We start from the raw sequence: 55,345 nt of genomic DNA, 5'->3' as shown, positions 1-55,345 counted from the left end.
CCAGCGCCACGAGCAGCTGGATGCCCGGGATCAGCGGGAAGCCCTTGCCTTTGCAGCAGTTGAGAATCCCGAAAACCTTGGACGAGCAGGTCTCGCGGGTACCCTTGAACAGGGTGAGGGTAGCGGGATCGAACTCGCGGCGGGCCTGGTCCATCGCATTGAGTGCAACGACCGCATCCTTGAACTCATCGTTGGGTTGACGGTCGATCGTCTCGCAGCTGCCGTCGATGCAGTAGACATCGCCGTCGCAAATGAACTGGTTCTTGTCCTGAGGCTGGTCGGGAACCGGACAATCATAGACCCGCTCGAAGGTCCGGCAGGGGGTCTCGCCGGTGATGCAGTATTCTTGTTGCAGAGTGCAGCCGGGCGTGGAGGCGAGTGTATCGCAGTCCTGCGCCGGGCTGTAGCGGTTGCACTGGTAGTCGCGGCGCCAGGCCCAGCAGGGCTGGGTCACCGCCACACCGTCGATAATCCGCGTTGTGGGATCGCTGTCGGAGCAGGTCTCTTGCGTGTTGGTGCAGTTGGTATCAGCCGCAAGACCGGCGCACTGGCTTTCGTCTTTGCTGGTGTTCACCACCTGGTGCGCGGTTACGCTGATCGGATTCGAGCCGCTCACCGGTGCCGAACAGGTATATTCGTCGACCGGGTCGCCGGGCTCGAAGCACTTGAAACCGCCAGGGGTGTCAACGCCCTGAAGGCACTTTCCCGGATGACTCCCGGTCCACCTGCACGTCGGAAGCTGAAATGCCGTGCAATCGGGATCGAGCCTGGAGCAGTAGTAGAGATAGTCGGTGACCGTCGTGACGTTCGCCTGGAGCGTCACCGAGCAGCTCTGGGTGCTGCTGTCGACTGTATAACCGGTGTTGCAGGTCGCCTTGTAGCGCGCGGCGGCGCCGCTGGCCGGCGGAAGCGGCACACAGCGGCCCTGCGCACCGCTGACGCCCATTCCGCTGGTGTAGGATAGCGGATCTTCGCTGATCGTCTTCGAGCGCGCGATTGTCGCGTCTAGATCGACCTTGTTGAATGTCGCCCGGCGATCCATCGAATTGCGCATGGTCTGATAGCCGGTGCTCGAACTTGCCTGGCTGGCGGCTGCACGCTCCATCGCCTTCGGATCGTCGAAGTAGCCCGACTGGCTCGGCGTGCCATTGAAGCCCGGGACCCGGTCGGCATTGGGCTGGGTGGTCGCGGCGGTCTGCGCGGCGGCGCCCAGATCCTTGCCGAAGGCCTTGCCGTCGGCTTTGGCGGCGTCGGTGGTGGTCTGCGCCATGGCGGCGCCTGGAAATGCAGGCGTCAGCATCAGGCCAAGGACAATCGCTGGGATGAGGGCTCTCATGGGTCTTGCCTTTCGAGGCGGGCGAGGTGTTGCCGGGCGATCCGCGCGCCGGGGCCGCCGCCCTCGCTGAAGGTTTCGAGCGCAAAACGGGCAGTGACATTGCCGGTCATCCGGTCGAACGGCGGCACCTCGGAGGTGCAATCGAACCCCGAGCAGAGGTCGAAGTCACTCGCGGCGACGACGTAAGCCGGGACCTCGCTCACCCCGAAGGCGCGGAACAGGCGTGGGTCGATCCCGACCCCGTCCATCCGCTCGCCGGGTTTGAGCACTTTGCCGAGCGCATCGGTCATGACTTTGGCCGAGCCCTGGGTGAGCCCGCGGAACACCACCACGCCGCCAGCGCGGGTGACATCGTCCATCATCTGACGCAGCGAATCCGCCGGCATCGACAGCGAAGCGAAGGCGATGAACCGGGGAGCCTCGCCCATGCCCTGCATCGCCATGTCGCCGGCATCGGCGACCATCTTGTCGAAGTCGAAATTGGTGTCGTCAGTGCCGGAACGGGGTGCCGCCCCGGCGTAGCGGCGACCATTGGCCTTGGCGCCTTCCGCATTCTGGGCGGCTTCGGCGGTAACCGCCTTGGCCCGCTCGCGCGCGCTGGCAGCGAGCGCATCGGCTTCGCCCGTATTGCTGGCCGCACGGGCGCGGATCGCCTCGATGTCGATGTCGGGCGCGGCAGTCTGGGCAAGCGCGCCGCCCAAGGCCGCCATGCTGGCGAGGGCGGCGAGGCCGCAATGGATCAGGTTCGGTTTCATAGCGCGCAACAGTTCCGCTTGCGCCAGACCAGGTAGCCCATGTCCTCGCCGATGGCGGGGTAGACCTGGCCGGCCGACATGAAGGTGGTGGAAGCGCCGATCGGCGCGCAGGCATAGCGCCCCTTGGTCTGCGGGTTGGGGTTGGTGGCCTGGAAGCGGTATTGCTGCTTGCGCATCACCGGCATCAGGTATTTGCCGCAAAGCCCCTTGCCGCCCATCGTGCCCCAGGCGACCAGTTCCCTGTGGAGCTTGTAGGCGAACCGCGACAGCGCGAGGCGCGAGGCTTGGACGTGACCGATCGTCGCCGAGACATTACCGTTGAGCGGATACATCGAGCCCTGGCAGCCAGCGCACCAGAACAGGCTGTCCGAAGGCAGTTTGGTGGTGGCAAGCACGCAGTCGGCGGCGCAGGCCGCAAGCGCGAGCGGATTGGCGAACAGCACCGCCTCGGGGTTGATAATCGCGGTGAGTTCGCTGTCCTGCCACAGCGGATCGATCTCGGTGATGTAAAGAATGTCGACCGAGCCTGTTTCAAGGCAAAGGAAGTCGGCGACCAACTCCATCCAGTAGATCAGCGGATAGGCGTACCAGTGGATGTTCCACTGCGAATTGTACTGGGTCGCGCCGCCGACCGCTGAAGGCCCGGCCATGGTCTTGAACCCGATGTCGAAGCCTGGGTCGAGCTTGAGCCCGCCCAGGTTGACGAAGCACCAGGGCTTCATCGAGACATCGGCAAGCCGGACTGGCTCCCAGAAGCCCATGGCGATTCCGGGACGCAATCCGCACAGGCACACCGGCAGCGCCGGGTTGTCGGGATCGGGCCGGTTGGAAGGCCAGATCTTGAGCCCACCGATCGAGATCGGGAACAGGCACGACCAGCAGATGTCGGTGATCGGGTTGACGAAATGCCCGGTGCACTTGCCGGGCGTGCCGGCCTGGGCAGGCGCAGTCGTTCCGAGCGCCATCAGGCCCGATGCCAAAAGCGCGAGGCAACGCCTTGCAAAGCTAGTTTTCTTGCGCGTCATGACGACCTCGCTGGGATGATTTTGGGGGGCTGCTCGGTCACCAGCAGCTGGCGGCCCTGTTGCTCGACCACGGCTGGGACCGCGTGGATCGCGAAATGCTCGCTGAGCTTGCCGCCCTGGTCGAAGTAGAACCGGCGCTGCTTCGCCTTCATCAGCTCGAGCGGCGCGCCGTCGACCAGGATGAATTTGGCTGCCGAGCGGCCATACCGGGCAAGCGCCCAATCTATCTGCGCCTTGTCGTCGCCATCGAGGAAGACCAGAGGTGCGCGCAGTGGCACGGTATCGAGCGGATTGACCCGGGTGCCGCGCGTGATGATCGTGCGGCCCTTGTCGTCCTTGATGTCGGCATCGACCGTGATCGTCGGATCGAACGACCAGCGGCGCACCATGCTGGCGAGCGCGATCCCCGCAACCGGGGTGGGGCGGTTAACCCTGGCAATCGTGCGGCGCTTCAGCTCCTCGTTGAGCTTGGCCGTCTCGCCAGTCTTTTCGAGATGAAGCAGTCTGGCCTGGATCTGCGCGAGCAAGTCGGGCTCGATCACTGGCCAAACCGTGCCGTGCTGGCCGTAGTCGCGCGCCTGCGCCTGGCCTGCGACGACCAAGGCAAGGGCAGTAGCGCAAAGCGGGAAGGCGAGGCTCTTCATAGCACTGCCCTCCCGACCCCAAGCACGCGGGGGCGGCAAATCCACCCGATCGCGGCGTAGCGGCTGTCGAACCCGTCCTTGTGCTCCGTGCCGACGAAGTAGCAGTCCTTGGGGATCGTACCGGTCGGCCCCAAGGCCAGCGGCTCGCCGAGACGGCTGGTGACTTTCGCAAGCGCCACCGGCTTGCCGTTGACGAAGAACTCGCGGTCCTTCTCGGTGACCCGATCGCCCGCCACGCCGAGCACGCGCTTGCCGAAGGGCTGAGGCCTGGTGCCAAAATGCCGGGTGACGAGGTCCGATTTGGGCGGCGCGAACACGATCAGATCACCGCGCATGGGCGTGCCCGAGCGGTCGAGCCAGATCGCCCAATAGGGGAGCGAGGGGCTGGCGTTGATCATCAGCGCGTGATTCTCGGCAAACCGGCTTGTCGCTCCGAGCGCGAGCGCACCGGCGCCGAGCATGGCCCAGAGCGACAGCCTTGGCGCACTGGCCAGCAGGATGACGATGCCCCTGTTGGCGCGCGGGGGGGATGTATCAGCGGACGCCATGGCTCGATACTCCTGGGGCTCCGAGGCGGCGCGCGACGTCGGCGCGGACCTGTTCGGTGAGATCGGGGACTCCGCCCGCGACCACGGCCTCGGCGACGAGCACGGTGCGCCCGTCCTTGCCCAGCGCTGAGACCGAGGCCTCGACGGCCTTCAGGTAGGCGGCGACCCGCGCCTGGGTTTCTTCGGCCGGGCGGCCCGAACGGGCCTCGGCCTCGACGAAGTCGCCCATGATGCGCGAGAGCTGGACCGTGACGACCTCGCGGCGCTGAAGCGTCACGATCTCGTGCGTAGCCCACGCACCCCACAGCGTTGAGGCGAGCATCGAACCCGCGAGCACGAGCGCGGTTGGAGAAAGCCCTGCGAAGCGGCGCGATGCGCCAGATGTTGCCAGAATGTTCCTCACGACTCTTTCCTCCAGGTCTTGAGACCGTCGCTGACCTCGCCCAGGAAGCGCGGCAGCCGCCAGGCGGCAACTGCGGTGGCGAGCGCGATGAGAAGCCAGGTCGCCTGGCTCGCGAACGCATACTGGCGGTCGGGAGTGGCATCGACGAAGGCGCCGAACAGCGAACCCATGAAGGCGAAGGTCATGTCCATCTGCCCGCCGGTGAGCAGCAGCAGGAACATCAGCGGCAGGCCCATCGCCATGACCCAGCAGGCCATCAGGTAGGCGCCCGACTTGATCACGATGTAGCAGCAGTCGGAGCCAAGCCCCCACCAATGGCGGTGCGGGCGTTTTGCGGCACGGCTCGGGAGCCGAGGGAGATCCTCTCCCCGCTCGATCGCAGCAATTGTCGGGCCGTGGGGTAGCCAATCCGGCTCCGGTTTCGCATCGACCTCGCGGTCGAACGGGGTTTGCAGGCAGTGCGGCATGGGATCTGTGTCCTCCTGGTTACTGGGGTTCATGAATTGTCGGGGAACGCGATGCGTTCGATCGCATCGGCGAGCTGGTGGCCGCGCGCGATCTCGGCATCGATTGCCGCGAAGGTCGCCGGCGAGCTCGAGAACAGCGTCGCGGAATAGTCGTCGAGTACGAGCCGACCGATCGCCTCGGTCTCCGGGCCCTTGATGAAGACCTCGGAATAGGCCGACCCTGAGCGCTTCAAGCTGCGGATCAGCGTCTCGGTGCGCTCGTCCATGTCGAGGCGTTTGCTCGCCTTGAAGTCGGCGATGGTCTCGGGCTTCTGCTGGAGGATCAGCATCCAGTCGCTGTTCTCAAGCGCGGCGGTGGCCCCGTCGGACTTGTAGTAGTCGTTGAGGCTTTGGGTCGCGGTCGCCAGCGCGCCGCCGTATTTGCGGCAGGTGCGGGCATAGGTCTCGACGAACTCGCCCATCGAGCCGCCCTTGAGCATCGACCATGCCTCGTCGATCAGCAGCAGCTTGCGGACCGAGCGCGGGCTGCGGGTCATCGCCTGGCTGGTCATGAACATGATCGCCGAGAGCACCACCGAGCGCAGTTCCTCGCGGGTGGCGAGGTCGGACATCTCGAACACGGTGAAATCGGCTTCGAGGTCGAGGCTCGCCTGGCCCTCGAAGAAGGCGGCATAGGTCCCGCCGGCGGTGAACGGCCCGAGCGAGGTCGCAAGATCCGCAGCGGTCTCGTTCTCCATTGCGGCGAGGCAGAGGCCGATCCGGGTGACGCTGGCTTCGCGACCATGTTCCGACCAGACCTGGTTGACCGCACGGTCGATCAGGCCGCGCTCGGTATCGCTGAGCTTGGCGGAATGCCGCGCCATCTGCCCGACGATGGCCTTAACCATCGCGAAACAGTCGAGGCGGTAGTCTTCGTCGTCCTCGGCGCGCGATGCATCGATCATCGAGAACGGATTGAGGCAGAAGCCGGACGCCAGCGTGAACTCGATGAACCGCCCGCCCTGGAGCTTCACCGAATGCTCGAAGCTGCGCCCGTCGTCGATCACGACGACCTTGGCGCCGGCGCCGCGCAAGGCCGCGCACATCTCCTGAAGCAGCACCGATTTACCCGAGCCTGACTTGCCGCAGATCGCGACGTTGTGGTTGCCAGCTTCGTTCTCGAAGGGCGACCAGTAGAAGGGCTGACCGCGCCGCCCGACGAACAGCAGGTGCGGCACCGGGCCGCCAAGGTACTCGCCCTGCAGCGGCGCGATGTTCGCTGCGGTCGTGGAAAGCAGTGTCTTGAAGCGCTTCAGCCGTTCCATGTCGGCGCCGAGCCCGTCGGCAAGGGTGAGCGGCATGGCGGCGAGCAGCCCCTGGATCTGGAGGTAGCGTTCGTCGGAAAGGTCCCAGCCCGCAGCCTTGTAGATCGACTTGATCGCGCGTTCGTGGCGGTCGCCCTGACCGAGCGGCGACCAGGTGGTGATCCCGTAAAACACCCGGACCAGGCGGCGGCCTTCTTGAAGCTCGGCCTGGACGTGCTGCCATTCGGCCGACTGTTCGGCGATCCGCGGCAGAAACCGGGCGCTGCGGGTCTGGGACAGGCTGGTCGTGCGCATGAACTTGAACCCGGCGCGCGCGGCGGCGGCTTCCTGGTCGGGGTAGACAAGGCACAGCATCGTCGCGGCAGGGCAGGGGAACCGGAGCTTGTCGGTGAAGAGATCGCCGATCAGCCGCGCGCATTCCCACGGCGCCCATCGCTGCGGCATGTTGCGAACCGCAAAATGCCGCACGTCGAAGCGGTCGGGATAAACCGCTCCGATTTCCGGTACGCCGTTGTTGTGGACGCCCGTGGCACGAAAGCGCTCGGTTCCAAGTTCGATCCGGTCTTCGTGGACAATGAGTTCAATATCGCGCCGGATTGCCTGGCTCGCGATCGGGTCGTTCGGATTGTAGGGGACTGCATCGTCCTGCGGCGCGGTGGTCGGCGAGGTCAGATCGTCGATGAGTGCGATGAGATCGTGCGGTTCGTACTCGATGACGCCGAGGTTCAGGCTCTTGAGCATCGCGATCAGCCCTTCGCGGGCGTGGATCAACTCCTCGTTCGTGATGGATTTGCTTGCCGGAACCCCGAGCGAAATCACGACCTGGTGCGCGCGGGCGTGGAACGGGGCATCGCTGGCGCCCGATTTCCAGACCATCGAGTAGAGCTTCTTTGCCCGGTGCCGAGCAATCGCTTCATAAACTCCGCCCTGTTCATAGCGCGGGGCAAACCACGGCGCGACAATCCGGCTGATCCGGGGTGAGGCGAGGTGGAGGATCTGTAGGCAGGCGCCTGCCGGCAGGCCTTCGGAAAAGAACGCGCCGAGAATCTCGCCAGTACGCTCGTCAGCGCCGATCAGCGGTGTGACACCGAGCACGAAACCCTTCGAGCGCGCGTTGACGTAGAGGCGACCCTGCGGATCGTAGACCCGGTAGGGAAGCCAGTCCGAGAGCATGTCGAGCATGAGCATGGGGCGGCCTGCCTCGGCCTGCTCGGCATCGCCGAGCAGGCCCGCCAGCAGCCGGTCGCGCAAGTCACCAAACGAGAGCGCCATCACTTGGGCTCCTTGTTCGGGGCTGCGGGCGCTTTGGCCTTGGCCGCTTCGATCGCTGCGGCACTCGGCCAGACGCGCTGTTCCTCCAAAGGCCGGGGAGCCCGAACATGCGGGGTGGGGGACACGTCGGACCCCCCGGCAGCCGACCCAACCGCACTGGAAGCAGTCGCGTCGGCCTGGACCTCGCCGCCCGGGGAGGGGAGGACAAGCGGCGAGGTAGGGATGAAGGGATTGGCGGCAGTCGGAGCGCTGTCTTCGGGAGGCAGGGGCCGGAGGTTCACGTCGATGTCGGTCTTCTGCGATACGTCGACGGTGCGGCGGGCCCGATCCTTGAGCGCCTGGCGCAGCGCGCGCATCGTCCCTTTGGATTCAGTGATATTGCTGCCCCGAAGCTCGCCCGCCCAGCGCGCGGCCTCGACCACGGTCCATGCCACGGCTTCCTCGTGGAGCGTCCCCGAGCCATCGACATGCGCGGGGAACACCACCTTCAGGGTGCGTTCGCCGGTCCGCGCGGTATCGGTCGCAGCCACACTGACTCGCTGGCGGACCTCCGCGAGGCCAGTTCCCTCGGTCTTGACCAGTTCGCGGATCGCCTTGGCGTCGACTTCGCTGAGGGGCTGACAGCCAGCCTTGGGCGCGCGGCATGAGAAGTCACCGGCGATGTTGGTGCCGAGATGGGTGCAGCCGGCGAGGGTCAGAGCAAGCGCGGTGAGGGGGATTGAGTGGTGCATGAGCGTTATCCTTGGGGAGGAGTGGGAGCGAGGAAGGCGCGCAGCGCCGCGGCATCGCGGTAGCCCTCGATCACCGCGCCATCCGACGGACGGACGATCACCGGTGTGCCATTGAACCCGTGCGCCTTCGCAAAAGCCTCGTTGGCATCGAGCCCGCGGGTGTCGCAGGGTTTGGGATTGGCGAGCGCGAGCCCCGAATAGGCGGCGTGAAGCGAGACTTCGGGCTTCTGCGAACACAGCACCCGTTCGGCGTCCTTCCGCGCCTCGGGCCCGAAGATCGAGATCGGCCGCTCCTCGACCCGCGCGCCGATCGTCTTGAGTTCGCCCGAGAGCCGCTTGCAGAAGCTGCAATGGAAATCGGAGAAGACCACGACCTTGGGACCATTCGCCGGTCCCCAGGTGATCGCGCCATTGGCGGGTAGCCCGGCCAACGAGACCTTTTGCGGCGCAGCCTTTTGCTGGGGCGGGGCGTCCTGATCCGATCCAGCGCGCCTGGCAGCGCCTGCGGCGAGCAGATCGGGATTGAGCGCGAGCAGTCGCGCTGCGGTCAGGTCCTGACGCGCCTCCATGTCGTAGATCCGGCCGATCACCAGATACTTGGCGCGCGCATCGACGTAGAACAGCGTGGTCTTCGAGGCGACTTCGCAGAGGCCGCCAAGCCCATTGCAGTCGATCGCGTCGATCGGCGTCTTGGGGAGCCGTAGCTTCAGCGCCGCGCGGACCTTGGCGACATCGGGCGAGCCTGCGTTTTGGGCGGCGAGGTGCGCAGCGCCCCAGCCTGTAGCGGCCGAGAGGGTTGCGAGCGCGACCACGCCGAGCGCGAGTTTGGGCCAGCGGCGGTTCTGCCGCGCATTCAGTCCTTCGGTCATTTGGAATTCCTCACGTAGACGCCGTCGAGAAACACGACCTCGACCTCGATGCCGGTCGGCATCTCGACGACAGGCTGGTACTGTTCGGCCCGCTCGATGAGGTACTTGCTCACCGTGTCGGCCGCATCGGCGGCGCCCTGGCCGAGCCCGCCGCCAAGAATGTCCCCGGGCGAGAGCTTGGCCTTGCTTCCGTCGGCATTGGTCCGGCTCGACGAGAACACCGAGTTTGCGTTGGCCGAGAAGCCGCGTCCGAACCCGCCGACGATCCCGGCGAGCAGGGCTTGGGTCACGAGATTGCCCTCGCGGCTGACCACGCGTCCGCGCACCCCGGACTTGCCGGCAAAGCTGATGAAGCCCTTGACCTCGCTGACCGCGACGCGGCCTCCGGGCTGATCGCAGGTCATCCGGGCGAGTTTGACGTAGACTTTCTCGCTTGAGAGATCGCCGCGCGCCGCGCCATTGATGACGCAGCCCTGAAGCCGCGTGGTCAGCACCCGGCCGTTCTGCAGCACCGAGCGCGCCGGGCCAGTGATCCGCAGCACCACGGGGAGCGGATCGGTCTGGCTTGCGACCCCGGCCGAGGCATCGACCCCGACGATGACGCGCGCCGTCGCGTAAGAGTTGGGCGGCAGGTAATCGGGCGAATCCTCGACCACCAGCGGCGGGGTTTCGGCGCGCGCGACCTTGACGCCCGCGCTGCCGCCCTTGTCAGAGATGAAGCTCATCAGCTTGGCTTCGGCGGGCGGCGGTGTCCCTTCCGGACCCGCGCCACTCGGCGCCAGCGTGCCGACGGGCGGCACTCCGGCATTTCCGCGCGCATCGTAGCCGCCCGCGCGCGGGCCATAGGCTGGCATTGCCGCCGCGTTCGGCGCAGGCGCGGCGGCCTGGGCCTGGATCTGGCTCTTCAGCTGCGCGTTCTCCGCCGAGATCGCGTCGATCGCCGACTGGCCATCGGTGCGCATGGCCTGGTTCTCGGCCTTCAAGGCAGCGAGCTGCGCCTCCAACTCGGGGCGGGCAACCGCACTCTCCTTGAGCGCTTTCTGATCGCGGGTCACGGCATCGAGCCGATTGCCGTAGACCGAGACGAATTCGCGCTGCGAGAGGTCACGGTTGACGAGGCCCGCCGTCTCGATCGTCTCGGCTTCGCCCTCCTTGTGGACTTTCTTGGTATCGCCGCCGCCAAAGATCGCCCAGCTGGCTCCGGCGAGAAGCACGGTGGCAATCCCGCCAAGCAGCATCCGCTGGCGCTTGGCAGTGCGCAGGTTGAGCTGGGCGACGCCGCTGGGTTCGTGAACCTCGCGCTCGGCTTCGGGGGCAGCTGTGGTGTTCTGGCCTGCTTGTTCAGTCATGGCCGTTCTCCCCATTGGGGCCGACGAGGTAAGCCGTCGTGCTGGCACCGGGTTCGAGCGTGGGCGAAGCGATCGAGACCGCGAGCGCGCCCGCTGGTGCGAGATCCTTCTCGGCGAGCGTCATCGCCTTGGCGCCGCGATTGGCGAGCCGCACGACCTTGCCTGCCAGTGCTGCGCCGCGGTATTCGGCGATCAGCTGGACTTCGAGCGCGCCAATCCGGCTCGGCAACGCCGCGGGCTGGCTGACTTCGAAGCCTTCGATAGCCTGCTGCCCGGCCATGGCTTGGACCAAACGCACGGCTGCTTCTTCCTGGGTGCTCTGGTTCTCCCAGTGGCTCGCATCGCCCTTTGCGATCGCCGGGTTGGTGATGAACACCTGGGCTGCCTCGATCTTGTCGATGCTGCAGGAGAACTTGTAGACGTAGCCCGCCTTGGTGGTCGCGAAGAAGCTGATCCTGGCGGCGGCAAAGGTTTCGGGAACCGAGACGTAGATGTCGCCTCGCACCGGTTCGTGGGTCACCGCGAAATCGTTGTAGGGATAACCGCTCGAAATCTTCGAGACCGAGGCGAACTGGTCGCCGATCAGCGCAAAGCGGGTGAGCTCGTGCGCCGAGACCGAGCAGGCGACGGTGCCGCCATCGGCACTCTCCTTGAACTGGTCGGCTAGCGCGGGGTTGGCGAGTGCCAACACCGAGGCTGCGAGCGCGATCAATGGCGCGCGCCGATAATGGGGTGGCGACATCACTTGGACTCCTTGTTCTTGTCGTCGAGAGGGAGCTGGGCGAACCCCGCGAGCGCAAGGCGCAGGCCCTGGTAGGTCCAGCTGAAACGGAAACGGCGCTCGTCGCTCGCGATCACGGTCGCGCCGACGAAGGTCTTGAGCGTGCCCTTGACCTCGGACGTGAGGCCCGAGGGATCGACCTTCAGCTCCTTGATCACGAAGGCCTGGGTTACGTCCGAGCCGCGCTGCTCCTCGACGATCCGGACCAGGTCGGCCTTCAGTTTGCCGTTGGCAGCCGGATCGGCGAGTTCGAGGATCTGGCTCATCCAGTAGTCGAGCCCTTCGGGGCTGCGGTTGAGCAGCATCAGCGCGGCATCGCGGGTGACGAACTCCATGTATTGCGCCGAAACACCGGCACTGGAGATAGTGAGCGGCGCGCGGGTGGTCGGGACCAGCACGACTTCGCGGTTGCGGGTCGCGGCGAGACCGCCGGCAATGACCAAGGCAATCGCGAGCCCCGCGCTCGACAGCGCGAACAGGTTGCGTTGCCTCAGCAGTGCCTGGCTGCGCTCATGGGAAATCTGGACAAGCATGGTTCTGTCTCCCCTCAGCCGGCGAGCAGCCGGCAATGGGAGGGCGGCGTCATCTTGAGGCCTGTGAGACCTGCGGGCAGGTGCCAGTAGGCGGCATGGATTACCCAGGCCCAACTGCGGCCTGCCTTGGCCTTGCGAAGCGCAAACCAGGAGGCAGCGGCGAGAGCTATGCCGATAAAGACATGCTGCCCAAGGATCCCCCAGGTGAAGGGGACGATCATCCCGGCGAACTCGTCGAGGGTCCAGAAGCCGATCAGTTCCGGATCGTCGAGCCGCTTGGGCACGATGTACCTGTCGCTCATGATGACGCGCCCTCCCGCCGTGTGCCGGTCAGATGACCGCGGTGACCACCGAGGTGACGATCGGCACGCCGGTCCCGACGCCGATGCCGACCCCGACCGGGACCGCGATCTGCGCGAGGGTGAAGCGGCCCGAGGCGAGGCCGATGAGGCCGCCCGCGAGGCTGAGCACAGTGATGATCTTGCCGCCCGAGCCTTCGAGGAAGTCGGTGAACTTCTGCAGGGCAGGGGTGAAGGTCGTGTCGGCGCCGGCATAGGCCGCGCTGGCGGCAAGCGCCGCGACGGCGATCGGCAGGGCGAGGCTGGCGATCTTGCCGAGGCGGTTTCCGCCGAACGAGGGAAGGGCAGGGGCATTCATGGACGTGTTCTCCGCTTGAGTGTCGCAGCGTTCGTTCGCTGTATGTTCTGAGTGCGGAGAAGTTCTGCTGTAGGAAATGGGGAAGACTTTCCTCAGCCAAGAATTTGCGAGAAATCGCCGACCTGAAATGTTTGCATCGGCCTTCTGCGCGGAAGAGCGGCGTGTTTGCGCGGGTTTTGCGAACCGATGCGCAATGGCTGCTCAGAAATGCGCCGACGTGGCGCGTCGCAGCGCAGACGGTGATTCGTGTCTCGTTATGGAATTCCTATAAGTTCTTTGTTTGTTCTTTTCGCTTTCCTACAGATGGATTGCGCAGGATAGCTTGAGGCTCAACCTTTCGAGTCGAGGCCTGGCGTGACCACTTCACACAACGACCTTCCGGTGCGCGTCACGCGGCTGATCGAGCGCGCCGTCAAGGAAAGTGGCAAATCGTACTCCGAGATAGCGCGAGTCGCCGGAATCAAGCGTGACAGCCTGCGCCGCTCGCTGATCGGCGAGCGGCCTGTCACTCTCGACGAAGCCGTCATGATCCTCGAGGCATCCGATTTTGCCGGTGAGGAGACCCTGTTGCTTCTCCTGCTGGTCGGGGAGGAATTCGCACTCGCCCGATCCGGAACCGGACCGGCCCAATTCCTGGGCGAGTTTTTCAAACGCGCACCGCTCGAGATCGTCGAACAACTGGGCGAGGACATCGATGAACTGCGCCCTAGATGGGCGCATGGCACTGCCAAATTGCTCGCACGGACACTCACCCAGCACATCGCCGATCTCAACCGGCGCGGTGACGCGATCGGCGGGCCGCGGTACCCCGCCACTGTCGGAGAATGATCCCATGACCACCATGCCAGACAATGGGATGTTCGAGCATGGCACCCACCAGCGTTTGCTGCGCCTGCCGGAGGTCATGCGCCGCGTAGGCTTGAAGCGCTCCGCGATCTACCAACGCATGAGCGAGGGCAGGTTTCCGAAATCACGGTCACTGGGCGCAAAATGCGCGGTGTGGGTTGAATCCGAAATCGACGAATGGATCCATGCGGTCGCGTCGGGTTAGTGACTTCAGGCCTGGCCAGCAGTTGTGACGTGTCGGGCTTTTCTCGCTGCCAACAGATCCTGACAACCGCTGCCCCGGCACAAGCCGGGGCAGCGGTAGCGATCGCCACGCTTCACGCGCTCACTATTGCTTCTTGATCGCCGTGACTTCCCCGGCGCTTCCGGTCACGGTCACGTCAAAATCGACCTTGTCGCCAACGGCCACGCCCTTGAGCAGTTCGGGCTTGGCCGAAAAGCCCATTTTCATCGCAGGCCAATCGACGGCGGGAATCGCGCCGTGATCGAGAGTGATCTTGCCCGCCGCGGCGTCGATGGCAGTCACGGTCCCGCTGCCTTTGCCCATTTTCGATCCAACGGGCATCTCCATCCCCGGCATGGCGCCAGTGCTCGCTTCGGCCTTGGGCGCTTCGGCTTTCGGTGTCTCGGCCTTCTTGCCGCAACCGGACAGGCCGACCGGCAGCGCTAGAAGCGCGGCAATCATCATGGTTTTCTTCATATCGTTTCTCCTTGGTGTTGAGCTTGGGTGCGCCGCCGCATCAGCAGGTAGGCGGCGGGGATGATAAGCATCGAAAGCAGCGGCGCGGTGAGCATTCCGCCGACCATCGGGGCGGCGATCCGGCTCATCACTTCGGAGCCGGTGCCGGTGCCGACGAGGATCGGGAACAAGCCCGCGAGGATCACCGCCACCGTCATCGCCTTTGGCCGGACGCGGAGCAATGCGCCGGCGCGAACGGCAGCTTCGACATCACCGTTCTCGGCCAGCGCCGATTTGAGGTAGATCAGCATGACCACGCCGAACTCCGCCGACACGCCTGCCAGCGCGATGAACCCGACGCCGGTGGCGACCGACTGGTTGAACCCCAGCAGGTAGAGCAGCCAGACCCCGCCGGTGAGTGCGAATGGCAGCGTCGCCATGATCAGCGCGGCTTCATCCCAGCGGCGGAAGGTCGCGTAGAGCAGCGCAAAGATGATCAGCAGGGTTGCTGGCACGACGATCTTCAACCGCTGCGTTGCCCGTTCGAGGAACTCGAACTGGCCAGTGTAAGCCACGCTGATTCCGGGCGGCAGTTTCACCTTTTGCGCCACCGCCTTTTGCAGATCGCCGACGATCTCGGTCAGCGCGCGGCCCCGCCCGTCGATATAGACCCAGGTGGCAGGGCGGCCATTCTCGCTGCGCAGCATCGGCGGGCCACTGTGGATGGCGACATCGGCAACCGTTCCCAGCGTGATTTGCTGGCGCGAGGGCGTCAGCACGGGCAGGTTGACGATGTCATCCACGCTGTCGCGGATTTCGCGGGGGTAGCGAACGCTGATCGGGTAGCGGGCAAGGCCTTCGACCGTTTGCCCCACCGCTTCCCCGCCGATGGCTCCGGACACCACCGCCTGCACATCGGCGACGTTGAGGCCATAGCGCGCAGCAGCGGCGCGATTGATCGAGACGTCGACATAGCGGCCGCCCGAGAGTCGTTCGGCGAGCGCCGAGGTAATCCCAGGGACGGTTTTGGCCACCGCCTCGATCTCCCGCGCGGTGCGGTCGATATCGTCGAGGTTCGCGCCCGATACCTTGATGCCGACCGGGCTCTTGATCCCCGTTGCGAGCATGTCGATCCGGTTGCGGATCGGCGGTATCCAGAAATTGGCGAGGCCGGGGACTTTGACGGTCTTGTCCAGCTCGTCGATCAGCTTGGCCTGGGTCATGCCACTCCGCCATTGGCTTTTCGGCTTGAAGCGGATGGTGGTCTCGAACATTTCAAGCGGAGCCGGATCGGTTGCACTGTCGGCGCGCCCTGCTTTGCCGAACACGCTTTCGACTTCGGGAACGGTTTTGATTAGCCGGTCCGTCTGTTGAAGCAGCATTGACGCTTTCGCCGTCGAAATCCCCGGCAGTGCCGAGGGCATGTAGAGCAGGTCTCCCTCGTTCATCTGCGGCATGAACTCGCCGCCGGTCTGGCTGATCGGCCAGAGGCTCGAGGCGAAGACCAGCCCCGCGATCAGCAACGCCTGTTTGGGCCGTGCCAACACCCAATCGAGCGCCGGGCGGTAAATGCGCGTGAGAAAACGGTTGATCGGGTTGCTGTCCTCGCTCGGGATGCGCCCCCGGATCAGCCAGCCCATCAGCACCGGAATCAGCGTGATCGACAGCAAGGCTGCACCCGCCATTGCGTAGGTCTTGGTGAAGGCGAGTGGCGCGAACAGCCGCCCTTCCTGGCCCTGCAGGGAGAAGATCGGGATGAACGAGAAGGTGATGATGAGCAGGCTGAGAAACAGCGCCGGGCCGACTTCGGCGGCGGCATCGGTGATGACGCGCCAGCGCACTTCGACGGTCAGCTTTTCGTCGGGATGGTCATGCGCCCAGCGCTCGAGATGCTTGTGGGCGTTCTCGATCATCACCACCGCCGCATCGACCATCGCACCGATGGCGATGGCAATGCCGCCCAATGACAGAATGTTGGCGTTGAGCCCCTGAACCCGCATGACGATGAAGGCGAGCAGGATGCCGAGCGGAAGCGTCAGGATCGCCACCAGCGCCGAGCGGGCGTGCCAGAGGAACAGTCCGCAGACGAGCGCAACGATCAGGAATTCCTCGAACAGCTTGCCGGTCAGATTATCGACCGCGCGATCAATCAAACCCGAGCGATCATAGGTTGTGACGACCTCGACACCGGGCGGCAAGCTGGCCTTCAGTTCTGAGAGCTTGGTGCGGACGCCTTCGATCACTTCGCGGGCATTCTTTCCCTGGCGCATGACGATCACGCCGCCCGCGACTTCGCCCTCGCCATTGAGTTCGGCAATGCCGCGCCGCATGTCCGGACCGACCTGCACCGTGGCAATGTCGCCGAGCGTGACAGGGATACCGCCTGCCGACGTGCGGATCGGGACGGCGCGGAAATCATCCAGGGTTTTGAGATAACCCGTGGCGCGGACGATATATTCGGCCTCAGCCATTTCGACAACACCGCCGCCGGTTTCCTGGTTGGAGCGCTTGAGGGCGTCGCTGACATCGTTCGCGGTCACGCCGTAAGAGGCGAGTTTCTGTGGATCGACCACGACCTGGTACTGTTTGACCATGCCGCCGATGCTGGCGACTTCGGCCACGCCGGGGACGGACTTCAACTCATAGCGCAGGAACCAGTCCTGGATGCTGCGCAGCTGAGCCAGATCGTGATGCCCGGTCTTGTCGACCAGCGCATATTCGTAAATCCAGCCCACGCCGGTCGCATCTGGGCCTAGCGAGGCAGTCGCGCCCGGCGGCAGTTTTCCCTGCACCTGGCTGAGGTATTCGAGCACGCGGCTGCGCGCCCAATAGAGGTCGGTGCCGTCCTCGAACAACACATAGACGAAGCTGTCGCCGACGAAGGAATAACCGCGCACCACCCGCGCGCCGGGAACCGAGAGCATCGTCGTGGTGAGCGGATAAGTGACCTGGTTTTCGACAATCTGCGGCGCCTGGCCGGGATAGGTGGTGCGGATAATGACCTGCACATCCGACAGGTCGGGCAGCGCATCGACCGGCGTTGTCCGTACCGCCGCGATGCCGACGAGCGTCAGAAGAAGAGCAGTGACCACAACAAGGGCGCGTGCCTTGACCGAGGCCCGGATGATCCATGCGATCATTTCGCGGACCCCAGCTTGCGGGCGGGAATCCCGGTCAGGCTCGCTTCGGAATCGAGCAGGAATTGCCCCGAGGCGACGACCTTCTCGCCGACGGCCAAGCCTTCGAGGATCTCGGTCTGTCCGCCACCTTCGCGGCCGGTGCGGACTTCGGCAGGCTGATAGCGACCATTGCCGGTGGCGAGCATGACAATCGTGCGCGTCCCCGTGCGGATTACCGCTTCGCTCGGAACCAGCAGCGCGATCCCGCCCGCACCGCCAAGCGCAACCTGCGCAAACATGCCGGGACGGAGCCGTCCGCCACGGTTGGAGAGTTCGATCCTGACCGTGATTGTCCGGCTATCGGCTTGTGCGGCAGGAAGGATCGCGATGATCCGCCCGCCGAACGTCTCTCCGGGGAAGGCAGTGAGGCTCGCGCTTGCGTTCTGGCCAACGCGGACGCCGCCAGCCTGAGCCTCGGGAACTGCGGCATTGAGCCACACCGTGCCGGTGCCCGTCACTTGCGCCAGAGTCTCTCCTTGCGCCAGTGTCACCCCGGCGCGCGCATCGAGCGTCTGAATTACCCCGGAAATCGGCGAGGTGATGGTTACGGTCCCGTTGGTTCGTCCTGAGCGTTCAACGCTGGCAATCAAGCCATCGGACATGCCCAGCAGCTTAAGTCGCTGACGCGCCGCAGCGGTGAGATCGGGCCTGCCCAGCCGCCTGACCGCAAGAAACTCGGTCTGCGCGCCGCCCCATTCGGGCAATTGCACATCCGCGATCGGTGCGCCCGCGCGGATCACGTCTCCGGGAGCGCGGGCATAGACGCGGGAAACGAAGCCACCCGACCGCGCCTGAATGATCGCGACATCGCGCTGGTTGAAGTCGATGCTGCCGGTGACGTTGAGCGTCCCGGCGAGGCTGCCCATTTGGGCCGGGACAATGCGGACGCCGAGGTTCTGCATCGCAGCGGGATCGATCGTCACCCCCGGCGCGGCGCCTGCAACTGCACCGTCATCGGCGTACTTGGGTTGAGTCTTCATCCCCATCGAAGAGAGCGCACCGGGATTGTCGTAATGCTCCTGCGGCACCATCGGGTCGTAATAGTAGAGGATTTTCCGTCCCGACTGACCTGAACCTGCTTCGGCGGCAGGTCCGCCGCGCTGCCCGAGCCAGTACCCGCCACCGCCTGCGATCAGCACCGCCGCCAGTATTCCGGCGCGCCAGCGCGCGGCCGTTGTCACGTCCATGCTCATGGCCGCATCTCCCCATAGGTGTAGTTGATCCGGATCGCATCGCGCGCGACGTCGGCCTCGCGTGACAGCGCATCGACTTCGGCCTCGGCCTCGGCCAGCGTCGAGAGCAGCGCGCTGCCGAGATCGAGCTTGCCTGCGGCGTAACTCGCCATGTCGAGTTCGGCCCGCCGCTTGGCCAGCGGAACGAGGGTTTGCCGTGCATTCATCAGCCGCTGGTGGTGCATGGCATGATCGGCCAGGTCGCTGTCGAGCGCGGTCAGAACGTCGCGCTCACCCGCATCGCGCATCAGCCGCGCACGGCTTGCCTCGCTTTCGCGCGCCGCGATCAGGGGGTCCTGTCGGCGTTTGGCGAAGAACGGCAGGTCGATGCTGAGCGTGACCGAAACCATATCGCCATAGGCCGGATCGCGGCGACCGTAGGATGTACCGACCCGCCAGTCGGGGCGCTTGTCGGCGCGGGCCAGTGAAACATCGGCGTCAGCAGCGCGGGCCTGGGCATCGAGCGCCCGCAACCGGGGCAGCGAGGCGACATGTGCCCGCAATGCGGTTCCGTCCACTTCGAGAACCGGCGGCTCGCCGGATACATCGGCATCCGGATCGCCGGTGAGACGCGCCAGCCGCGCCTGCGCCTTGGCAACGTCGGCTTCGAGTTCGCTGCGCCGGTCCTTGACGGCTGCGCGCAACTGCTCGGGCTCAAGTGCCTGGCTGGGTCGGGCCGAGCCCGATGCCAACCTTGCCGAAACGGTTGCTTGAAGATCGCCAAGGCTCTCGTCGAGCCGCTCCAGCTGCGCGAGCCGCCGCTTGGCATAATAGAGATCGATCCAGGCCAGCGCGGTCTCGAGCCGCACATTCTGTGCTTCGACCGCCAGATCGGCTTCGGCCACCCCGATATCGGCCTGCGCCCGTCCACGCTGGGCACGGCGCTTGGCCGGATTAGGAAACGCCTGCTCGATCCCGACTCGCGCCATCGTCATGCTGTCACCGTTCAAGGTGAAAGCAGGGGGCCCCGAGACCGGGAAATTGTCTACGCCCACCGACAGTGTCGGATCGGGCAGCCGGCCAGCCGCAATCGCCGTCGAGCGCTTCGCTTCGACTCCCGCCTCGCTCGCCTGGAGCGACGGCGCATTGGCTGCCGCGCGCTGAAGCGCGGCATCGAAAGTCATCGGTTCGGCCAATGCAGCGACCGGGATCGCCGCGAGCAGCGGCGCGAGATAGAATATTCGCATGGAGCTCTCCTGAGCGGCAGCGCCCGGACGGAAACGGGAAAGCAGTCTGAGGCAAACGTGCGCCGGCGAAGCTTGGAAACACCTCGCCGGCGACACGCGCCCGGCCAGTTTGCTTTTCGTTATCGGCCAGGCAATCGCCTTAGCCGGCCGATGGAGCCTTGGGCTTACCGGGCATGTCCATCATGCAATCGGCCGCGCTCATCTTCATCATGGCGCAGTTGCATTCCGCCACAGTCGTGCCGCTGTCCCTGACCCAGACGCGAGCCTGCTGCGGCAGGTTGGACTTGTTCGGTCCTGGGATTGGCCGGGACTGCCATTCCCAATGGCCGCCATTGCGGTCACTGGCCTGGGCAAGGCTGGAGGTGGCGAGAGCTGCCGCAACCGCGGCGAGCGTCAGAATCGTTTTCATGTCGAAAATCCTTGATTGAACTGCGAGGTGACGCACAGCGAACACGTGTTCGCGAGTGCGCCGCTGGGGTTCAGCCAAGGCGTGCGGGTGGATGCGGTTCCGGACTGGTTTCACGCCCGACAAGCGCTGCGACAGGCACCTGTCGCGGCGTAGATGGGCGATATACGGACGGAATGGTGCTCGAAAGCGGAGGGACCAGCGCAACGGCAACTGCACAGCCCATCTTTGCGACACAGTCTGGCGTCATGCCTTGGCACGGCTTGTCGGGCTGCGTCGTCTGCTTTGCGAGACCCATCATTTCGGCACAGTCAGCGCTCATCTGGCCCGCGCTTGCTTGGGCAGCGGCCACCGTCTGTTCGGCCTTCTCCATGGGCATGACACGCGCAAAAGCAGTTTCCTGGCCCATGAGGCCCAGCAGTGCTCCCATGAGCAGCAGCAAGGAAAACCAGCGCTTCATCAAATCCTCTTTGCAGTAGATAACTTAACAGTCAATTCGGCACACGGGTATTGTCGGTTACAGACTTGCCTACAGGTTCTGCCGCAAGCCCGGCAAGTATTGGACAATCAGGCCTTGCATCACCGCTGCACCCCTCGACCAGTTCGAGCAAAGTGCGCCGCATCGCTTCCAATGCCGCTGCCTTGCGGGCAAGATCCCTGGCATGATCGAGCGCGATGGCCTTGACCTCGCTGCTGGCCCTCGTCCGGTCGTCCCACAGGCTCAGGAGCGCGGATATCTCATCGACCGAGAAGCCAAGGTCGCGGGCATTGGCGATAAAGCGCAGGCGCTCGATCGAACGGGGCGGATAATCCCGATAGCCGTTGTCGCGCCGGTCGGGCGGCGGCATCAGACCGATGCCCTCGTAATGGCGGATCATCCGCAGCGACACACCTGTCGCCTTCGAGACCTGTCCGATGTTCATGGATGTTGCTCGTCGGGTTGATGGCGATGGCCGTGTTGATGGCCGCCGTGGAAGAAGTGCAGCAGCGGGCAGGCGAAGAGGAAGGCATAGGGCATCAGGCCGAACAGATGCTGGCGGTGTTCCGGATAGATCAGATAAACTGCGATCAGCGCGGCCGACACCGCCGCCAGAAGCCAGGCCCGTTTGCTGGAGAAGTTCATAATTCGATCCTCCTTAAGCGCAGCGAATTGCCGATCACGCTGACCGAGGACAGCGCCATCGCCGCCGCTGCGATGATCGGCGAGAGCATGAGACCGAACAGCGGATAGAGCGCGCCCGCGGCCACCGGTATGCCCGCGACATTGTAGGCAAAGGCAAAGAACAGGTTCTGCCTGATGTTGCTCATGGTTGCCCGGCTGAGACACCGGGCGCGGGCAATGCCGGTGAGATCGCCTTTGAGCAGCGTGATCCCGGCGCTTTCGATCGCGACATCGGTTCCCGAGCCCATGGCGATGCCTACGTCAGCGGCAGCAAGGGCTGGCGCGTCGTTGACTCCGTCGCCGGCCATGGCGACAATCCTGCCTTGCTCGCGCAGTCGCTTCACGATCTCGCTCTTCTGATCGGGCAGCACATCGGCCTCGATATCGGTGATGCCCAACCGGCGGGCGATTGCCTCTGCGGTGACATGATTGTCCCCGGTCAACATGATGACATGGATGCCGGCCCCACTGAGCGCCCGAAGCGCGGCAGGCGTTGTTTCCTTGACCGGATCGGCGATGCCGATGGCCCCGGCAATCTTGCCGTCGATGCCCAGGAAGATCGCGGTTGCACCTTCGCTGCGCAGACGGTCGGCCCGCTCGCTCAGTTCGGCGGTCGGGATATTCTGTTCGTCCATAAAACGGGCATTGCCGGCAATAATACGGCGGCCGTCGATCGAGCCGGTGATCCCTTTTCCAACCGGCTGATCGACCTCGCTCGGCTCGCTGATGACGAGTCTCTTCTCCTCGGCCGCCCTGACGATGGCGAGAGCCAGGGGATGCTCGCTGCTGCGTTCGAGACTGGCGGCAAGGCGCAGCACTTCGCCCGCGTCGAACCCTTCTGCAGGTTCGATCGCGACCACAGCGGGTTTGCCCTGAGTGAGCGTGCCGGTCTTGTCGACAACAAGCGTATCGACCTTTTCCATGCGCTCGAGGCTTTCCGCATTCTTGATAAGAATCCCCGCCTGCGCACCGCGTCCTACACCGACCATGATCGACATCGGGGTCGCAAGACCCAGGGCACAGGGGCAGGCGATAATCAGCACCGCGACCGCTGCAATCAGGCCATAGCCCATTGCCGGCGACGGACCGACGAGCGACCAGACGATGAAGGTCAGCACCGCGACCGCGATCACTGCCGGTACGAACCACCCCGAAACCGTATCGGCAAGCCGCTGGATTGGCGCGCGGCTGCGCTGCGCCTCTGCGACCATCTGGACGATGCGCGAGAGCATGGTGTCGCGCCCGATCTTCTCGGCGCGCATGACCAGACCGCCGGTCTGGTTGATCGTGCCGCCGATCAGCTTCGACTTTGCTTCCTTGGTTACGGGCATGGACTCGCCGGTCACCATCGATTCATCGACCGTGCCGCGGCCATCGAGAACCACGCCGTCAACCGGTACCTTCTCGCCGGGCCGGACCCGCAGCGTATCGCCGACCAGCACTTCGTCGAGCGTGACTTCCTCATCCGATCCGTCGGCACGGACCCGGCGGGCGAGTTTGGGTGAGAGATCGAGCAAGGCCCGGATCGCGCCGCTGGTCGTCTCGCGGGCGCGCAGTTCGAACAATTGGCCGAGCAGAACCAGCACGGTGATCACCGCCGCTGCCTCGAAATAGGCAGGGACCGCGCCGTGTGCGGTCCGGAACGCCATCGGGAACACTCCCGGCAGAAGCGCGGCCACCATGCTGTAGATCCAGGCCACGCCCGTTCCCATCGCGATCAGCGTGAACATGTTGAGGTGGCGGCTCTTCAGCGAGGCCCAGCCGCGTTCGAAAAACGGCCAGCCAGCCCAGAGGACGACCGGCGTCGCGAGCACCATTTGCAGCCAGTTAGACATCTGCTGGCCGATCAGACGATTGAGGCCCAGCAAGTGCCCGCCCATTTCGAGTGCGACCACCGGCAGGCTGAGGACGAGCCCGACAATGAAGCGCCGCTTCATGTCGGCATATTCCGGGGAAGGGCCATCGCTGAGCGTCGGGGTCATCGGCTCAAGCGCCATGCCGCAGATCGGGCAGGTTCCCGGACCCGGTCTCTGAACCTCGGGATGCATCGGGCAGGTCCAGATTGCACCTTCGGGCACCGGATCGGCGACCGGCGGTGCATCGCCCGCATAGCGTTCCGGATCGGCGTTGAACTTAGCGAGACAGCCCGCGCTGCAGAAGTAGTGATGCGCGCCGGCATGGGTCGCGACATGCGGCGTGGCGCTGGGATCGACGCTCATTCCGCAAACGGGATCTGTTACCGTTCCCGGCATCGAGGTTTCCGAGCGGGCGCCGTGGATGTGATCGTGATGCGACTCGGCCATGCAATGTTTTCCTTCAGTCGCCATTTCATAAACCTTGACATCATGTCAGGGTCAAGCAGCGAAACTTAGAATCGGAAACAGTCTGTTCTGCCGCCCGTCGCATCAATCATCCTGATTTTAATCACTTGCTGTCGAGCGACGACAACGCATTGTAAACGAGCGCAAAGAGGCCGCCCGCAATCAATCCGAAAGCGATCGACCAGCAGATGCCCTGGAAGAGCGCAGTCACCGATGCACCCGGTTCGCTGGTGAACAAATTGAGATACATGTGCGATGCAGGGCCGATGGGAAGAAGCGCGCCCAACCAGCACAGCGCAAAGAAGACCGCTGCGGTGATTGCGCCGGCTACAGCTACACGGACTACACCAAGTTTCATTTTCGGTTGGTCTGACATGGAACTTCTCCACCCGTTGAAATCTGAAAGACCTATTTGCATCATTCCGAAACGTCATTGACGTTCATCAACATGCGTTTGCGCAAAAGCATTGTGTCATCCTGCCGTGCCTGGCGGCTCCAGGGTTCCAAGCCAGGCGACCAATGCGAGGATCGCCAGCGCCGCCGCGCACTCCAGGATCAGGCTTCGTCTGAGATCGCGAATGGCCGGAGCTGGATCGGCAGTACCAATCACAGCACCAAGTGCAGGCGTGAGCCGCCAGCGGTTCGCACCGGCTAGCGCCAGCATCGCAGTGAACAGGCCAAGCTTGGCGAGCAGCAACTGCCCGTAGAGTGATGCGAGCAATCGGGATGGACTGGGCAATCCCAGCAAGATCAGGCTGTTGATCAAGCCGGTTGCGACGATCAGTCCTACCGCGAGCGTGCCTACGTGCGAAAACTGCTCAAGCGCCCGGTGTGCCACTGACAACCGCTCGCTGGTCTGTCGCCCGAATGGCCGGAACAGCATCCACGAAAAGGCAGCAATGCCGCCGATCCAGACCGCAGCCGCCAGCATGTGGATGATGTCGCTTAGCCGGTGGATGGTTCCGGTCCAGCCTTCGGTCGCCCCGGCGTGGCCGGTCCAGACTAGCGTGGCGATAGCAAGTGCGCTCGATGTGAGCAGGGCAACGCGCGCCGCGGACGGACGGCGATCGAGCGCACTGGCGGCCAGCACGGCAATGGCCATCGCCACCATACGAACGATCCAGGCCGTGCCAATCGCGCTCTCGCCGATGATCTCGCGCAGGACTTCGCCGTCGAGCGCCCAGAGGCTCGAACCCGTCATCGAGGCGGCGAGCGCAAGCATGCCCAAACCGGACAGCATCAGCCCAATCAACGAAAGGACAATCGCGGGTCTGGACAGGCGTAGAATGGCCGAGGTCCGCTCCTGGGCTGAAAGGGCGTAGAGCGAGAACGCAACCATGCCCGCCAGCGCCATCAGGTCGGCGTAAAGCGCGAACCGGATGACGATGACGGGCAGGTTGTCCATGGGCCTTAGCGCACGGTGAAGCTGAAAGTGCCGCTCATGCGATGGGTATCCGTGCCCGCGGCGGTCCAGGACACCTGATAGGTGCCGGCCGTCAGCGGACGCCTCAGCAGCAGCGTCATCGACTTGCGGTCCTTGCCCATCTGCGCGGCGAAGCCGGTAATCGCCATCGGCGCATGGCTGGCCATGCCGGGCATCCCGGTCATCGCGATCGTGGCGCGCGCGGTGGCACCGATGACCGCCTCGTTGAAGCGCAGTTCGATCTTGGTCGGCGCGGCGACCGTGGCATTGGCTGCGGGGCTCGACGCTACGAGCTGGGTGTGCGCGGCAGCGATCTGTGGGGCGGCGAGGCCCAGCGCTGCGACGGCGAGGGCAAAACGGGGGATGCGCATCTACAATCTCCTTGGGTCTGCGTGTTATCGGGAAATACGCAGCCCACCGCGCGGCCCCTTGGAATTTTCTCACGAGGATTTTCCTGAGGGATCGCGCCTGCCCCCGCGTATAGGGAGCCAGTACATAGGGAGATTGCTCGTGCCCGATATTGATCAGGCGCTTTACCGCCTGGGCGCATTGCCGGTCCCATCCGGGCTGGCCGAGATCGACGACGCCGTATTTGCTGGCCTTGCGCGCAGCCGGCGAGAGGCGGCAGCATCACCGCGCTTGATGGGCTTCGCCCTGGCCCTTGCGCTGGTCGTGGGCTTTGCGGGTGGCGGCCTCTCCGGCGGCGAGCCGGCCATCGCGCAGCCGATGTCGCCATTTGCGCCCGACAATCCCCTGGCCCCCTCAACCCTGCTGGATGTCCATCCATGAGTTGGGGCAAGCGCCTGGTACTGATCGCGCTTGTCGCCTTTGCGGCGGCGATGGGCGGCACCTATGCGGGCCGCGCGCTCCTTGCACCGGAAAAGCAGACCGAAACCGAGCTGCATGCCCTGCTGCACAAGGAACTGAGCCTCGATGCAGCGCAGCACGCGAAGATCGAGGCAATAGAGCAGCGCTTTGCGACACGCCGAAAGGCGCTCGAACTCGAGATGCGCGCGGCGAACGCCCACCTTGCCGACGCGATGCAGGCTGAACACGGTTACGGCCCCGAAGTGACTGCCGCGATCGATCACACGCACATGGTCATGGGCGAGATGCAGAAGGAAACGCTCGAGCATCTATTCGCCATGCGCGCCGTGCTCAGGCCCGATCAGGCGGCAAAATTCGACAGGACCGTTACCAGGGCCCTGACTCCAGAAGCACGGTGAGTTTGCAGCTATCCGATGGCAGCGACGCGGAACTCGCGGCGCTGGCGCTTGGCGGCAGGCAAGATGCCTATCGCGAGTTGCTCGCGCGGCACCGCGAACCCGTGTTCCGTTTGGTTCGCGCGACCACCAGCGATCCGCACGAGGCGCTCGACATTACCCAGGAAACCTTCGTCGCGGCCTTTGCATCCCTCGCGCGCTACGATCACGAGCGCCCGTTTTCGGTTTGGGTCAGACAGATCGCGCTCAACAAATGCCGCGATTGGGCGCGGCGGCGAAGGGTCCGTTCCTTTTTCACCCGTGCAGCACCCCTGGAAGAGGCGTTCGATGTGGCGGGCGATGCGGTTCCTGCCGATGTGCAAGCCGCCCACCGGGCCGAACTGGCGCGTGTGACCGGCGCCATGGCACGGTTGCCCGCGCGGTTACGCGAAGCCCTGGTGCTGAGAACGGTCGATGGTCTCAGTCAGGCCGAAGCGGCCGAAGTGCTTGCGGTCAGCGAGAAGACCATCGAAACTAGGCTCTACCGCGCCCGCACTAAATTGAAGGCGATGCTCGGCGACTAGTTTTTGAGGGGCAAGGTCCGGCGCTGCGTATGAGGCTCTGACAGTCTCCAACTTCACCCGGTAACCCCTATGCCATCAATCTCCCTCGATCGACGCACCCTGATCCGTTCCGCTGCCTGGGGGTGCGGGGGAATTGCCTTGTCGGCAGCGCTGCCCGCCTGGGCACGTAGCGGCACGATGGGAATCGGTTCGGGATCCGAGGTGCTGAGCGGCGAGAGCATCGCGCTCACAATCGGACACTCACCTTTCACCGTCGGCGGCAAAGAAGGTCATGCCGTCACCATAAACGGAACCCTGCCTGGACCGATCATTCGCCTGAAGGAAGGCCAGCGGGTACGGCTCGCCGTTACCAATACCCTCCAGGAAGACTCCTCGATCCATTGGCACGGAGTTCTGCTTCCCTTCCAGATGGATGGGGTCCCGGGCGTGAGCTTCCCCGGAATCAAGCCGGGTGAAACCTACAATTATGAGTTCGAGGTCAAGCAATCGGGCACCTATTGGTATCACAGCCATTCCGGGATGCAGGAGGCGATGGGTCAATATGGCGCGATCGTCATCGATCCGGCCGGGCCCGAACCCGTCGCTTACGAGCGCGAGCATGTTGTCGTGCTGTCCGACTGGAGTTTCATGCATCCGATGGAGCAGATGCGGAAGCTGAAGGCGATGGGCGGCTACTTCAACATGCAGAAGCAGACGCTGGCCAGCTTGCTGGCCGGCAAGGACCAGTCCGCCGCGGAGCGCACAATGTGGGCCGGGATGCGGATGGATCCGACCGACATTTCCGATGTGTCGGGCTCTATCTACACCTATTTGATCAACGGGCACGGCAGCCAGGAGAACTGGACCGGTCTGTTCATTCCTGGCGAACGGGTGCGACTGCGCATCATCAACGCGTCGGCGATGACCAATTTCAACGTCCGGATCCCCGGATTGCCGATGACCGTGGTAGCGGCCGATGGCCAGAACGTGGTTCCGGTCGAGACCGATGAGTTCCAGATCGCCATTGCCGAGACCTATGATGTAATCGTCAAGATGCCGCCAGCAACCGACACAGCCTATGGACTGATTGCGGAGGCCATCGACCGATCGGGCCAGTGCCGCGCCACGCTTGCTCCGCGCCCAGGCATGGTCGCGGCGGTGCCTCCCCTCCGCGAACGTCCGCTCCTGACCATGAAGGACATGGGAATGGGCGATATGGACATGTCTGGTGGCGGGGGACACTCCGGACACGGGTCGGCTGCTCCAGCGAAGGAGCCGATGCCTGGAATGGATATGCCGGGCGGTGGCGCCATGGCCGGTATGGACATGAGCGGGGGATCGATGAAGATGCGCGATCCGTCGGTCGCGCCCCAGGTCAAGATGGGGCCGGGCGTGGCGACACTCGCGCCGATGCCGACGGACCGCACCGGCGAACGTCCGACCGGTCTCGAGACGGCCGAACACCGCGTCCTGACCTATCGCGATCTCAAGTCGCTCACACCCAACACCGACACCCGCAAGCCTTCGCGTGAGATGGACCTGCACCTGACCGCGAATATGGAACGCTATATGTGGTCGTTCGACGGCGTGAAATTCAGCGACGGCGTCGATCCCATACCCTTCCGCTATAACGAGCGCGTGCGCGTCAATCTCATCAACGACACGATGATGCCGCACCCTATCCACATTCACGGACATTTCTTCGAAGTGGTGACAGGCGATCCCGGTCGTCATCCGGTCAAGCATACGGTCAATGTTCTGCCCGGCGGCAAGGTGTCGTTCGACCTGACTGCCGACGCACTCGGTGACTGGGCGTTCCACTGCCACATGCTGCATCACATGATGGCAGGGATGTTTCGCGTCGTAACGGTGCGCAAAGACGAGGATGCGGCATGAAATTCCTCCTCGCCAGCGCCGCCGCCATTGCCATTGCGTCACCTGCTGCCGCTCAGATGGACATGAACATGCCGGGAATGCAGATGCCCGCCAGGCCTGTGGCCAAGCCAAAGCCTGTCCTCAGCCGCAGGCCGGCGGTGAAGCCTAAACCCGCACCGAGGAAGCGAGCTGCCACGCCAAGGCGGGCAAGACCGGCTGCGCCCGCGCCAGGGCCCGTTCCCAAGCCGGCGGCAAGCGCAGATACCATGCCGGGCATGGACATGTCTCCGGCAGCGCCCGCACCAGGAACAACACCTGCATCCGAACCCAGCATGTCGTTGATGCCCGGCATGGAGATGGCAACACCCAGTTCACCCGGCGGAGCCGACCCGCATGCGGACCATGAAATGTCGGGGATGACCGGAATGCCGGGCATGGAGACGCCGGACAGCGAGGTCGGCGATGCGCCCGCCCCGCCTCCGCCTGCAGATCACGCCGCCGATGCGGTGTTCGGTGCGGGCCAGATGGCCGGACCGCGCAAAATGCTGAGGCATGAAAATGGCGGAATGCCCGCCTATAGCGTCTCCTTCAATCTGGCCGAATTCCGCGTGCAGAAGGGCAAGGATGCCTATCGCTGGGATGGCGAAGGCTGGTTTGGAGGCGACATCGATCGTCTTGTCGTCAAGTCAGAGGGCGAGGGCGAATTTCGCGGCGGTATCGAAAGCGCCGAGGTTCAGGCGCTCTACTCGCGCGCGATAGATCCGTGGTTCAATTTGCAGGCCGGTGTCCGACAGGACTTCAGGCCAGGACCGGCGCGCACCTACGCGACGATCGGCATCGAAGGGATCGCTCCCTACTGGTTCGAGGTCGAGGGAGCACTGTTCCTCTCCGACAAGGGCGATCTGCTCGGACGGCTCGAAGGCTATTACGACCAACGCATCACCCAGAAACTGATTCTGCAACCACGGGCCGAACTCAACTTTGCTGCCCAGAACGTCCCGGCCAACGGCATCGGCTCGGGCCTTTCCGATGCCGAACTCGGGCTCCGTTTGCGTTACGAGATCAAGCGCGAGTTTGCGCCTTATATTGGCGTGTCCTGGGAGCGGAAAGTCGGCGACAGCGCCCGTTTTGCTCGCGCTCGCGGCGATCGGGTTGAGTCAACCAGCCTGGTCGTAGGCATAAGGACCTGGTTCTGAGCTCCCGCCGCCACCGCCTGCATCTGTTCGCTAGCCGTGTACACAAATGGCTGGCGCTGTTCATCGGCGCACAACTGCTTATCTGGTTTGCCAGCGGAGCGCTGATGAGCTTCCTGCCAATCGACAAGGTGCGCGGTGAACATCTGGTAAGCCGAGAGGCGGACCCACCGATTCCCTCAGGACTCCACCTGATCTCGCCTGACAAAGTCCTCGCGCAAGCCGGAGCTCCGGTTGTAGCCGTGACCTGGCGCGTGCTCGACAACAATCCGGTCGCAGAAGTGACGACGACGCGGGGCATCCGGCTTTACGATGCAACCGATGGCAAGCCGTTGCCGCCGATCGATGCCGCGACAGCAACACGGATTGCCGAAAGCGCATGGAAATCGGCTCAAAAGCCAGGCTCAGCGGCCAGCCGCGTTACCGAAGAAAGCCCTGAATACCGCGCGGCGCTGCCCGCATGGCGAGTCGCATTTGCCGACCCGGACCGGACCAGCGTTTTTGTTGCCGCTGATACTGGGCGGATCACTGCCGTTCGCACCGAGACATGGCGACTATACGACTTCTTCTGGAGCCTCCACATCATGGACTGGAAGAACCACGAGAATTTCAATACGCCGTGGATGTTGGCATTTGCCATCGGCGGTTTGCTCTTTGGGCTGGCAGGTACGGTGCTGTTGTTCATGCGTTGGCCAATTCGGCGCAAACGTGCGGCAAAGGTGTTGGGTCCCATCAAACTCTAGACCGGGAACATTGCTCGAATGGGGCTACTGGCGCGGTCGAGATTCTGTGAGATTCGACAGTTAAGTTCGGACCCATTTGGGATTTCTCTCCGAGCTCGTTCGCTCCACTGACATGACGCTGCGCAACCGTGTCCTGTAGCTGTCCGCGCAGGCGTCTCCAGGCGACGGCGAGTGGCTTGAACGAACCGCTGGCTCAGAGACTTTCAATCGCCCTCTTCAGCCTCTCACGCACCTGTTCGGCGGCGAGCTTAAGCGTCGGATTGCCGATGGCCATCATCGAGGCGACCGGATCGATCGCCGCGATTTCGACCTTGCCGCTACCGAGATCCTGAACGACGACGTTGCATGGCAGCATTGTCCCAACCTTATCCTCGATCTGGAGCGCCTCATGCGCCAATTGCGGATTGCAGGCACCAAGGATGCGATAATCTCGAAAATCGACGCCGATCTTGTTCTTGAAAGTCTCCCTGACGTCGATCTGGGTGATGATGCCGAAGCCTTGCAGTTTCAGCGCCTCGGTCGCGCGTCGCAGCGCACTCTCGAAATTCGTCTCCAGCGTCGTGGCGAAATAATAGCTCATCGTGTTCTCCCTACTGCTCACCATTCAGGGTGTGCTCGACAGGAAATCGGCGACCATTACGATCACCAGAGCCCCAAAATGCCTAGCCCCCGAGATCGGCTTTCTTCTGCAGATATTCTTCCCGATCGATTTCTCCGCCGGCGTAGCGCCGTTCGAGCACATCGAATCCTGGTTTGGTGCCAGCGTCCCCGGCATTCGGGCGAGGTTTCAAACCCAGGCGGAAGAGGGCGACGATTCCGGCAATCGCCAACAGAAACAGCAGCAGGGAGAAGATGCCGTGAAACATCATCCAGTTCCCCCAGCCCGCATTCTGGCAGGCGCCGTTCGCCCACGTCATGGCACTTGCTGCCAGTAACCGGTGTGGCGGTTGACCGCGAACCGCTGCACAAGCGCTTCCTTGTCCACCGTCACGATCTCGGCGGTAATCGTGTCGTCGTTGGTCGCCACGATCCGGCCGGGCTTGAGACGCGGATTGCCCATCATCGCAATCGAGCGCTCCACGGAGCCCCTGACATCGTCGACCGATAGGTTGAGATTAGCTTGCGGCTGACCATACCAGCCCATCATGCCGCCACCCATCATCGGCATCATGCCACCACCCATCATGGGCATCATGCCGCCTCCCATCATACCAGGTCCCATCATTGGCCCCATCATCCCAGGGGCCATGGGGCACGGACCTGTCGCAGGGGCCGTCTGGGCAATGGCAACGCTCGCCAGAAGCGCCGAACCCGTGGCAATCGCAAGGCCGATCCGGCCAATCTTTCCAACTCGAGGCATGATATTGCCTCCTCGGCCAGGACTCACCGAATTTGGCGGTCCTTCACACATTCGTGCCTTACGGAAGCTGGAGGAACATGCATTGACGGCGATCAAATTGCCGCCACCGTGCCATGGCTTTGATGCAAGGATTAGGTGCCGGGAGACTGCCGCAGCTTCTTGCCGGGCTTCGGTCTGCTCAGCAGAAGCGCGAATGCGGCAATCGTCGCGAAGGCAGCGCCTGCCAGGAACGTCGAGCGCGCGCCAGCCACGTCCCAAAACAATCCTGCAAGGACACTCGCTGCAAGCATGGCCACGCCGCTCGAAAGGTTGAACAGGCCGAACGCCGAACCGCGCAGTTCACTCGGCGCTCGATCGGCGACGAGCTTTGCCATCAGCCCCTGGGTCAAGGCCATGTGCAACCCCCAGAACGCGATCCCGGTGAATGCACCGACCAGTCCGGGCCACAGTGCCAGGGCAAGATCGGCGAGGATCAGGGATGCCAGGCCCCACGCCAGCAGCAAGTGCGCGGGATATTTGTCGGAGGCGATCCCGGCGGGGTAGGCGCCGAGAGCATAGACCACATTCATGATGACGAGCACGGCAGGCGCAAAGGTCAGCGGCAAGCCCTCGCCGGACGCCCTGAGGATGAGAAAGGCTTCGCTGAACCGGGCAAGCGCGAATACCACGCCGATCGCCACTACAATCCAGAATGGGCGGTCAAGCCGCTTGAGATCGGCGAACGCGATCGGCGGCCGTGTCGGGCTTTGCTGTTCATGATTGCGAGGCTCTTCGACGCCAAAGATCACGCACAGCACGGCAAGAATTGCCGGAATGACGGCAATCCAGAACACCTGGCGCATGTCGTCGGCAAAAGCCGCCATCAGAACCATGGCCAAAAGCGGGCCGGCGAAGGCCCCGACCGTATCGAGCGACTGGCGCAGTCCGAAGGCCCGCCCGCGAATGGCTTGCGGCGTGACATCGGCAACCAGCGCATCGCGCGGGGCGCCGCGCAAACCCTTGCCGATCCTGTCTGCAAACCGTGCGCCAAGCACCACTGGCGCGGAACCAGCCAGGGCGAACAGTGGCTTGCTCAAGGCGCCGAGCCCATAGCCCAGCAGGATCAGCGGCTTGCGCCGCCCGAACCGGTCCGACACATAGCCAGAGAACACCTTGCTGATCGAGGCGGTCGCCTCCGCGATTCCATCGATCAGCCCTACCATGGCGACGCTTACACCGAGGGTCGTCGTGAGGAACAGCGGCAGCAGTGCGTGGATGATCTCGGACGACAGGTCCATGAACAGGCTGACAATGCCGAGTGCCCAGACGGTTCTGGGAATCCTATTCATGGGTGCGCGGGGCAAGCGTTTCGATGATCTTGCAATCGGCGACCGTCCCGTGGCTGCAGGAGCCGATGACGCGGTCGAGCTCGGTGCGTAGCGCCGAGAGATCGGCAATCTTGCGATCAATTTCCGCCAGATGGACGCGTGCAATCCGGTCAATCGCTTCGCAGGGCTGGTTTGCATCGTCGGCCAGGGTGAGCAGTTCGCGCACGGCATCGAGTGGGAAGCCCAGGTTCCGGCTCTGGCGAATGAATGCCAATCGCTTCGTATCGGCGTCACGATAGACGCGCCGTCCCGACGCCGTGCGCTCCGCCTGGGGCAGCAATCCACTCTCTTCATAGAAGCGGATCGTATTGACCTTGGTTCCGGTCTGCCGGGCCAGGTCGCCGATCGCCAAATGCGCCGCCTCTGCCATTTCCAAACTCCATGTTGCGATTGATTCGCAAGAAACTGCTTGCTCCTACAGTAACTGGAGGTTGTATCGGGAGTCCATGACCAATCCCGAATCACAGAATTCCGCGAAAAATCTGGCTGTTGCAGCGATCGGCAGACTTCTGGCCGTACTGGCCTTTCTGGCAATGGTCCTTGGATTGGCAACGCCGGCTCTAGCCGGTGCGAGCGACGACGATGTGCAGACGGCGTGGCGGCTGCTCGATTATGTCGCGGTCGATTACCGGGGTGCGGTTACCGACGGACAGGTCAAGAGCGCCCAGGAATATGCGGAGATGACCGAGTTTTCGGCGGCGGTCGAAACCAAGATTACCGCACTTCCAGCGTCCACCAATCGTGCCTCGCTCGTTGCTGAAGCCAAGGCGTTCCGGGCAATGGTTGCCGCGAAGGCCGCGCCCGACGATGTCGCCAAGGCAGCACGGACGCTGGCCGGCCATCTGCTTGGCGCCTATCCCGTTCCGCTTGCCCCTAACAAAGCTCCCGACCTGGCGCGCGGGGCGGGGCTCTACGCCCAGAATTGCGCGGGCTGTCATGGTCTCAACGGCGATGGCCACGGCCCCGATGCCGCCAAGCTCAATCCTCCACCAGTCGCCTTCCGCGACGCAGGCCGCGCCCGCGAACGCAGTCCATTCGCCTTGTATCAGGTGATCGGTCAGGGGCTGGGCGGCACCGCGATGCGCAGCTTTTCGGAATTGCCCTCTCAGGACCGCTGGGCATTGGCCTTCTATGTCAGCCGGTTTGCATTTGCGGACAGCGACGATGGGGAACGGCTTTGGAAGACCGATGCTGCCTTGAGGAGCCGAATTCCCAACCTGGCCGCGCTTGCGGGCTTGACCCCGGCGGCGCTTGGGCGGGAGATCGGGCAGGACAAGGCCGAGAAGGTCCTGGCCTATTTGCGCGCGCATCCCGAAGCCGTGACGGAAGTCAGGGCTGGATCGCTGAGCCTGGCCCATGACAAGTTGCAGGCGAGCCTTGCAGCCTATGAAGCAGGCGACCGGGAAGGGGCCAAGAAGCTGGCGCTTTCCGCCTATCTCGACGGATTCGAGCCGGTCGAACCTGCTCTGGCGGCGCGCGATGCGACATTGATGGGCAGGATCGAAGCCGAGATGGGCAATCTGCGCGCGATGATCGGTCGCGGTGAGCCTGTTGCCGCCATCAAGGATCAGGTCGCCGTCCTCGATACGCTGTTCAGCGATGCCGAAGAAGTTCTGTCGCCCGGCGCATCCAGCACGGCATCCACCTTCATTGGTGCCTTCACGATCCTCCTGCGCGAAGGCCTGGAGGCGCTGCTGATTGTCGTTGCGATGATCGCGTTCCTGCGAAAGGCCGATCGCGGCGAAATGGTTCGTCATGTTCATGGCGGATGGGTGGCTGCGCTGGCGGCCGGCGGCGTCACCTGGGCCGTCGCCACCTTCTTCATTGGCGTCAGCGGCGCGAGCCGGGAACTGACCGAAGGGTTCGGCTCCTTGTTCGCAGCCGTCGTATTGCTGTCCGTCGGCATCTGGATGCACGGTAAGTCGCAGGCAGGTGAATGGCAGCGCTATATCAACGAGACGCTGGGCAAAGCCTTGTCGCGCAGTTCGGCCTGGTTTCTGTTCGGCCTCGCCTTCATCGTCGTTTACCGCGAAGTGTTCGAGACGATCCTGTTCTATGCCGCGCTCACTGCGCAGGGGAACGGGGCCGTCATTCTCGCCGGCGCGGGCTCCGCCGTTTTCCTGCTTGGGGTCATAGCCTGGGTGATGCTGCGCTTCAGCGCCAAACTTCCGGTCAGCGAGTTCTTCAAATATAGCTCCGCGCTCATAGCCGTTCTTGCGGTCGTGCTGGCGGGCAAGGGTGTCGCCGCCCTGCAGGAAGCCGGGATGATCGACATCGCACCGCTTGCCCAGATCCCGCGCATTCCGGTGCTGGGCCTGTTCCCGACCTGGGAGTCGGTGGGGGCACAGCTGTTGACCGTGGCGGTCGTGGCCGTGGGTGCCTGGTACAATGGCAGACTGGCAAGCAAGTCGGCGACAGCGTGAACGGGAAAGCAGGCCATGGCTGACCATTGCTGTGAAACAACGCCGGCACCGGATTTAGCCGTCCCACTTCCAAATGGTGTGGCCGCGGCCGTGCCGAACGGCAGCCGTCTTACCCGGCTCCGGATCGCACAGATGGATTGTCCGACCGAGGAAGCACTCATCCGCAAGAAGCTGGGCGGAATGGAAGAGGTTCACTCGCTCGACTTCAACCTGATGCAGCGGGTGCTGTCCGTCGTTCACGTGGCCGACGCGCTCCCGGCAATTCAGGCTGCAATCCGCGAACTCGGTATGGATTCCGAGAATGTCGATGGCGCGGCCGATAAGGCGCCGGACAGCCCGGAGGCGGCCAAACCGTGGTGGCCGCTGGCCCTTGGCGGCTGCGCTGCGCTGATTGCCGAAATTATCCATTGGGCTGGATTGCCCGAATGGGCGGCGGCACTTCTGGCCTTGTCGGCGATCGCGGTCAGCGGGATCGATACCTACCGAAGGGGCTGGATCGCGCTCCGGAACGGCAATCTCAACATCAATGCGCTGATGAGCATTGCGGTAACGGGCGCGCTGGTGCTGCGGCAGTGGCCCGAAGCCGCCATGGTCATGGTCCTGTTCTCGATTGCCGAACTGATCGAGGCGCAATCGCTCGATCGTGCCCGCAATGCCATTCGCAGTCTGGTTCAGCTTGCGCCCGAGCATGCCACTGTGCGGCAGCCGGACGGTTCCTGGATCGATCGGCCCGCCGTCGATGTCGGCATCGGCGATGTCGTTCGGATCAAACCCGGCCAGCGCGTCGCGCTCGATGGCACTGTTGCCAGCGGCCATTCGACCGTCAACCAGGCGGCGATTACCGGGGAGAGCATGCCCGTCGAAAAGGTGCCAGGCGATCCGGTGTTCGCGGGCACCCTGAACGAGTCCGGGTCATTCGAATATGCGGTCACCGCCGACACCGGGCATTCGACGCTCTCGCGGATCATCCAGGCCGTCGAATCCGCACAAGGCGCGCGGGCTCCGACGCAGCGCTTCGTCGATGGGTTCGCACGGATATATACGCCCGTCGTTTTTCTGTTCGCGGTGGCAATCGCCATCGTTCCGCCCCTTACGCTTGGCGCAAGCTGGCATGACTGGGTGTACAAGGCGCTGGTCCTGCTGGTCATAGCCTGTCCCTGCGCGCTGGTGATCTCCACACCGGTCACGATTGTCAGCGGTCTGGCGGCGGCAGCGCGTCACGGCATCCTGATCAAGGGCGGCGTCTATCTTGAACAAGGCCACAAGCTCGCTCTGCTCGCCGTCGACAAGACGGGGACCATCACCCACGGCAAGCCGGCGCTGACCGACACGATGCAACTCGAACAGGTGGACGGCGTCGACAGCCTTAGCATTGCCACGAGCCTGGCCGCGCGTTCCGACCATCCAGTCTCGTTTGCGATTGCTGAAGCCGGCCGCAAGACCGGCATGGCGCTACTTGACGTGACCGGCTTTGCCGCCCTGGCGGGTCGCGGCGTCAAAGGCACGGTCGACGGAGTGGAGTATCTGCTCGGCAACCACCGGTTGATCCACGAGACCGGTGTCTGTTCACCAGGGATTGAAGCGCAGCTGGTTGCGCTGGAGCAGCAGGGCAAGACAGTCATCGTTCTGACCGACGGAAAGCGGCCGCTGATTCTATTCGCCGTCGCCGACACGATCAAGGACAGCAGCCGCATCGCCATTCAGTCATTGCACGACCTTGGAATCAGGGCGGTCATGCTCACCGGCGATAACGCGCGAACCGCTGCCGCAATCGCTCAGCAGGTCGGGATCGACGAGGCGCTCGGCGATCAGCTTCCGGAGGACAAGCTCCACGCGATCGAGGGCTATATCCGCGAGGGCCGGTTTGTCGGCATGGTCGGGGACGGCATCAACGACGCGCCTGCGCTCGCGCGCGCCGATATCGGTTTTGCGATGGGTGCAGCCGGTTCGGATACGGCCATAGAGACCGCTGACGTTGCCTTGATGGACGACGATCTGGGCAAGATCGCCCGCTTTGTGCAGCTGTCGCGCACGACCCGGACGGTGCTGATCCAGAACATCACCTTGGCGCTCGGCATCAAGGCGGTCTTTCTGGGACTGACGATGGTCGGCTACGGAACCATGTGGATGGCAGTGTTCGCCGACATGGGAGCCAGCATTCTTGTCGTCGGCAATGGCCTCAGGCTGGTCCGTCAATAATGCGAACTGTCGCACCGCTCCCGGCTTGGCCACCTGAGACAGCGGAACAGCTCTGACATGACTGGGCCTTGTGCTACCGGTATCGATACCGGCTTCGTGACACTAGGCTACGCCAAGGTCGCAATATTGGGGGTGGTGCAGGGCATCACCGAACTGCTGCCGATCTCCTCGACAGCCCATATGCGTATCGTCCCGGCCCTGTTGGGGTGGCGGGATCCCGGCTCGGCCTTTTCGGCCGCGATGCAGCTCGCTGCGCTCGCCGCCGTTATCAGCTATTTTTGGCAGGATGTGCGTCGCCTCGCGGTCGGTTCCGTGTCGGCAATTGGCCGCCGCCAGTTCGCCGATCCCGATCTGCGCATGGCGATCTGGATCGCGCTCGCCACGCTTCCGATCATGCTGGCGGGCGTTCTTCTGTCGGATAGCCTCAATGCCTGCCACTCGCCATTTCGTGCCTTGCCGGTGATTGGCTGGGCTTGCGTCGCGATGGCAATGCTGATGGCTCTCACCGAAATCCTGGCACGCCACCGCCGTAGAGTTGAGAATGCGGCGCTGCTCGATGCGCTGCTAATCGGGCTTGCGCAGGTGGGAGCGCTCATACCCGGTGTCTCGCGCTCCGGGTCAACCCTGACAGCGGCACTGGCGCTTGGCTTCGGACGTGAAGAGGCGGCGCGTTTTTCATTCCTGCTGGGGATTCCGGCTATTACCCTCGCCGGATCGAAGGAATTGTGGGAACTGCACAAGGCAAACCTCGACATGTACGGTTGGTCTGTCCTGGCGCTCGGCCTCGTCGTTGCTTCGATTTCGGCGTTCGCGGCAATCTGGGCGCTGATGCGCGTTCTCGAACGCTTCTCCGCATGGCCGTTCGTCCTTTATCGCGGCGCCCTTGGGGTTCTTCTGCTGGTCGCCTTGGCGAATGACTGGCTGATTTGATGTGTCAGCAGGCGTTTGAAGCGGTCAGGCACTACATAGCAGTGCAATTGGTTAAAATCGTCGAGGTTTCACATTATCGTGGCGCGGCAAAGATTATCGACGCACCAATCAAACAGATCGAAGCCCCGATCAGATCCCAGCGATCGGGGCGAACATGCTCTACCGCCCACAACCAGATTAGCGACGAAGCAATGTAAACACCGCCGTAAATGGCGTAGGCCCGGCCCGCCGCATTGGCTTCGCTCAACGTCAGCAGCCATGCAAACAGCGCTAGGGACGCCATGCCGGGGATGAGCCAGAGCGGGGAGCGGTCCAGCCTCAGCCACGCCCAAAAGGAGAAGCAGCCGCCAATTTCGGCAATCGCCGCCGTCAGGTAGATCGCCAACAGTTTCAAGGGCTGCTCCGTTGTAGCTAGTCGCTGCCGGCCTTGCACCCGCAGCTTCTGTCTGCCGGGCAGGCGGCGCATTTCTGCCTACGGCTTCGCTGCCAGAAATAGAAGCCAACGCCGACAACAACGAGCAGCGGGCCGCCGTTGCAGACAATCCGGTCAACGGATGCGCCCAACCAGCCGGCGAGGCCCGCGCCACCGAGAGTCAGGCCACCCAGACCTAGTAACGGGATCGCGCAACATGCGGCGCAGGCCAGTCCCAGCCCGATTACAACCTTGTAGTTCACTGTGCCATTCCTTCATGGTTTCCGTTGAAGGACGCGGCTATACGACCTCAAGTAACTTGAGCTTCAAGCGAAATCTGGAGGTTGTCTTTTGCCAGCGGAACTCACCACCGGGCGCGCGGCACGGGCGGCGGGCTGCACCGTTCCGACCGTGCGCTACTACGAAGAGATCGGCCTTCTCCGGGCCGTGAACCGCACCGCCAGCGGCCACCGCCTCTATACCCGTGCCACGGTCGAGCAGCTCAAACTGATCCGGCGGTGCCGCGATTTCGGAATGGCGATCAAGGACATCATCGCGTTAATCGCGGTAAGCACCGCGACAGCCGAATGCGATGAAGCACTCGCGCTCATCAATGACCATCGCGCGAATTTGCGCGACCGCATAGCCGAACTGAAATCGCTGGAACGGGCATTGGCCGTGATGGCGGCACGGTGCGCGGATACCTGCGTTGGCGGTGCCGCGTCGTGCTGCACGATCTATAGCGACCTCGCCATGACCGGCTGACGGGTCAGGTATGCCCTCTTCCACAAATTCCGTCGATATTATTGCGATCGGAAGCTGGGGGGATCTCTCTTGAAAGATTGCGAACGCAGATCGCCGCACCAACGAACAAGCCTTCGCCGTCGCGCGGGACCAGGATCAATTGCCGCCGTTGATCGCCGTCGGCCCATTCCCCTGGCAAGAAACCGCCGTGCCTGCGAGCAAATTCCCGGTGCAGCCCAGACCATCAGACAAGCTGACGACCGGGCGTTTTCCAGCGATGTACGCACATTCTTCAACAAGCATCGGGGCATGAATGCAACGCCCGAAGTTGGCTGCAGCGCAACATGCCCGGAGGATAGAGGTCAATCAAAGTCGAGTTGAATTGCTCAAACCCATTCGACCACCCAGTGAACGTGGACGACGGCGATAAGCAATCGAGATTGGTCATGCCGTCAAGTTCATGCTTAGCGATTTACGCTCGATCTGCTACTAGCTGGCGATGAGGCAATTTTTCGCAGCTGCGTATTGCTTGCCGGCTCTGTTGCTCGTTCTGGCTATCACCGGATGCGCCATAGGCCCAAGATTTCTCGGCCCCATCGCCCTAGTATCGAATTCCGATATTGCCGTAGTCCGTGCGGCTGCTCGCCAAAAGCCCGACGGTATTCTGGTCGGCGGCGACGTGCGCAGGACAAATGGCTATGCCGGTCCGGTACCGGGCCACCTTCATGTCGTTGGCTCGGATGGGGCCGGCAATGTAGTTGCGACCACCGATGCGCCGTGGGGCGAGTTCATGACCCGAAGGTTTCGCCTTGCCTATTTCAATGCGTATTTGCGAACCGCTGATTCCTCCCGAGTAGCGAAAATCAGCGTCGAGGCTGTGACATCGCAAGCGCGTTGACGCCTGCGACCACGTTCTTGGGAAGCGACGCTTCGCGTAAGGTTCGGGTTTGAGAGATTCTCCCCCGCTCTGTGCAGCGTCCAAGACCTGATTTGCCGTATCGAGATTCATCCGGTCGATGGGGATTGCGCAGCTGCAGGTGTTGCCGATCAGTTCGTTTGCTCCTCCCCCCGAGCATGACGATACCTCAAGATCAGCGCTGGCAGCAGCATCAGGCTCATGACGGTCGAGGTCACGAGTCCGCCGAGGATGACCGCGGCCATGGGCCCTTGCACTTCACGGCCTGCTTGTCCCGCCTCGATCGCCAACGGCAACAGGCCGAGGGCAGTAACGAGTGCCGTCATCAAGATCGGCGTGACCCGTTCCTCGGCGGCCCGCATCACGGTCGCCCGATCGAACGACTGTCCTTCCTCCTCTACGAGGTGATCGACATGGGCGACCAGCAGGATCGCATTGCGCGCGGCAATGCCGAACAGCGTGACGAAACCCACCAGTGCCCCGAGTGAGAGAACCCCGCCAGTCAGCGCCATCGCGATGACACCACCCACCAGCGCGAACGGCGTTCCGGCAAGGATCAGCGCTGCCGCTCTAGCGCCGCCGAAGGCAAGGATCAGCAGGCCGACAATCGCGATGGCGGCCACCGCGACATTGAGCGCAATCTGGCGGGTCGCCGCAGCCTGACCCGCCGCCACGCCGGTAAACGACAGCGATACGCCGGGCGGCAGCTTGACCTTGGCGGCAATCGCAGCACGCGCATCGCGCTCGAAACCGGCGACATCGGATCGCGTCGGATTGATCGTGACGACCTGGCGCCGCTGTCCGCCAGCGCGGGCGATCGAAGCGCGTCCTTCGCCCAATGACAGCGTTGCAATGTCACCAAGGCGGACCGAGGAACCGTCGCTGGCGCGCACCAGCATCGCCGCTACGCTCTCGGGGTCCTGGCGCAGTTCGGGCGGAAGAACCACCGCCACGTCGGTTGTCCGGTCGGGGTCGGCCACTTCCCCGGCGACATGACCCTGGAAGGCGATCTCGATAGCATCGTTGGCATCCGTTGGCGTCACGCCATGCACCGCCATGCGGGCCGGATCGAGTGCGATCGACAGGAGCGGCGTGCCGGGCGGCGACTTGACCTGAACATCCGCAGCATCGGGAACCGCTTTCACCACCCGCGCGACGTCGCCTGCGATCCGGTCAAGCACATCGAGGTCCGAGCCATAGACATTGATGGCTAGCTGGGCGGTCTCGCCGGAGAGCGATTCGCCGATGCGGTCGCCAAGGAAAGTCAGCGTCGCGCTCTGGATAGCCGGATAGCGGACCAGAACCTTGCGGATTTCGGCCTGCGCGCGATCTTCGCCGCCAGCACCGTCAGGCTTGAGTTCGACGNGCCACCTCGGGAATGGCAAGTAAATCCCGCGACAGGCGCGCACCGTTGTCACGCATCCACCCCATCGAGGCTCCGACGGGGCCATTGACCTTGAGAACATAGTGACCCTCGCGGAACGCCGGGAGCAGCTCGCCGCCGAACGCCATAAGGCCCAGCGCGCCGATGAGGCTGGTGACGATTGTCGCTCCGATCACAGCCTGCGGCCGATCGCACAGCCGTTCCAGCTGCGAACGATGCCAGGCCTTCGCCCGCGTCAATGCGCGCGGTTCCTCGTGCGGCGTCATCCTACCGAGAAGCAGCACGGCCAGCGCCGGCGTCACTGTCAGGGCAACCACCAGCGAGGCGAGGACCGCAAGCAGGAACGAGAGCGCGAGTGGCGAGAAGAATGCGCCTTGCAGTCCGGTCAGGAACAGGATCGGCGCGATGGTGAAAGCAAGCAGATAGGTGGCATAGACTACGGGCGCGCGGACCTCGACGGTGGCATTGGCAATGATTGCGGCGCGATCTTCGCCGCCCGCGCCGCGCAATCGGCGAACTATGTTTTCGACGCCCACGACCGCATCGTCGACCACCACGCCCAGCGAGACGGTCAATCCGCCGAGCGTCATGGTGTTGATCGTCCCCCCCAGCTTGTCGAGCACGATCAGCGCGGCCAGTAGAGACAGGGGGATCGAGAGAAACGCAATCAGCGCCGTGCGCAGGTCGCGCAGGAAGGCGAACAGCACGAACGCAATCATCAGTGCGCCGACGATCAGATCCTTCGACATGCCCGCCAGGGCAACTTCGATGAAGTTGGCGGGCCGGTGCAGCGCCGGGTAGAGCTTGATGCCCTGGGCATCGAGCGTCGGCTTGAGTTCCTCCAGCGTCGCTGCGACGGCGCGGCTGGCCTCAAGGGTATTGGCCCCGTATTGGCTCGACATGGAAATGAGCACACCCGGCTTGCCCATGATCAAGGCATCGCCGAACTGCGGTGCGGGCACGAGCACGACATCTGCCACTTCGCGCAGCGCCACCGCCGTGCCATTGCCGCTCGGCACCAGTGCCGCTCCGAGCTTGGCGGCGTCGATCGTGCCATTGTCCGGCTGAATCAGAATGCGCTGGTTGGCCGTCTCGGCAAAGCCGCCGCCGCGAACCGTGGTCAGTGCGGCAATCGCGGAATTGACCTCGGCGAGCGAGATGTTGCGCGCGACAAGCTGCGATGGCTTGATTCGGACCTCGTAGCGCGATGGGGCGGCACCATAGACCACTGCGCCTGCGACGCCTTTGGTAGCCAGCAGCCTTGGCCGTATGGTCCAGTCGGCCAGCGCGCGAAGCTGGCGCTGGTCAAGCTTGTCGCTGGTCAGCCCGATCTTGAGGAGGTCCATTGTCGAAGAGGTCAGCGGCGACAGCGCGGGCGGCGATACGCCGCTGGGTAGCTTACCCGAGACGCCGCCCAGCGCCTCGGCAATTATCTGGCGCGCGCGCAAGGGTTCTGAGCCTTCGGTGAAGACCACGCGGATCACCGAAAGCCCCTGTGCCGATTCCGAGCTGACACTCTCAACGCCGTTTGCCCCGTTGATGGCATTCTCGATCGGGCGGGTGACCAGCGCCTCGACCTGCTCGGCTACCAGACCCGGAGCTTCGGTCTGGACCGTGACCTGGGCCGGAACGAACTCGGGAAACACATCGTAGCGCGCACGATCGACTACGGAAATGCCGTAGATCGCGAAGATCGCGGCGGCGACGATGACCATGCGCGCATTGGCGATGCACCAGCGAATCAGCCTGGCCAACATCGCTTAGTCTCCCTCGGCTTCGGCAACAGCACCGCCGGCATCGAGCGCCAGCAATCCGGTTGCGCCGGAGACGGCGATGACGTCTCCCGCCTTGAGTCCGCCCCGGACGATCCACCCTTGCGGTATGCTCTGCGGATCGTCGAGCGCGATCCGCTCGAACGCTTTGCCGTTCTGGCGGAACACCCACATCCGGCCTTGGAAGCGGACGATTGCCTCGCGGGGAACAAGCAAGCCCGAACTGGCGACGCCGGTCGCGGCGCGCGCAGGCACGATCCGACCGGCCTGCGCCTGCCGTGCCAGCGGCCCACGAACGATGGCGAGTACACCGGCGCTTTGCAGCCTGGCATCGGCAGCGGCCGCCGCACCCAATACGCGCACGGTCAAAGCTGACCCTGGTTCGCCGATTTCGACGACGGTTCCTGGCGCCAGCATTGCCCCAGGAATATCGATCCGGACGAGCGCCGCGCGACCAGCGGCAATTTCGCTGACCAGTTGACGGATGGCACCAGACCCGAGCCGCGACAGCCCGGAGCCAAATTCCAGCCCGACGCGTTGCTCGGCGAGCCGGGTGCGGGCGGCATCCGCCAGCGCCAGCGCACGGGCGGCTTCGACCGATCGCCGCGATGCGCTCACGTCCTGACGGTAAAGTGTTTCGAGGCGTGAGGCCTCCGCTTGCGATGCCGCAGCCGCCGCGCGCGCGGCCTCGGCCTCGGCGACGATGGCCGCAAGCGGTCCGACATCGAGGCCGCGCGCGAACCCATCCACCATCTGACTGGCGACAGTTGTAGTAACCGCCGCAGTCTTCACGCCCAGTCTTGCGAGCGCAGCCGGGTCGGTCACCGGCTCATTCTTCGCCGGTGCGGCATCCTTGTCCGTTGGGGCATCGGCATCCTCGGCACTCGCCGTTTGCGCTGCATCGGAATGCTTGATCGCCCCCGCGCCATAGAGGCCGAGCGCCATGGCCGCCGCACCCATTCCCGCCCATGCCGCTGATCGCCATCGGCTCATTGTTCACCCCTTCCAATCATCAGTTCCGGTCCCGACAGCGGGCGACGCAGAGCGCCTTCCAGTGCCAGGTCGGCGGTAAGCGCGCGGGCCAGCGCATCGAGTTCGAGAAGCCGCGTCGTCAGTCGGCCTGCCTGGGCGGCGCCCCAGTCGGCCCGATCGAGCGATCCCGCCGCCAGTTCGCGGTCGGCTTGAGCCGCCAGACGCGCGGCGATTGGCAGGTCCAGCCTCCTGAATTCATCGAGCGCGCGTTGGGCCGCGCCTGCTTCGGCTAGTGTGCTATCGACCGCGCCAATTGCCGCTGCATAGTCGGCCTCCAGCTTCGCCGCGGCTTCGCTCCGCCGGGCGGTGGCCGCGGCGATGGCCTTGCGATTGAGGTCGAATGGCGGCAGCGACAGGCCGAGGTTGAACGGGATCTTCACCAGCCCGCGTTCCCAGGTGAACCCTGGCCCCACCGTGATTGTGGGATACTGTTTTGCCACTTCGCCGCGCAGGTCGAGTTCGGCCTGGTCATAGGCGACCATCGACTTGAGCAGATCGGCCCGGGCCAAGAGCGCCGCCCTGCGTTCGTCCGCGCTGACGCGCGTGACATCCTGTGGCACCTCGAACGCGTCCCACGCAAAAGCCGCTCCGGCCAGCGCGGTGGGCGATACCCCGACGGCGTTGGCGATCGCCACCAATCCTGCCTCGCGGCGCGCATCGGCATCGGCATTGCGATGCCGCGCGTCGGCGAGGTCGGCCCTGACCCTCTCGAGTTCCGCGCGCGAAGCCTCGCCTGCGTTGACGCGGCGATCCATCGCTGCGAACCGGCGTTCCTGTATGGCGACAAGTTCGCTGGCGGTGACATTCTGGCGGTCGGCCACAAGGAATTGGGCAAGACCCCGAACCAGGGTCATGCGCGCCGACCAGACAGTCTCGGCCAGATCATAGCGAGCGGTGACCACGGTAAGTTCGGCGCTACCGATCCGCACCGCGCGCGCGCCGCCGATGTCGAGCGGAATCTCGCTCGATGCTCCGAGTAACCAGGGCGAGGGATCGGGCGCGGCCCCGGCATATTCCGTGGTGAGGGTCAGCTTGGGGCCCGGTGCCTGCTTCGCGCTGCGCGCGGCGGCGACTGCGCTCAGCACATGCTGCCGCGCCGCCGCAATCGCCGGATTGGTGTCGAACATCGCGGCATAGAGCATCGCCCGATCAAGCCGCGCTGGGTTGCATTCGGCCTTGGGAGCCAGTCTCCGGCAAGTGGTGGCGGCTTGCCCGAGGTCGAGCGTGCGGCGTTCCCTTTGTGCGGCGATGGCAGAAAGATCGACCGGGCGCGGGACATAGTGTGTGCAGGCGCTCGCGCCCAGAACAAGCGACAGACAAATTGACCCCAGACATATCGATCGCAGGATTTTCACGCCGGTGCTCCCGGAAAGCGCAGTTCGACCACTAGCCCGGGACTGGCGTCGCCAAGCACCAGTTCGGCGCGGTGGATATCGGCGATTGCCCGCACCAGACTGAGGCCGAGGCCGTGCCCTGGTGTCGAGCGCGCGCGCTCCAGACGCACAAACCTGTCCTGGACGCGGGTTCGGTCACCTTCGGCAATGCCTGGACCGTCATCGCGAACCATGACGACCGGATTGTCGCCATCGCGCCGGACGCCCAGTTCGATGGTCGATCCGTCGGGGGTATGGCGCAGCGCATTTTCAATCAGATTGATTACGGCTTGGGCAATCAATTCACGGTCGCCCTCGACCGCGATGCCGCCATCGACGGCGAGGCGAAGGAAATGATTGCGATCTTCCGCCAGCGCCAGATGCGAATCGCCAATGTCGGCCACCAGTGCCGAGAGGTCGATCGGCGAAAATGCGCGATGAAGACCGCCTTCTTCGAGCTCCGAGATCCGCAGGATCGCGTCGAACAACGTCAGCACGTCGTCGGCCTGCTCGGCCGCGCGGTCGAGCGAGCCAATCCGGTCGTCTTCGCTGACGGGGTGCCGCATTGTCTCGAGCTGGTTGCGCAGGCGCGCCAGCGGGGTACGCAGGTCGTGCGCCAGATCGCCGGTCACCTGCCGCAAATTGGCAATCAGTCCAGCGATGCGGTCGAGCATAACATTGAGTGAAATCGCTACGCGATCGAACTCGTCGTCTGCCTCGCCGACCCTGGCGCGCTGGCCAAGGTCTCCGCTGGTGATCGCCACGGCGGTTGCTTCGATCCCGTGCAGCCTGCGCCTGAGATAGGCGGCGAGCGCAAAGGCACCCAGAATTCCGAAAGTCAGCAGCGCAGCAAACGCCAAGCTGAACATGCCGAGGATGGTCCGATCAATCGCCTCCAAAGATTCCAGATCGGCAGCAACGACCATCCGGTATCCGCCTGGCAAGACGCTGACCTTGGCGCGTGCCGGATCGGGTCCCTCGGCGGGATCGATAAACGTGATTCTCTGCCATCCCGGCTCGGGCATGGAAGTCACGAGATTGCCGGCGATCCGCCGACCGCCTGGCTCGAACAGCGCGGTTCCCAGAGAGATCGGACCGGGTCCGCGCTGCTGCGAGATGGCCTCGATGACACCGTTCAGGCCGTCGCCGCGATATTCCACCTGCAGAGCATCGGAAGCCTGTTCGATGTTTGCGTCTATCTGGCGCGAAAAGGCGGCGTGACTGGCAAGGAGCACCGCACCCCCGAGAACGAGGGTCGCCAAGGCATAGACAAGGAAACCAATCAGCGCGATTCGGTTCGCGGCGCTTCGCGGAAGCAGCCTCATGCAGCGCGCAGCCTGTAGCCGACGCCGCGTACCGTTTCGATGGCGTCGGCAAGCTCGCCTTCGTTAAGCTTGGCGCGCAGTCGGCTCATGTGGGTTTCGACGATCTTGGTCTGCGGGTCGAAGTGAAAGTCCCAGATCCGTTCAAGCAGCATGGTGCGGGTGACGAATTCCCCGGCATGGCGCATGAGTTCTTCGAGCAGGCGGAATTCGCGAGGCTGGAGCAGTACCAGTTTTCCCTCGCGCCGGACTTCGCGTGTGAGCAGGTCCATTTCGATTCTGCCCGCTCTCAAGGTGGTTGCAACGCCGGCAGGCGCTGTGCGCCGGCCGAGCGCCTGGATGCGGGCGGCTAGTTCGCTGAAGGCGAAGGGTTTGACGAGATAGTCATCGGCGCCGGCTTCGAGTCCGTCGACGCGGTCCTCGATGCGGCCGAGCGCGGTCAGCATCAGCACCGGCACGGCAATTCCTCCGGCCCGCAATCGCTTGAGCACCGAAAATCCGTCGAGCGCGGGCATCATCCGGTCAAGAACGATCACATCGACCGCTTCGGTAAGCGCGAAGTGAAGCGCATCCTCCCCGTTCGCGGCCACGATGACATTGTGACCCAGTTCGCCGAGCCCACGCTCGACGAACTGCCGGGTATCAACATCATCTTCGGCCAACAGGATGCGCATCGACTTCTCGCTTAATCCCTAGCGTTCAAGGGTTCGAACTTGTTCTCCACGATCCGGCCAGTCGCCACATCGACGCCGATCTCGTGGATTCGGTTGCCCTGGCGAATATCGAACGAATAGCGCAGACCGCCGCCTTCGCGTTCGCGCTCGGCCTTTTCGATGCGACCTGGCGCGGCGCGCAGCGCAATCGCGCGGGCCTGCGCCATTGTGACTCCGGCCGGTTTGGCCTGGCTGAGCTGCGGATTGACGAGCGCGGTGGCGGCAAGCGAAAGTATCATGGCAGTATTCTTCACGGGTTGAACTCCTGTCAGAGTGCGAAATGCACTCCCAGGCTGATAACTGGCCATAGCGCACGGGAAGGTTGCGGTGGGGATACAATTTCCCAACCTGGATTCGGGCCGGCTTGAGAGTCTTCCCGGCTGCGATTTAGCTCCGCACTACAAGGGCAACTTACGATCCAGGCGGATGCTGACTTCCCGGCGGTCACTTTGAGAAAGTGACGGGCAGCAGAGCCACGAGCGCCACGGCGGGCTTCGCCGCCGTCGCCGGAAGATCGGATGACAAGCGGCATTCCTCAAGGTGTGCCGATTGCAGATCCCGGCACAAATGCGACTGGCGCTGCCCCACATGCTGATCTCCGGTTTGACCCAGATAACCGACGTTCCCGAAGTCGGACGAAGTTACGGCGCTTCCCTAGAACCCAAGCTACACGAATTATTGCTATTGCGAACCATTCGCAGGTTTTGTAGCAGCGCCCTCTGACGCGATTCGGGGGATCTATGAGAAAATCTGCAATGCTTCTGGCGGCGACTGCGCTGTCGACCGCGACACCCGCGCTGGCGGACCAAGCTTCGCAGGAGGCGGAAATTCTTTCGCTGAGGGCTCAGGTCGCCGCCCAGAAAGAGCAGCTGGCGGCACAGGAGGCGCGCTTGCAAAGGATCGAAGCTCAATTGCAGGCGCCGACCACTCAACCGGCTCAACCCACCGCGATTGCGGCCACAACCGCCGGTGACACAGCTCCATCTGCCGCCGGCTCACCGCCCGCAGTCGCAGCCAACGATGCAAGGTCGGCCGTCGCGGGAGGTTCCGATACGACCATCGGCGGTTACGGCGAGATCACCTACAACGGCTACCTCAAGGACAGCAGCCGCAATCAGGCCGACCTCAAGCGCCTGGTGTTGTTTGTCGGCCATCGCTTCAGCGACAAGCTCAGTTTCAACAGCGAAATTGAAGTCGAGCATGCCGTTGCCAGTTCCGGAGACCAGGGCGAGGTCGCGATCGAGCAGGCCTACCTTGATTACTCCTTCAGCCAGGCAGCCAACCTCAAGGCCGGCCTTTTCCTGATGCCGTTCGGGTTCCTCAACCGCAATCACGAGCCGCCGGTGTTTTACGGTGTCGAGCGCAATGAAGTCGAAACGCGCATTATCCCATCGACATGGCGCGAGGGCGGGATCGGTCTCTATGGCAGCACCCCATTTGGCCTTAGCTACGATGTCGGCGTTACGACTAGCTTTGATGTCGCTAAATTCGACGATCCGGGCGCGCCGCTGGCAGGTTCGCACCAGGAACTGCAACTCGCCAAGGCCTCAAGCCTCTCGTTCTACGGCTCGCTTGAATATCAGGGCATTCCGGGCTTGCTGCTCGGGGGAGCCGTCTTCACCGGCAACGCCACCCACAACAATGCCGACTTCAAGGCCGACAACAGCTTGCCGGACTTTGCAGGCATTACCTCGCGGGTCACGCTTTGGGACGTTCATGGCCGCTGGCAGCATCGCGGCTTCGACCTTCAGGCGCTCTATGCGCGCGGCACGATCAGTCGAACGGCGGCGTTGGGCACCGTGGTGGAGAACTTCAACGATGCAAACGGCACCGAACTGCCTGTCGCTCCATCCGCGTTTTACGGCTGGTATGTTCAGGGCGCTTACAGCATCCCGCTGGGCAGCATCGCGACCCTCGATCCGTTCGTGCGGTATGAGAAATTCGACACGCAGGCGCGCCTGCCTCTGGGGCTGATTGCTGATCCGGCCAACCGTGACCGGGTACTCACCACTGGTTTCTCGTTCCATCCGCTGCGCGAGGTAGTGGTCAAAGTCGACTACCAGAAATTCTTGGAAAACAAGGACAATGACCGGATCAATCTTGGTCTGGGCTACATGTTCTAACAATCAGGCAGATCTAACATGCATGTATTTTCCAGCCGCTTTGGCAGCGGCCTGACTTCCTGCGCCCTTGCGATGGGTGCTGCCCTGGCGCTTCCTGGTATTGCGCACGCCGATGAAAACTTGTTCGGCTACAACACTGGCGCCGAGACCCTGCCCAAGGGTTCTGGCGAGGTTTATGTGTTCAACACCTTGCGCTCCGACAAGGGGCAGGGGACCTACCGAGCAGTCGATACCGAGATCGAGGGCGAGTACGGCGTCACCGACAGGATCACCGTGTCGGCCGCCGCGAGCTTCCTGACGATCGACACCCATGGCTTGCTGATTGACGGCTATCTCCCGGCGCCCATCGACAAGGGACCGCGATTTTCGGGACTTGAACTCAAATCAAAGTTCAATGTCCTCAGTCCAGCACTCGACAATTTCGGGCTCGCCGTCATCACCTCGGTCGAGTGGAAGCGGCTCGATCCCCATAGCGGCCAGAGCAAGACGGAATACGAGGGCAAGGTTGTACTCGCCGCGCAGAAATACTTCCGCCAGGGCCAGATCGTCTGGGTTGGCAATCTCGGCCTGAAGGCCGGCCACGAAACTCGTTACCCAATTGCCAACCTGCCCGAGGGCTTCGATTGGCCGACCACCCCCGAGATGGAAATCGAGCTCAGCGCCGGCACCGGCCTGACATATCGCGTCGCCCCGAACTGGTTCATCGGCGCGGAAACGCAATACACGTCGGAATATGAGACCGAAGTTGGCCAGGAACGCTGGTCGCTGTTTGCCGGCCCAACGATTCATTATGGCGGCGAGAAATTTTGGGCAACGCTCACCTGGTTTCCGCAGATCAAGGGCGGCGGCGAACGCTATGCCGGGCAGACCGACACAAATTTGCACCTGATTGAAAAGACCAAGAACGAGTTCCGGCTTAAGCTTGGTATGAACTTCTGACAGGAGCTTCCGATGACACGTTTCAATTGGGCAAGTCTGTTTGCCATCCCGGTGCTGGCAGCCTCGTCGAGCGCGTTCGCGGCCGACTACCTGACTGTGAACGAGGCCCAGCATATTCTCGTGCCGCAGGCCGACTCTTTCGCACCATTTTTGGTAACACTGTCTCCGGCGCAACTTGCACAGATACGGCAGATTTCTGGCGTTCCCCAGCGCACGGCCCAGCCGCGCGTGTGGCGGGCAACATCCGGTGGCCGACTGGCTGGCTGGGTGATCGTCGACGAGGTGATCGGCAAGCACGAATATATCACCTATGCCGCCGGTATCTCGCCAGACGGTCACGTGATGGGTGTCGAGATCCTGAGCTATCGCGAGAGCAAGGGCGGACAAGTGCGCGACGCACGGTGGCGCAGCTTATTCCGGGGCAAAACTGTGCGGGACAAATTCAAGCTCAATCAGGACATTCCGAATATCTCGGGAGCGACGCTTTCGTCGCGCAACATCACCGACGGGGTGAAGCGGCTGCTGGCAATACATGCCGTCGCCTTGGCCCAGGCGAGGTAAGGTTGCTTACCCGCTGCAAACCGCTGCTTGGCACATTCGTCGAGATCACCGTTCCGGAAGCTGCGGCAGCAGCGGTGGACGGCGCATTCGCTGCAATCGCGGACGTCCATGCGCGAATGTCCTTCCACAACGAGGACAGCGATCTGGCGGCGCTTAGAAACGCACGCTGCGGTCTGGTGGTGGAGGTGGCCCCCCAGACGGTCGAAGTGCTGCGAATCGCACTGGATCTTTACCGGGATTCAAACGGTCTGTTCGATGTGACGATCGGCCATGAACTGGTGCGCTCCGGTTTCCTGCCCCGACCAGAAGGTACGATACCGTTCGCCTGTCCGGGCACATCCGCCGACATCGAAATCGTCGATGACTGCCGCGTGCGTTGCCACAAGGCGATGCTGATCGATCTCGGCGGTATCGCCAAGGGATTTGCCGTCGATCGGGCCGTCGCAGCCTTGAAGACTGCGGGCGTGCCGGAGGCACTGGTGAACGCGGGCGGCGATTTACGGATGTTCGGCGCGCGCGAGTGGAACGTGCAACTGCGCGACGGCGATGGTGCCCTAGGCATGACTATTGCCCTTGCCGATTGTGCGATTGCCAGCTCGTCCAACGCCGGTTGGCGTCGCAGGCGAATCGGTCGACTGCGAACTCCGCACATTGGTCGCGGCCGCGTCGCAGTGGCGGCTCCCGCCAGGGTTAGTGTCATTGCCGAGCGATGTGTCATCGCCGACGCGCTGACCAAGGTTGCAATCGCTGCTCCTGAAATTGCACACGAAATGATCACGAGATACGGCGGTCGCATCTTGCGCGAGTCTGACCTTGGAAAGGCTGCGTGATGATTCATCGCAGGACAGCCCGGCTTGCAACTTGGCAGATTTGGCTTCTCAGTCTCAGCGGCGCGTGCCTGTGGTTGAGTGGCGGGGCCTGGCTGCTGCTCCACTATTTCGGGCAGATGCCGGGGGAGTTCGGGCCGGAAATGAATCCGCTCGAGCCTTGGATGATGAAGGTCCATGGATTTGTCCTGATCCCAGCACTTCTCGGGATCGGCGGCATGTTTGTCGCACACATACCAAAAGGCTGGGACCACGTGCATCAGCGCGTTGCGGGCGTCGCGCTGTGCGCCGTCCTCGCCGTCCTAATCGCCAGCGGCTACATGCTCTACTACGTTGGCGACGACACCTTGAGGCAATGGACCAGCATGGCTCATTGGATTGTAGGTCTCGTGCTGCCAGTGGTCTTCCTTTGGCACTATCTCAACGGCTTGCTCGTTCGGCGCAGGAAAACCGGCAGAAATGCGCACCAAAGCGCTCGTTGATCACCCCGTCGTAAGCCGATCAGCGTAAAATTGGGCTGTCAGCCAATGATCAAATAAGCGCATTTGCCGTCGAGCGTGATGCTTGATCTAGCGCTCCATCAGACTGAAAAATTAGGGAAAAGTTGCGGGCGCATCTGACCTTGAACCCCAGGGCTGTCAAATAAGCCGTACAATCGACGGTCATTTGGAGGGCGGGTTTCCCTCGTTGATGCACGGGTCGCATCCTGGAGAATCAACCGCCAGCGTCGTTCGCTCCGACCGATGCATCCGCTGGCGTCCGCACAGATTTATTTGATCGTTATTCGACGAAAAGCGATTTCAAATCGCTAAGTCATTGATTTTATGGTGACCCCTACGGGATTCGAACCCGTGTTTCAGCCGTGAGAGGGCCGCGTCCTGACCGCTAGACGAAGGGGCCTTAGAATCAAAATGCCCACGGCGCGCTGCTTGGTGACCCCTACGGGAATCGAACCCGTGTTTCAGCCGTGAAAGGGCCGCGTCCTAACCGCTAGACGAAGGGGCCGCAGCAGCTGCGCTGTGGGCAGGCCCGCGCCTTTAGGCAAGGGCGGCATGGGGGTCAAGCCCTGCACCGTAAGATTATGTCAGTCGCAGAACGCGGCATCCTCAAGGTGCAGTTCGGCGGCAGGTCGCGCGGCCCAGTCATCAATCCGGGCCCGGCCGGCCAGCCACAACCGGCGCTGGTGCGTTGCGTGCAGCAGCGTCTGGCCCATTTCGCTGGTCGCGGCGCGAAAGGCGATCGCCTTGAAGCTGGCGCCGTCATCCCCGCGCACGATCAGCCGCAGGTGATCGGTGCCGACGATGTCCGCTTTGACCAGCCGCACCGGGCCGACCGCCACACGCGGTCCGGGCCAGCCGATGCCAAATGGCCCTGCGCTCTCCATCGCTTCGACCAGTGCGGGTACCAGCCCGCCCGGCGCAATGGCCATGTCGAGCAACATCGCCGGGTTTGCCATGGCATGGGCGACCGCCTGACCAAGCTGGCCATCAAGCCATGTGCCTAGCGCGTCGAGCTGATCGGGAGCTACCGTCAGGCCCGCGGCCATTGCGTGGCCGCCGCCGGCAATCAGCAAACCATGTTCGCGTGCGGCGATGATTGCTGCGCCAAGATCAACGCCGCTGATTGAACGGGCCGAGCCCTTGCCGTTGCCGGCCTCGTCCGCGTCGAGGGCAATGACAAGTGTCGGCTTGCCGGTCTTTTCCTTGATCCGCCCGGCCACGATGCCGATCACGCCGGGGTGCCACCCGCGTCCGGCGAGAGTCAGGACTGCGCGGTTATGCTGTCCTGCAAGCTGGGCTTCTGCGGCTTCCTGGACCGCCGCCTCGATCGCACGGCGTTCTTCATTGAGCGCGGACAGCTGCGCCGCGATGGCTTGCGCTTCGTCCGGATCTTCGGTTGTCAGCAGGCGCACGCCCAGGGTTGATTCGCCGACGCGCCCTCCGGCGTTGATTCGCGGACCAAGGGCAAAACCCAGATCGCTGCAGGTGGGCGCGCGGGTCAGGCGGCTGGCATCGATCAACGCAGCCATGCCGATGCTGTCGCGCCGTGCCATGACTTTCAGCCCCTGAGCGACCAATGCGCGATTAAGCCCGTGCAAGGCGGCGACATCGGCCACCGTGCCCAGTGCCACCAGGTCAAGCAGGGCGAACAGGTCGGGCTCCGGACGCGTTGCGAAAAAGCCGCGCTGGCGCAGGGTCCGGACCACGGCAATCGCCAGCAGAAAGGCCACGCCAACCGCGGCGAGGTGGCCGTGCGCGGCTCC

At 63.7% G+C, this 55,345-nt stretch carries 57 protein-coding genes, 2 tRNA genes and 1 pseudogene (2 of these 60 only partly in view); 17 read left to right on the top strand and 43 right to left on the bottom strand.

The features are described 5' to 3' along the window. The 15 genes in view from ACFFF7_RS08420 to ACFFF7_RS08350 are tightly spaced (at most 56 nt apart) and all read right to left on the bottom strand, a layout consistent with a single transcriptional unit that may run on beyond the window. Nucleotides 1–1,336, bottom strand: the 5' portion of a protein-coding gene (locus ACFFF7_RS08420) for a conjugal transfer protein TraN (RefSeq protein WP_379480921.1). 377 nt of this gene lie to the left of the window's left edge; only the first 1,336 of its 1,713 coding nucleotides appear in the window; the start codon lies at nt 1,334–1,336; the stop codon falls past the left edge of the window. After that, nucleotides 1,333–2,091 carry a type-F conjugative transfer system pilin assembly protein TrbC gene (gene trbC, locus ACFFF7_RS08415; protein WP_379480920.1) on the bottom strand — a complete coding sequence of 253 codons (759 nt, stop codon included), beginning with the start codon at nt 2,089–2,091 and terminating at the stop codon, nt 1,333–1,335. The genes ACFFF7_RS08420 and trbC overlap by 4 nt, the downstream gene beginning before the upstream one ends. Next, nucleotides 2,088–3,056 (bottom strand): conjugal transfer pilus assembly protein TraU, encoded by a 969-nt coding sequence (gene traU, locus ACFFF7_RS08410; protein ID WP_379480919.1) that lies wholly within the window; start codon nt 3,054–3,056, stop codon nt 2,088–2,090. The genes trbC and traU overlap by 4 nt, the downstream gene beginning before the upstream one ends. A 56-nt stretch (nt 3,057–3,112) precedes the next feature. Beyond that, the gene (gene traW / locus ACFFF7_RS08405) at nt 3,113–3,760 is read right to left on the bottom strand and encodes a type-F conjugative transfer system protein TraW (RefSeq protein WP_379480918.1); all 648 of its coding nucleotides are present in this window, start codon (nt 3,758–3,760) and stop codon (nt 3,113–3,115) included. Then, on the bottom strand, nt 3,757–4,308 hold the full coding sequence (locus ACFFF7_RS08400) for a S26 family signal peptidase (RefSeq protein ID WP_379480917.1): 552 nt from the start codon (nt 4,306–4,308) through the stop codon (nt 3,757–3,759). The genes traW and ACFFF7_RS08400 overlap by 4 nt, the downstream gene beginning before the upstream one ends. Next, complete coding sequence (locus tag ACFFF7_RS08395; RefSeq protein ID WP_379480916.1) at nt 4,295–4,711, bottom strand: TrbI F-type domain-containing protein; 417 nt, start codon at nt 4,709–4,711, stop codon at nt 4,295–4,297. Before ACFFF7_RS08395 ends, ACFFF7_RS08400 begins: the two co-directional genes overlap by 14 nt. Further along, a complete protein-coding gene (locus ACFFF7_RS08390) occupies nt 4,708–5,211 on the bottom strand; it encodes a hypothetical protein (protein WP_379480915.1) in 504 nt (167 codons plus the stop codon). The genes ACFFF7_RS08395 and ACFFF7_RS08390 overlap by 4 nt, the downstream gene beginning before the upstream one ends. After that, the gene (traC, locus tag ACFFF7_RS08385; protein WP_379480914.1) at nt 5,208–7,754 is read right to left on the bottom strand and encodes a type IV secretion system protein TraC; all 2,547 of its coding nucleotides are present in this window, start codon (nt 7,752–7,754) and stop codon (nt 5,208–5,210) included. Before traC ends, ACFFF7_RS08390 begins: the two co-directional genes overlap by 4 nt. After that, on the bottom strand, nt 7,754–8,485 hold the full coding sequence (locus tag ACFFF7_RS08380; protein ID WP_379480913.1) for a conjugal transfer protein TraV: 732 nt from the start codon (nt 8,483–8,485) through the stop codon (nt 7,754–7,756). Before ACFFF7_RS08380 ends, traC begins: the two co-directional genes overlap by 1 nt. Before the next feature lie 5 nt (nt 8,486–8,490). Further along, complete coding sequence (locus tag ACFFF7_RS08375) at nt 8,491–9,354, bottom strand: DsbC family protein (RefSeq protein ID WP_379480912.1); 864 nt, start codon at nt 9,352–9,354, stop codon at nt 8,491–8,493. Then, entirely contained in the window at nt 9,351–10,703 is a 1,353-nt protein-coding gene (locus ACFFF7_RS08370; RefSeq protein ID WP_379480911.1) for a TraB/TrbI/VirB10 family type IV secretion system protein, read from the bottom strand. Before ACFFF7_RS08370 ends, ACFFF7_RS08375 begins: the two co-directional genes overlap by 4 nt. After that, complete coding sequence (locus tag ACFFF7_RS08365; protein ID WP_379480910.1) at nt 10,696–11,445, bottom strand: type-F conjugative transfer system secretin TraK; 750 nt, start codon at nt 11,443–11,445, stop codon at nt 10,696–10,698. Before ACFFF7_RS08365 ends, ACFFF7_RS08370 begins: the two co-directional genes overlap by 8 nt. Then, nucleotides 11,445–12,017: a type IV conjugative transfer system protein TraE gene (locus ACFFF7_RS08360; protein ID WP_379480909.1), complete on the bottom strand. Its 573-nt coding sequence runs from the start codon at nt 12,015–12,017 to the stop codon at nt 11,445–11,447. Before ACFFF7_RS08360 ends, ACFFF7_RS08365 begins: the two co-directional genes overlap by 1 nt. A 14-nt stretch (nt 12,018–12,031) precedes the next feature. Beyond that, nucleotides 12,032–12,319 (bottom strand): type IV conjugative transfer system protein TraL, encoded by a 288-nt coding sequence (gene traL, locus ACFFF7_RS08355; RefSeq protein ID WP_379480908.1) that lies wholly within the window; start codon nt 12,317–12,319, stop codon nt 12,032–12,034. A gap of 28 nt (nt 12,320–12,347) precedes the next feature. Further along, a complete protein-coding gene (locus tag ACFFF7_RS08350) occupies nt 12,348–12,674 on the bottom strand; it encodes a hypothetical protein (RefSeq protein ID WP_379480907.1) in 327 nt (108 codons plus the stop codon). 354 nt (nt 12,675–13,028) lie between these two features. Here ACFFF7_RS08350 and ACFFF7_RS08345 point away from each other — a divergent pair, with 354 nt between their 5' ends. Both ACFFF7_RS08345 and ACFFF7_RS08340 read left to right on the top strand, forming a co-directional pair. Further along, on the top strand, nt 13,029–13,502 hold the full coding sequence (locus ACFFF7_RS08345; protein WP_379480906.1) for a hypothetical protein: 474 nt from the start codon (nt 13,029–13,031) through the stop codon (nt 13,500–13,502). A gap of 4 nt (nt 13,503–13,506) precedes the next feature. Beyond that, complete coding sequence (locus tag ACFFF7_RS08340) at nt 13,507–13,725, top strand: AlpA family transcriptional regulator (RefSeq protein ID WP_379480905.1); 219 nt, start codon at nt 13,507–13,509, stop codon at nt 13,723–13,725. Nucleotides 13,726–13,848: 123 nt separating this feature from the next. Here the strand turns inward: ACFFF7_RS08340 and ACFFF7_RS08335 are convergent, their stop codons facing one another. The 12 genes from ACFFF7_RS08335 to copC all read right to left on the bottom strand — a co-directional run bounded on the left by ACFFF7_RS08335 (nt 13,849) and on the right by copC (nt 25,480). Further along, on the bottom strand, nt 13,849–14,220 hold the full coding sequence (locus ACFFF7_RS08335; protein WP_379480904.1) for a copper-binding protein: 372 nt from the start codon (nt 14,218–14,220) through the stop codon (nt 13,849–13,851). Beyond that, nucleotides 14,217–17,339 carry an efflux RND transporter permease subunit gene (locus ACFFF7_RS08330; RefSeq protein WP_379480903.1) on the bottom strand — a complete coding sequence of 1,041 codons (3,123 nt, stop codon included), beginning with the start codon at nt 17,337–17,339 and terminating at the stop codon, nt 14,217–14,219. The genes ACFFF7_RS08335 and ACFFF7_RS08330 overlap by 4 nt, the downstream gene beginning before the upstream one ends. Beyond that, on the bottom strand, nt 17,336–18,571 hold the full coding sequence (locus ACFFF7_RS08325) for an efflux RND transporter periplasmic adaptor subunit (protein ID WP_379480902.1): 1,236 nt from the start codon (nt 18,569–18,571) through the stop codon (nt 17,336–17,338). Before ACFFF7_RS08325 ends, ACFFF7_RS08330 begins: the two co-directional genes overlap by 4 nt. Beyond that, nucleotides 18,568–19,797, bottom strand: a complete 1,230-nt coding sequence (locus ACFFF7_RS08320) for a TolC family protein (RefSeq protein ID WP_379480901.1) — start codon at nt 19,795–19,797, stop codon at nt 18,568–18,570. Before ACFFF7_RS08320 ends, ACFFF7_RS08325 begins: the two co-directional genes overlap by 4 nt. A gap of 139 nt (nt 19,798–19,936) precedes the next feature. Continuing rightward, nucleotides 19,937–20,206 carry a hypothetical protein gene (locus ACFFF7_RS08315; protein WP_379480900.1) on the bottom strand — a complete coding sequence of 90 codons (270 nt, stop codon included), beginning with the start codon at nt 20,204–20,206 and terminating at the stop codon, nt 19,937–19,939. Nucleotides 20,207–20,276: 70 nt separating this feature from the next. Then, on the bottom strand, nt 20,277–20,663 hold the full coding sequence (locus ACFFF7_RS08310) for a hypothetical protein (RefSeq protein ID WP_379480899.1): 387 nt from the start codon (nt 20,661–20,663) through the stop codon (nt 20,277–20,279). 31 nt (nt 20,664–20,694) lie between these two features. Continuing rightward, nucleotides 20,695–21,126 carry a Cu(I)-responsive transcriptional regulator gene (cueR, locus tag ACFFF7_RS08305; RefSeq protein ID WP_379480898.1) on the bottom strand — a complete coding sequence of 144 codons (432 nt, stop codon included), beginning with the start codon at nt 21,124–21,126 and terminating at the stop codon, nt 20,695–20,697. Then, complete coding sequence (locus ACFFF7_RS08300) at nt 21,123–21,326, bottom strand: DUF2933 domain-containing protein (RefSeq protein ID WP_379480897.1); 204 nt, start codon at nt 21,324–21,326, stop codon at nt 21,123–21,125. The genes cueR and ACFFF7_RS08300 overlap by 4 nt, the downstream gene beginning before the upstream one ends. Then, nucleotides 21,323–23,617 carry a heavy metal translocating P-type ATPase gene (locus ACFFF7_RS08295; protein ID WP_379480948.1) on the bottom strand — a complete coding sequence of 765 codons (2,295 nt, stop codon included), beginning with the start codon at nt 23,615–23,617 and terminating at the stop codon, nt 21,323–21,325. Before ACFFF7_RS08295 ends, ACFFF7_RS08300 begins: the two co-directional genes overlap by 4 nt. A 172-nt stretch (nt 23,618–23,789) precedes the next feature. After that, nucleotides 23,790–24,062 (bottom strand): hypothetical protein, encoded by a 273-nt coding sequence (locus ACFFF7_RS08290; RefSeq protein WP_379480896.1) that lies wholly within the window; start codon nt 24,060–24,062, stop codon nt 23,790–23,792. Nucleotides 24,063–24,158: 96 nt separating this feature from the next. Next, entirely contained in the window at nt 24,159–25,091 is a 933-nt protein-coding gene (gene copD / locus ACFFF7_RS08285; RefSeq protein WP_379480895.1) for a copper homeostasis membrane protein CopD, read from the bottom strand. Nucleotides 25,092–25,096: 5 nt separating this feature from the next. Then, nucleotides 25,097–25,480 carry a copper homeostasis periplasmic binding protein CopC gene (gene copC, locus ACFFF7_RS08280; protein ID WP_379480894.1) on the bottom strand — a complete coding sequence of 128 codons (384 nt, stop codon included), beginning with the start codon at nt 25,478–25,480 and terminating at the stop codon, nt 25,097–25,099. A gap of 139 nt (nt 25,481–25,619) precedes the next feature. On the opposite strand from copC, the gene ACFFF7_RS08275 reads away from it, so the two are divergent. From ACFFF7_RS08275 to ACFFF7_RS08250, 6 genes are all read left to right on the top strand, one after another. Then, entirely contained in the window at nt 25,620–25,898 is a 279-nt protein-coding gene (locus ACFFF7_RS08275) for a hypothetical protein (RefSeq protein ID WP_379480893.1), read from the top strand. After that, a complete protein-coding gene (locus ACFFF7_RS08270) occupies nt 25,895–26,335 on the top strand; it encodes a Spy/CpxP family protein refolding chaperone (RefSeq protein ID WP_379480892.1) in 441 nt (146 codons plus the stop codon). Before ACFFF7_RS08275 ends, ACFFF7_RS08270 begins: the two co-directional genes overlap by 4 nt. Next, nucleotides 26,332–26,895, top strand: a complete 564-nt coding sequence (locus tag ACFFF7_RS08265; RefSeq protein WP_379480891.1) for an RNA polymerase sigma factor — start codon at nt 26,332–26,334, stop codon at nt 26,893–26,895. Before ACFFF7_RS08270 ends, ACFFF7_RS08265 begins: the two co-directional genes overlap by 4 nt. 69 nt (nt 26,896–26,964) lie before the next feature. After that, nucleotides 26,965–28,770, top strand: coding sequence for a copper resistance system multicopper oxidase (locus ACFFF7_RS08260; RefSeq protein WP_379480890.1), 1,806 nt, complete (start codon nt 26,965–26,967; stop codon nt 28,768–28,770). Further along, complete coding sequence (locus tag ACFFF7_RS08255; protein WP_379480889.1) at nt 28,767–29,945, top strand: copper resistance protein B; 1,179 nt, start codon at nt 28,767–28,769, stop codon at nt 29,943–29,945. The genes ACFFF7_RS08260 and ACFFF7_RS08255 overlap by 4 nt, the downstream gene beginning before the upstream one ends. Continuing rightward, nucleotides 29,936–30,685, top strand: a complete 750-nt coding sequence (locus tag ACFFF7_RS08250) for a PepSY domain-containing protein (protein ID WP_379480947.1) — start codon at nt 29,936–29,938, stop codon at nt 30,683–30,685. The genes ACFFF7_RS08255 and ACFFF7_RS08250 overlap by 10 nt, the downstream gene beginning before the upstream one ends. Before the next feature lie 193 nt (nt 30,686–30,878). Here ACFFF7_RS08250 and ACFFF7_RS08245 read toward each other — a convergent pair whose 3' ends face one another. The 5 genes from ACFFF7_RS08245 to ACFFF7_RS08225 form a co-directional block, all read right to left on the bottom strand. Continuing rightward, entirely contained in the window at nt 30,879–31,265 is a 387-nt protein-coding gene (locus ACFFF7_RS08245; protein ID WP_379480888.1) for a DUF302 domain-containing protein, read from the bottom strand. Nucleotides 31,266–31,347: 82 nt separating this feature from the next. Then, nucleotides 31,348–31,602 carry an SHOCT domain-containing protein gene (locus ACFFF7_RS08240; protein WP_379480887.1) on the bottom strand — a complete coding sequence of 85 codons (255 nt, stop codon included), beginning with the start codon at nt 31,600–31,602 and terminating at the stop codon, nt 31,348–31,350. Beyond that, complete coding sequence (locus ACFFF7_RS08235; RefSeq protein WP_379480886.1) at nt 31,599–31,880, bottom strand: hypothetical protein; 282 nt, start codon at nt 31,878–31,880, stop codon at nt 31,599–31,601. Before ACFFF7_RS08235 ends, ACFFF7_RS08240 begins: the two co-directional genes overlap by 4 nt. Before the next feature lie 296 nt (nt 31,881–32,176). Next, the gene (locus ACFFF7_RS08230; protein ID WP_379480885.1) at nt 32,177–33,373 is read right to left on the bottom strand and encodes an MFS transporter; all 1,197 of its coding nucleotides are present in this window, start codon (nt 33,371–33,373) and stop codon (nt 32,177–32,179) included. Continuing rightward, nucleotides 33,366–33,782 carry a MerR family transcriptional regulator gene (locus ACFFF7_RS08225; RefSeq protein WP_379480884.1) on the bottom strand — a complete coding sequence of 139 codons (417 nt, stop codon included), beginning with the start codon at nt 33,780–33,782 and terminating at the stop codon, nt 33,366–33,368. Before ACFFF7_RS08225 ends, ACFFF7_RS08230 begins: the two co-directional genes overlap by 8 nt. Before the next feature lie 76 nt (nt 33,783–33,858). Here ACFFF7_RS08225 and ACFFF7_RS08220 point away from each other — a divergent pair, with 76 nt between their 5' ends. The 3 genes from ACFFF7_RS08220 to ACFFF7_RS08210 all read left to right on the top strand — a co-directional run bounded on the left by ACFFF7_RS08220 (nt 33,859) and on the right by ACFFF7_RS08210 (nt 38,964). Further along, nucleotides 33,859–35,835, top strand: a complete 1,977-nt coding sequence (locus ACFFF7_RS08220) for an FTR1 family protein (protein WP_379480883.1) — start codon at nt 33,859–33,861, stop codon at nt 35,833–35,835. A gap of 15 nt (nt 35,836–35,850) precedes the next feature. Beyond that, entirely contained in the window at nt 35,851–38,034 is a 2,184-nt protein-coding gene (locus ACFFF7_RS08215; protein WP_446686285.1) for a heavy metal translocating P-type ATPase, read from the top strand. Between the two features lie 132 nt (nt 38,035–38,166). Beyond that, nucleotides 38,167–38,964 (top strand): undecaprenyl-diphosphate phosphatase, encoded by a 798-nt coding sequence (locus ACFFF7_RS08210; protein WP_379480882.1) that lies wholly within the window; start codon nt 38,167–38,169, stop codon nt 38,962–38,964. A gap of 73 nt (nt 38,965–39,037) precedes the next feature. On the opposite strand, the gene ACFFF7_RS08205 is transcribed toward ACFFF7_RS08210, so the two are convergent. Beyond that, the gene (locus ACFFF7_RS08205) at nt 39,038–39,358 is read right to left on the bottom strand and encodes a YnfA family protein (protein ID WP_379480881.1); all 321 of its coding nucleotides are present in this window, start codon (nt 39,356–39,358) and stop codon (nt 39,038–39,040) included. A 369-nt stretch (nt 39,359–39,727) separates the two neighbouring features. Here ACFFF7_RS08205 and ACFFF7_RS08200 point away from each other — a divergent pair, with 369 nt between their 5' ends. Continuing rightward, nucleotides 39,728–40,141: a MerR family transcriptional regulator gene (locus tag ACFFF7_RS08200; RefSeq protein ID WP_379480880.1), complete on the top strand. Its 414-nt coding sequence runs from the start codon at nt 39,728–39,730 to the stop codon at nt 40,139–40,141. Between the two features lie 580 nt (nt 40,142–40,721). On the opposite strand, the gene ACFFF7_RS08195 is transcribed toward ACFFF7_RS08200, so the two are convergent. From ACFFF7_RS08195 to ACFFF7_RS08165, 7 genes and pseudogenes are all read right to left on the bottom strand, one after another. After that, a complete protein-coding gene (locus ACFFF7_RS08195) occupies nt 40,722–41,129 on the bottom strand; it encodes a hypothetical protein (protein ID WP_379480879.1) in 408 nt (135 codons plus the stop codon). Between the two features lie 38 nt (nt 41,130–41,167). Next, nucleotides 41,168–44,135 (bottom strand): annotated as a pseudogene (locus ACFFF7_RS08190) (efflux RND transporter permease subunit). 45 nt (nt 44,136–44,180) lie between these two features. Further along, complete coding sequence (locus ACFFF7_RS08185; RefSeq protein WP_379480878.1) at nt 44,181–45,185, bottom strand: efflux RND transporter periplasmic adaptor subunit; 1,005 nt, start codon at nt 45,183–45,185, stop codon at nt 44,181–44,183. Then, a complete protein-coding gene (locus ACFFF7_RS08180) occupies nt 45,182–46,579 on the bottom strand; it encodes a TolC family protein (RefSeq protein ID WP_379480877.1) in 1,398 nt (465 codons plus the stop codon). The genes ACFFF7_RS08185 and ACFFF7_RS08180 overlap by 4 nt, the downstream gene beginning before the upstream one ends. Then, nucleotides 46,576–47,922, bottom strand: a complete 1,347-nt coding sequence (locus tag ACFFF7_RS08175; RefSeq protein WP_379480876.1) for a sensor histidine kinase — start codon at nt 47,920–47,922, stop codon at nt 46,576–46,578. Before ACFFF7_RS08175 ends, ACFFF7_RS08180 begins: the two co-directional genes overlap by 4 nt. Then, nucleotides 47,919–48,593: a response regulator transcription factor gene (locus tag ACFFF7_RS08170; protein WP_379480875.1), complete on the bottom strand. Its 675-nt coding sequence runs from the start codon at nt 48,591–48,593 to the stop codon at nt 47,919–47,921. The genes ACFFF7_RS08175 and ACFFF7_RS08170 overlap by 4 nt, the downstream gene beginning before the upstream one ends. 11 nt (nt 48,594–48,604) lie before the next feature. Further along, entirely contained in the window at nt 48,605–48,886 is a 282-nt protein-coding gene (locus ACFFF7_RS08165) for a PepSY domain-containing protein (protein ID WP_379480874.1), read from the bottom strand. Nucleotides 48,887–49,372: 486 nt separating this feature from the next. Between ACFFF7_RS08165 and ACFFF7_RS08160 the strand changes: the two genes are divergently transcribed. The 5 genes from ACFFF7_RS08160 to ACFFF7_RS08140 all read left to right on the top strand — a co-directional run bounded on the left by ACFFF7_RS08160 (nt 49,373) and on the right by ACFFF7_RS08140 (nt 53,564). After that, a complete protein-coding gene (locus ACFFF7_RS08160; RefSeq protein WP_379480873.1) occupies nt 49,373–50,755 on the top strand; it encodes a porin in 1,383 nt (460 codons plus the stop codon). A gap of 72 nt (nt 50,756–50,827) precedes the next feature. After that, complete coding sequence (locus ACFFF7_RS08155) at nt 50,828–51,694, top strand: DUF6662 family protein (protein WP_379480872.1); 867 nt, start codon at nt 50,828–50,830, stop codon at nt 51,692–51,694. A 12-nt stretch (nt 51,695–51,706) separates the two neighbouring features. Further along, complete coding sequence (locus ACFFF7_RS08150) at nt 51,707–52,255, top strand: FMN-binding protein (RefSeq protein WP_379480871.1); 549 nt, start codon at nt 51,707–51,709, stop codon at nt 52,253–52,255. A 2-nt stretch (nt 52,256–52,257) separates the two neighbouring features. After that, nucleotides 52,258–53,085 carry an FAD:protein FMN transferase gene (locus tag ACFFF7_RS08145; protein WP_379480870.1) on the top strand — a complete coding sequence of 276 codons (828 nt, stop codon included), beginning with the start codon at nt 52,258–52,260 and terminating at the stop codon, nt 53,083–53,085. Next, nucleotides 53,085–53,564 (top strand): hypothetical protein, encoded by a 480-nt coding sequence (locus ACFFF7_RS08140; protein ID WP_379480946.1) that lies wholly within the window; start codon nt 53,085–53,087, stop codon nt 53,562–53,564. The genes ACFFF7_RS08145 and ACFFF7_RS08140 overlap by 1 nt, the downstream gene beginning before the upstream one ends. Before the next feature lie 343 nt (nt 53,565–53,907). Here ACFFF7_RS08140 and ACFFF7_RS08135 read toward each other — a convergent pair. The 3 genes from ACFFF7_RS08135 to recJ all read right to left on the bottom strand — a co-directional run. Beyond that, nucleotides 53,908–53,982: transfer RNA gene (locus ACFFF7_RS08135), tRNA-Glu, on the bottom strand. 30 nt (nt 53,983–54,012) lie between these two features. After that, nucleotides 54,013–54,087: transfer RNA gene (locus ACFFF7_RS08130), tRNA-Glu, on the bottom strand. A 79-nt stretch (nt 54,088–54,166) separates the two neighbouring features. Then, a protein-coding gene (gene recJ / locus ACFFF7_RS08125) for a single-stranded-DNA-specific exonuclease RecJ (protein WP_379480869.1) crosses the window boundary here: on the bottom strand, nt 54,167–55,345 show its 3' portion. It continues 609 nt past the right edge of the window; only the last 1,179 of its 1,788 coding nucleotides appear in the window; its start codon lies beyond the right edge, outside the window — the gene reads right to left on this strand; the stop codon is at nt 54,167–54,169.

The organism is Novosphingobium aquiterrae (assembly GCF_042434435.1).
GTDB lineage: Bacteria > Pseudomonadota > Alphaproteobacteria > Sphingomonadales > Sphingomonadaceae > Novosphingobium > Novosphingobium aquiterrae.
The sequence above is the reverse complement of the archived record's forward strand: the minus strand, read 5'-3'. Positions and strand labels throughout refer to the sequence as shown.

Excerpts from the sequence above, each read along its gene's own strand:
- trbC (WP_379480920.1), bottom strand. The coding sequence starts at position 2,091 with ATGAAACCGAACCTGATCCATTGCGGCCTCGCCGCCCTCGCCAGCATG.
- traU (WP_379480919.1), bottom strand. The coding sequence starts at position 3,056 with ATGGCGCTCGGAACGACTGCGCCTGCCCAGGCCGGCACGCCCGGCAAG.
- traW (WP_379480918.1), bottom strand. The coding sequence starts at position 3,760 with ATGAAGAGCCTCGCCTTCCCGCTTTGCGCTACTGCCCTTGCCTTGGTC.
- ACFFF7_RS08400 (WP_379480917.1), bottom strand. The coding sequence starts at position 4,308 with ATGGCGTCCGCTGATACATCCCCCCCGCGCGCCAACAGGGGCATCGTC.
- ACFFF7_RS08390 (WP_379480915.1), bottom strand. The coding sequence starts at position 5,211 with ATGAACCCCAGTAACCAGGAGGACACAGATCCCATGCCGCACTGCCTG.
- traC (WP_379480914.1), bottom strand. The coding sequence starts at position 7,754 with ATGGCGCTCTCGTTTGGTGACTTGCGCGACCGGCTGCTGGCGGGCCTG.
- ACFFF7_RS08380 (WP_379480913.1), bottom strand. The coding sequence starts at position 8,485 with ATGCACCACTCAATCCCCCTCACCGCGCTTGCTCTGACCCTCGCCGGC.
- ACFFF7_RS08375 (WP_379480912.1), bottom strand. The coding sequence starts at position 9,354 with ATGACCGAAGGACTGAATGCGCGGCAGAACCGCCGCTGGCCCAAACTC.
- ACFFF7_RS08370 (WP_379480911.1), bottom strand. The coding sequence starts at position 10,703 with ATGACTGAACAAGCAGGCCAGAACACCACAGCTGCCCCCGAAGCCGAG.
- ACFFF7_RS08365 (WP_379480910.1), bottom strand. The coding sequence starts at position 11,445 with ATGTCGCCACCCCATTATCGGCGCGCGCCATTGATCGCGCTCGCAGCC.
- ACFFF7_RS08360 (WP_379480909.1), bottom strand. The coding sequence starts at position 12,017 with ATGCTTGTCCAGATTTCCCATGAGCGCAGCCAGGCACTGCTGAGGCAA.
- traL (WP_379480908.1), bottom strand. The coding sequence starts at position 12,319 with ATGAGCGACAGGTACATCGTGCCCAAGCGGCTCGACGATCCGGAACTG.
- ACFFF7_RS08350 (WP_379480907.1), bottom strand. The coding sequence starts at position 12,674 with ATGAATGCCCCTGCCCTTCCCTCGTTCGGCGGAAACCGCCTCGGCAAG.
- ACFFF7_RS08340 (WP_379480905.1), top strand. The coding sequence starts at position 13,507 with ATGACCACCATGCCAGACAATGGGATGTTCGAGCATGGCACCCACCAG.
- ACFFF7_RS08335 (WP_379480904.1), bottom strand. The coding sequence starts at position 14,220 with ATGAAGAAAACCATGATGATTGCCGCGCTTCTAGCGCTGCCGGTCGGC.
- ACFFF7_RS08330 (WP_379480903.1), bottom strand. The coding sequence starts at position 17,339 with ATGATCGCATGGATCATCCGGGCCTCGGTCAAGGCACGCGCCCTTGTT.
- ACFFF7_RS08325 (WP_379480902.1), bottom strand. The coding sequence starts at position 18,571 with ATGAGCATGGACGTGACAACGGCCGCGCGCTGGCGCGCCGGAATACTG.
- ACFFF7_RS08320 (WP_379480901.1), bottom strand. The coding sequence starts at position 19,797 with ATGCGAATATTCTATCTCGCGCCGCTGCTCGCGGCGATCCCGGTCGCT.
- ACFFF7_RS08315 (WP_379480900.1), bottom strand. The coding sequence starts at position 20,206 with ATGAAAACGATTCTGACGCTCGCCGCGGTTGCGGCAGCTCTCGCCACC.
- ACFFF7_RS08310 (WP_379480899.1), bottom strand. The coding sequence starts at position 20,663 with ATGAAGCGCTGGTTTTCCTTGCTGCTGCTCATGGGAGCACTGCTGGGC.
- cueR (WP_379480898.1), bottom strand. The coding sequence starts at position 21,126 with ATGAACATCGGACAGGTCTCGAAGGCGACAGGTGTGTCGCTGCGGATG.
- ACFFF7_RS08300 (WP_379480897.1), bottom strand. The coding sequence starts at position 21,326 with ATGAACTTCTCCAGCAAACGGGCCTGGCTTCTGGCGGCGGTGTCGGCC.
- ACFFF7_RS08295 (WP_379480948.1), bottom strand. The coding sequence starts at position 23,617 with ATGCCGGGAACGGTAACAGATCCCGTTTGCGGAATGAGCGTCGATCCC.
- ACFFF7_RS08290 (WP_379480896.1), bottom strand. The coding sequence starts at position 24,062 with ATGTCAGACCAACCGAAAATGAAACTTGGTGTAGTCCGTGTAGCTGTA.
- copD (WP_379480895.1), bottom strand. The coding sequence starts at position 25,091 with ATGGACAACCTGCCCGTCATCGTCATCCGGTTCGCGCTTTACGCCGAC.
- copC (WP_379480894.1), bottom strand. The coding sequence starts at position 25,480 with ATGCGCATCCCCCGTTTTGCCCTCGCCGTCGCAGCGCTGGGCCTCGCC.
- ACFFF7_RS08270 (WP_379480892.1), top strand. The coding sequence starts at position 25,895 with ATGAGTTGGGGCAAGCGCCTGGTACTGATCGCGCTTGTCGCCTTTGCG.
- ACFFF7_RS08260 (WP_379480890.1), top strand. The coding sequence starts at position 26,965 with ATGCCATCAATCTCCCTCGATCGACGCACCCTGATCCGTTCCGCTGCC.
- ACFFF7_RS08255 (WP_379480889.1), top strand. The coding sequence starts at position 28,767 with ATGAAATTCCTCCTCGCCAGCGCCGCCGCCATTGCCATTGCGTCACCT.
- ACFFF7_RS08245 (WP_379480888.1), bottom strand. The coding sequence starts at position 31,265 with ATGAGCTATTATTTCGCCACGACGCTGGAGACGAATTTCGAGAGTGCG.
- ACFFF7_RS08240 (WP_379480887.1), bottom strand. The coding sequence starts at position 31,602 with ATGACGTGGGCGAACGGCGCCTGCCAGAATGCGGGCTGGGGGAACTGG.
- ACFFF7_RS08235 (WP_379480886.1), bottom strand. The coding sequence starts at position 31,880 with ATGATGCCCATGATGGGTGGTGGCATGATGCCGATGATGGGTGGCGGC.
- ACFFF7_RS08230 (WP_379480885.1), bottom strand. The coding sequence starts at position 33,373 with ATGAATAGGATTCCCAGAACCGTCTGGGCACTCGGCATTGTCAGCCTG.
- ACFFF7_RS08225 (WP_379480884.1), bottom strand. The coding sequence starts at position 33,782 with ATGGCAGAGGCGGCGCATTTGGCGATCGGCGACCTGGCCCGGCAGACC.
- ACFFF7_RS08220 (WP_379480883.1), top strand. The coding sequence starts at position 33,859 with ATGACCAATCCCGAATCACAGAATTCCGCGAAAAATCTGGCTGTTGCA.
- ACFFF7_RS08215 (WP_446686285.1), top strand. The coding sequence starts at position 35,851 with ATGGCTGACCATTGCTGTGAAACAACGCCGGCACCGGATTTAGCCGTC.
- ACFFF7_RS08195 (WP_379480879.1), bottom strand. The coding sequence starts at position 41,129 with ATGAATCTCGATACGGCAAATCAGGTCTTGGACGCTGCACAGAGCGGG.
- ACFFF7_RS08185 (WP_379480878.1), bottom strand. The coding sequence starts at position 45,185 with ATGAGCCGATGGCGATCAGCGGCATGGGCGGGAATGGGTGCGGCGGCC.
- ACFFF7_RS08175 (WP_379480876.1), bottom strand. The coding sequence starts at position 47,922 with ATGAGGCTGCTTCCGCGAAGCGCCGCGAACCGAATCGCGCTGATTGGT.
- ACFFF7_RS08170 (WP_379480875.1), bottom strand. The coding sequence starts at position 48,593 with ATGCGCATCCTGTTGGCCGAAGATGATGTTGATACCCGGCAGTTCGTC.
- ACFFF7_RS08160 (WP_379480873.1), top strand. The coding sequence starts at position 49,373 with ATGAGAAAATCTGCAATGCTTCTGGCGGCGACTGCGCTGTCGACCGCG.
- ACFFF7_RS08155 (WP_379480872.1), top strand. The coding sequence starts at position 50,828 with ATGGGTGCTGCCCTGGCGCTTCCTGGTATTGCGCACGCCGATGAAAAC.
- ACFFF7_RS08150 (WP_379480871.1), top strand. The coding sequence starts at position 51,707 with ATGACACGTTTCAATTGGGCAAGTCTGTTTGCCATCCCGGTGCTGGCA.
- ACFFF7_RS08140 (WP_379480946.1), top strand. The coding sequence starts at position 53,085 with ATGATTCATCGCAGGACAGCCCGGCTTGCAACTTGGCAGATTTGGCTT.